This is a genomic window from Dactylosporangium sp. CA-139066 (assembly GCF_050936175.1).
Taxonomy (GTDB): domain Bacteria; phylum Actinomycetota; class Actinomycetes; order Mycobacteriales; family Micromonosporaceae; genus Dactylosporangium.
On sequence record NZ_JBNJNH010000003.1, the window covers coordinates 1 to 41,408 of the forward strand.

Consider the following 41,408-nt stretch of genomic DNA (forward strand, 5'->3'; position numbering starts at 1 on the left):
TCGTCCGGCGATGCAAACACCAAATAGCGCATCGTGACATCGGCATATTTCCGCAGGTCAGCGTGGCGAGAATGCGAAACGCCCCACCGCGCTCCCCGGGGGTCAGCCAGGTGTTGCGGCGGGGCGCCCCTCAGATCGATCCCGGAGGAAGGACCCGAGCCGCACACCCCCGCGGATGCTCGACGGCACATGAATCACACAGGGGCGTGTCCGCGATTGTGGACCTCAGCCGTACCTGCTTCAACAGGTCAACGGTGCCCGCGCGCCGCTTTGGCGAGTTCTGTCCGATCTATCGATATACACCACGATGATCGGACAGGTAGCGGTCCGCCACAAGTCGGCAGATTCCGGCACCTGCCCGTCAGCGTCCACTGTCGCCGTCCGCCTCGGCGCGCAACCGGTCGGCCTCCGAAACCAGCTCCAACGCCCGCGACCGGCGCGGCTCCGGCGCAACCCGCCCAATCCCGCCGGCCGGGCCGGATACGAGCCCGATCCAGCGCAGCCGCTCCATGGCTCTCGTCACCGTCGACCGTGACACCTCATACATTTCGGCCAGCGCGGACTCCGACGGAACCCTGCCGCCCGGAGGGTAGACGCCGGTCCGGATGTCGCTGAGCACGCCGTTGAAGACGCGCCAGAACGGCGCGTCTGCACTCCTTTGCATATATGGAACTCCCTGCCTCAACAGGCACATCCGACCATGCCCGGCGGCGGTCCGCAAAGAAGGTCGTGCGTTTCGGCGGCAGGTTGATGACCTGCAGGTACTGCACCTGATGAAGCAGGTCGGGTACGGTGATGGGCGCACCCGCCACTCCCTGCCTCAACACCAGGTCGGCGGGCGGCAGCGGCGGGGCGCTTCGGCGCCTTGCCGCCCGAACCGTGTGGCGGTCGTCCAGCACCTCCACCCAGGCCCGGACTGCTGGGCGCCGCCACACCTCACTCTTCGGAGGCGCGTGTGGCCGAGCTGGACCATCCGCTGTGGTGTGTCGATGTCGCCTGCACCGCGGACCGCCCCACGTTCAACGGCCACCCGATCGGCGCGCACCGCTCGAGCGCGCAGCGGGTCGGCCTGACGGAGCTTCGGCTGCGGCAGGCGCCAAACGAGCGGGTGCCGTCGGTGGAGGTCCGCCGCGGCGATGTGGTGCTGGTGCTGCCGATCGGCGAGGCGCAGTCACTGTCGCCGGGGGCGGATGACCTATTTCGTGCGGCCGGGGTTGGGCTGTGACGGCGCCGCGGGAGGTGGGCCGGGCCGAGCTGGAGCACCCCAGCTGGTGTGACGCCGCGAACTGCCCCCTCGAGCTGATGGCGGTGGGTGGCCGGCATCAGTCCCGGGAGATCGCCGTGCATGACGATGACGGGCGCCGGGTGGCGTCGGTGGTGTTGCAGCAGGCGGCGTCTGGCCGGCTGATGGTGGCCGCGTTTTCACGGGCGCAGTCGTGGGCTCCGCACGTGGCCGAGCGCCTCGGGGAGGCGCTGCGGCGGGCGGCCGAGATGGCGAAGGCGGAGCAGCAGACGGGCTGAGCTACTTCATCGGACGGCCGAGGTGCCGGTAGACGGTCTTGCGTTCGACGCCGAGGGTTTCGGCGATGTGTGCGATCGGGATGTCCTGCTCCTTGGCGCGCTTGATGGCGCCGTCGGCTTCGACGTCGAGCTTGGCGCGGGCGGCAGCGATGCGCGCGAGGACGGCCAGCGTCTTGCGCTGGTCGTCGTCCGGGGTGAATGCGGGCCGCGCCATGATCCCACCATAACTGTTCCCATTGACACACTCAATGGCTGCGCATTAATGTTTACATGTATCCGTTAACGCTTGAACTCGAGGAGCAGCGATGAGGAGTGCCATGAATGACACCGAGATCTACACCGCCGACGAGCTCGCCCGCATCGAGGACGACTTCATCCGCCACCTCGTCGACCTGGGCGGCTGGCGCACCGACAAGCCCCAGATGCTGTTCACGGGCGAACGGCAGATCTGGGACCGCTGGCTCGCCGACGGCCGCCTGCAGCGCGCGACAAAGGAACGGGTCAGCGTGGTCGAGCTCACCGCCGCCGGCTGGGCGTGGTGCCGCGAGCACGGGATCGGCTGATGCCCTACGACGAGTACGCCCGCTGGCGCAATTCGCCCGACTGCGGCCACATGACCGGCACCGCCGGGTCGGGCCCGTCGGTGTGCGGGAAGCCGCCGAAGTTCACCGTCGACGCCTCGTGCCCGTTCAACGTCAACGGCCGCGCCTGCGGCACCCACGCCAACAGCGCGAAGCGGCGGCTGTACGCCGTCGCCCCGATCATCGAGGAGTCCTGATGCCCAACCCGATCGACATCATCGCCAACGCGATCCGTGCCGCCGACGGCAACAACACCATGGGCGCCGGCCAGCTCGCCGAGGTCGCGGTCGCCGCAGTCCGCGAGCACATCGCCCAGTACCGCAGCGGCCACCAGGAATCTGGCCTGTACGAGAAGGGCTGGGACGACGCGCTCGTCTGCATCCTGAAGACGCTCGGGCACGGGTGACGCCTGATGGACGAGATCCGTACCGCCGCCCTGTCCGCCGTTGCCGAGGTGCCCGCCGAGTACGAGGGGCAGGGCCGAGTCATCCGTGCGACGAAGATCGTCCGCGACCGGACCGGCTGCCCGCTGCGCGACGCCATCGACGCCGTCAACTGGGCGCTCGACCGGCCGCCTGCCGCGACGCTGCCGGCGCATTCGATCGTCGGCTCGGCGCACGCCGCCTGGTTCAAGGAGGCGCGGCCGGGTCAGTCCCACAATCCGTGGGTGTCGACCCACACCGAGCAGTACCACTCCGACGCCGAGATCGACGACCTGCTCCGCACCGACCGGGCAACCATCCTGCGCGTCGGGGGCGGATCGTGAACGCCGCCGACCTGCCGATCGGCTCCGTAGCGGCCGGCATCGACTGCGTCTTCCTGAAGCGCTCCGACCCGTTCGGCGACCAGCCGTGGTTCGGGACCGTCGACATCACCCGGGTCGACAAGTACAGCGACCAGGACATCGACGACATGCTGCGGCAGGGCGGCATCACCATCCTGCGCGTCGGGGACGGCAACTGATGGCCCGCCACCCGCACCCGGTCGTGACGGTGATCCTGGCGGCGCTTGTCGCTGAGGACGCCAACGTGCAGGTGACCCGCGTCGACACCCGCGGCCTCGACGTCGACCTGACCCTGCGGTCCCGTGACGGGCGCCGCATTGTCGTCAACATCCGCGAGGAGCAGCCGTGAATGACGCCGCGATCCGCCTGCTCCGGTCCAGTCTCGCCAACGCGGACCGGGAGTTTCGTTCCGCCGCCGACACTGCCCGCCGCACCATGGAAGAGGCCGAGCGGCACCCGACCGCGTGGGCGAACGTCGCCTCCCACGCCGTGCTGGCCGCGCACGCCGCCGGCCAGGTTGAGGCCTGCCACGACGCGCTCGTCGCCGCCGGGGAGTTGTGATGGCGAAGATACCCGGCCAGCGCCCGCCGTACCTCGAGGCCCCGTTCCGGCCCGCGCCGCAGCCGGCCGAGGCCGATCCGCCGTCGGCGCAGCTGCTCGACCTGCACCGCCAGGTCGCCGAGGCGATCCGCGAGGACGCGTCGAGCAACGACGTCGTGCAGCTCGTCGACGACTTCTTCGTCGAGCACGGGCTGCCGACCGTCCTGTACGGCGAGGTGCCGTCGTGACCGCCCCGACGCTCGAGACCGTTGCCGGCGCCGACCTCCACGAGGGCGACCGGATCGTTCTGGCTGTGACCGGGGAGCACACGATCGCCCGGCTGGACCGCTACCTGCGGACCGTCGGTGATGGGATGCGGCACGCCCACTGCACGGACGGCACCTGCTGCACCGTGCTCGACCACCACGACTACCGCCGCGTCGCGGCCTGAGGAGACGAGCATGATCGGTAAAAGTGGAAGCTACTGGGCGACCGGAATCAGCGTCACCTACGACGCGTACCGCAAGACCTGGGGCGCCGGACTCGACTTCCTCGACGACGGGTTCGCCGACGACGACACCGACTCGGGCCGAATCTCGACCGAGGGGAGGCTGCACACCCGCTACGGCGTCAAGGACGGCCAGCGGACGGACGCCCTCACCGCCGCCATCGACGTGCTCCTCGCCGACGCGGCACGGCTCGGCATCGAGTTCCAGGACCACAACCTGTACTACGACGACCGTTCCGAGGTCTTCCCGGAGCCTGCCGACTGGAAGCGTCTGCACGACGAGCAGATCGAGCGGTTGGGATGGTCGGCGTGAAGCCCGAGGACATGACGACGAGCCCGTGGGGTCGCGGCACCTGCCGGGTCTGCGGGCGGGAGTTCAACCTGCGCAAGGACGGGAAGGTCCGAGCCCACCGCAGCGCCGAGACCTGGCTCAACTGCGATGGTGTCGGCGACTGGCCGAAGGAGACGCCGTGAGCGACCTGCCACCGTTCGAGACGGTCCGCAGCGAGGCGTACAAGCTGCTCGGCGATGCCCAGGACGTGCTGCGCTTCGGCGCCGGCGACGTCCGCGACCACCCGACCGGTCACCGCGCCGAGGCGCTGGCCCGGGCCCGGCAGCACATCGCTGCGGCGAAGGAAGCGCTGAACGACGCGGTGGCGTGGTGGCCGTGATGCACACCGTCTCCGGTACCGGCCACCGCCCGGCGACCAGCCGTGACCCGGACGGGCTGACGCCGGCGCAGCTGCCGTGGGTGCAGGCGAAGGCCCGCGCCGGGCTGGAGTGGCTGGCCGCCGAGCACGGCACCGAAGAGGTGTGGTCGGGGATGGCGCTCGGCTGGGACCTGATCCTCGCCGCGGCGGCTGTCGACCTGGGGCTGACGTTGCGGGCGCACGTGCCGTACCAGTCGCAGCCGGACCGCTGGGAGGCGGAGGATCAGGCGGAGTGGAGCCGGCTGGTCACGCTGGCCGCGTCGGTGCACCTGTACGGCCGCAATCCCGCCTTCAAGCGTGAGGCTGTCGCGCTGCTGCGTGCCCGCAACGACGGGCTGCTCAAGGCGGACGGGCTGCTGGCCTGCTGGAACGCGGCCAAGCGGTCCGGGGGCACGTTCTCGGCGGTGAAGAAGGCGGCGAGGCGTGGCCTGCCGGTCGTGCATCTGGACCCGGCCCGCCAGGTCGTGCACGGGCCGGGCTGCTCGTGCATTGAGGGGCTGCGGTCTACGGCTTGACGTAGCCGCCCTTCAAGCACCAGGTGACGAACTGCGTGAGCACTGTCGACGCCTCAAGGGTGGTGGTGAGCTCGGCCTCCTTACCCTTGTTCTTGATGGCGTTGTCGGCCTTCGTGACCATCTGCGTGCCGAAGGCCTGCGCCTCGGGGATGCTCGACTTCTGCGCCTTCACCCCGATCGCCCGAACCGCATCCTGTTCGGTGAACTCGGCCGCCCGGTTGTACAGCGCCTGAGCCTCCGCGCACGCCTCGCGGGTGATGTCGTCGCCAGCGAGCGACGGGCTCGGCGAAGGTGACGGTGACGTGGGCGCGGGTGAAGCCGCAGCCGGTGCGGTGGCCGCAGACGGCGCCGCCTGACCGGCTTGCGCCGGTCCGTTGCCCGAGCGGAGCGCGAAGCCGATGCCGACCGCGCCTGCGACGAGCAGCACCGCAACGGTGATCGCCGCGACGAGGGGCGTCCGGTTTCGGCGGGGCTTACCACCGCCGAACTGGTTCAGGTAGATCGGCTGGTCGTCCATCGGGGCACGTTACTGCGGGTGGCTTCCGGAATGGGTTGAGCCGATCGGACGGTTCAGCCGGCCGCAGGGACCTCGCGCAGGTCGCCCAGGTCGACACCGGCTGCGTCCGCCGCGACGGTGAGCGCTGTGAGGCTGGGTAGGTTCCGGCAGGAGTCCGGCCCGACGAGCCGGTACCACTTCGTCGCTCCGACGCCACCGACGTCGACACGCCACGTCCCGTCGCTGGTCTGCATCGACCCCGCCCACGCGCTCATGATCCGACGCTAGAGCGCCCGCCGACCTGCGGTAAGGCCGACGGGCGAATCACAGCGGTGTAGTTATCCACACGGGTTATCCACAGGCGTCGAGCCGGTCTTCCACCGCCTGGGCGAGAATCGCGAACGTGTCGTCGCCGAGCCCATCGTCCCGGGCCGCCAGCTGCAGCAGGCCGTCGCCGGTGATCGGGCGGCCGGACGTGGCAAGTTCCGACACGGCCGCCTCGTGTGCCTTGACGCCGGCGATGGTGCGCCCAGTGGCGGCGAGCGTCTCCAGCCACAGGCCGCGCAGGTCCCGGGCCGGTACCGCCCGCGGCCCGGGCTCGCCGCCGACGTGGACGAGGACCGCGGTGCCGGCGTCGTCGCGGTGCCACGAGACGACGTAGAAGGCGCCCTGCCGGCGGCGGACGATCCGGTACGGGCCGGCGTCGATGACGGTCGCCCGCTTCGGCGGAACGACCCGCCACGGGTCGCCGGCCGCGTAGTAGAGGGCTGCGCCGGGCTGGATGCGGCTATCGGTAGGGCGCACGGGGGTCTCCTCAGGCGTCGGGGGTGGCGATGGTGTAGCCGGCGTCAAGGCGCTCGGCGACCTGCCAGCCGTAGACGGTGACGGTCCGGCCGGCGGGGCTGACCAGCTGGACGGGGCGGCCCTGTTCGGCGGCGGCGAGCACGCGGGCGCGTTCGTCGGCGGTCATCTCGTCGAGCTCGGGCAGGTTCACTTGGGCCTCCTTCAGCCGCTGGTGCGGAGGTAGAAGCGGGCGGCGCGGGCGACGCAGCCGTAGAGGGTGTCGGTGCGGGCGATGGTCCGGCCGGTGTGGTGGACGGCGATCCAGTGGTCGCCGTCAGGGCGCCCGGTGCAGACCGGCTCTGCGTCGGGGATCAGCGCCCACCGGCCGGGCTCGACCTCGACGTGCCGTTCGCGGGTCAGCGCCCAGCCGCCGGCGGTCGCGGTGAGGATGAGGCCGTCGTCGTGGCCGTCGCGGAAGACGTGTCGGACGCCGTCGCAGGCGTGGTAGAGCACGACGTCTCCGGGCTCGTCGAGCACCGAGTTGCGGCGCACGTACGGGTCGCAGGTGTCGTGGCCGCAGAGCGCGGTGGTCGGCTGCATGGCGTTCTCCTCAGCGGTCGCAGCGGTGCATGTCGGCCACCTGTTGGGCCAGCTCCCGGGTGGGGCCGAACGCGCGGGCGGGCGAGTAGCGGTCGACGCCTTCCAGGCAGGTGTCGCACCGCCAGGCCCAGCCCCAGCCCCACGTAGTCGGCAGGAAGACGCGGGTGCGGGGCTGGTCGAGGATGGTGCGGCGCATGGCGTTCTCCTTCAGGCGGAGGTGCGCGGGTAGATGGCGTAGGTGTCGTCGGCGTAGCGGACGCCGATCGTGGTCAGGGTGCGGTCGACGCGGTGCACGGCGATCGGGCGGCCGGTCCGCGGGTGGGCGACGGTCGCGCCGACCGCGACTTCGGGCGCGTGCTCGGTGCGGGCCGCGGGCCGGGTGAAGTCGACGCCGCCGGGCCGGAAGCCGGTGCAGCTGACGTGGGTGTAGTCGCCGGTCCAGGTGAGGATGTGCCCGGCGAGGATGTGCAGGACCGCGTCGGGTTCGCCGAGCGCGCCGTGGGGGTTGGCAACGGCGACGGCGATGCAGCCGCCGTGGGTGATGCAGGCGGCGATGTCCTCGACGAGGACGACGTCCGGCAGCTGGACTCGGGTGTGGTTGCGGAGGGTGTCGTCGAGCTGGAGCAGGTCGCACGTGCGGAGCCGGTCGGCGGTGTTGGTGACGGTGCGGCGCATGGCTTGGCTCCTTCAGGCTGCGGTGATGGCGACGATGGCGGCGAGGCGCTCGGCCCGGTCGTGCTGCTCCTGCTGGGCGGCGACGGCCTCCTTGTACGCGCGCCGGCCCCAGTCGTTGACCTCGGCGCCGTCGGGCCGGAACGGGTGGCCGGTGAGGGTGACGAAGCCGCGACGGGCCATCGCCTGCAGGGAGCGCAGGTCGGCGGCGGCGTGGCCACGGCCGCGGCGGATGTGGCCGGTGGTCTCGAGCGCCTCGCCGATGACGATGACCTCGGCGGGGCTCATGAACGTCTGGGTGCCCTTGGCGGCGGGGGCGAGGCGCTGGGTCGGGATGGCGGGTGCGGCCGGGGTGGGCTCGGGCGCGGTGTGCTCGGCGATGAGGGCCTCGATCGCGGCGATCGCGTGGGTCTCGAAGGTGTGCAACTGCGAGGCGATGAGCTGGCCGTTGCGGCGGGCCTGGACCTTGTAGCCGGCGCCGTTGACGTAGAAGGCGCGGATCTCGACGTCGCCCGCGACCTGGACCAGGCCGGCGGCCGGGATGGTGGCGATCGGGGCGGCGGTGCTCGTCTGCGTCATGCCCTAAACAATAGGGGGCCCTGTTGTTTGAGCGCAAGGCTCAGGCACTAGATCCCTCTATTGTTCATCCGTTCGGCTACCTCGCTACTCATTCACACGGAGCAACAGGGGGTACTACTGTGGTCGCATGACACCGAGTAGAACGCGACTACCCCCGCCCGCGTCCATTGATGACGTCATCGCATGGCTCGACGCTATGCCCGCAGTTCAGCGCGAGCGAGTGGCAAGAGTGCTGGTAGAGCCGCAATCCGTCAAGCTGATCGGCCTTGTCCGCGCCCGCGCCGTTCAGGAGATGACCAAGGCGCCGGGCGCGTCGTGGGCGACGGTCGCGGCGACCCTCGGCGTGAGTGAGGCGACGGTCAACCGGCTGGTAACGATGGCTCGCAAGGCGGGCGCAGAACCGAAGGAGTGAACTAGGTCCCCCTGTTGCCTTGGGCGCTTGACTTGAGCAATAGGGGGACCTATTGTCAGTGGTGTCACGAGTTGAGCCACTGAGGAGCCACAATGGCGAGCAACTGGAAGACCATCAAGGCCGAAACCGCCCCCGACGGCGCCTACGTCGAACTGCGCCGCTTCGACTCCGGCAAGGGCCGCACCAAGTTCCAGTCCTGGAAGATCTACCGCGACGGCCGCGACGCCGGGTACGCCTCCATCCAGCAGGACGCCGACGCCAACTACCGGCGCGTCCTCGCCGGCTTCGAGCGCAACCCGTCGACCGGCAGCTACGAGGCCCGCCCGCGGACCATCGTCGACACCTGCCCCGTCTGCGGCTTCGACCTGAAGGACGACGGCTACCCCGAGGTCCACCAGGCCGACCCCGACGGCGAGCACTGCACCTTCACGCTCATCCTCAATGAGACGGACGAGGACGCCTGATGACCGAGCGTAGCCTCATCGACCTGATCAAGTCCTACGGTCAGGCAAAGTACGACCAGGGCGGCGCCCTCCACTCCGGCGCCAGCGAGGCCGTGGTCCTCAGCTACGCCAACACGGCTCAGGACCTGCTCGACGAGATCGGCCGGCAGCACGCCGACGAGGCGCGGCGCACTCCGTCCGTTGAGCCGGTCGTCTTCGCGTGGGCGCTCGAAGACCTGACCAAGCTGCGCGCCGCACTCGACGCGCGCATGCCGTACAACGACGAGGTGGGTCCGCTCCTCGACCGCATCGAGGCGGCATTGGGGGCCGCGCGATGACGCCCCACCAGCTCGAAGTCATCCTCGACGCCTACGCCTCAGGCGAGGGGTCACTGTGGCTGAAGCGCTCCGACGTCATCGACCGGATGGAGGCGGCGGGGTACCTCGACGGCTACCACGTCACGCCGGCTGGCGCCGAGGCTGCGGGCGTCCCGTGGGCCGACTTCCTCGACCGGCTTCACGGCGACGCCCTCATCGACGCGGCCGACCTTTACCCGGCCCACGAGGAAGTCGAGCGGCTGCGCCTCCAGTTCAACCGGCTGCCGAGCAGCGTCAGCCCGGTCATCGTCGACACCATGCGCCGGCGGCTCGACATCATCGAGGCAGCGTTGCGAGCCGCGACATGACCAACGAAACGCCCGCCCCGCGTGCCATCGGGGCGGGCGAGCTGGTCACCAAGGCCGACCTCAAGCCGGGTCGGGTCATCGAACGCTGGACCGACACCACCCCGACCGCCATCCGGGTGCCGATGCCCTGCCACGAACGCCAGCACGTCACCGCCACCCGCGACACGGTCAGCGCGGTCGCGGTGTGCCGGGCCTGCTCGCAGACGTACGAGATGGTCCTGGAGCCCGACTTTGACGGCGGGCACTTCGCCATCCTGACCGTCGCGCACGTGCCGCACCTGATCTCGCGACAGGCAAGGGCTTAGCGCTCTTCGTCAACCTGGCCGGGGCGATACCGCCCCACGTACACCGCCCACGGCCCGAAGCTGAATAGCCGCCGGAAGGTGCCCATGTGCCGGCCGGCGGCGTCCACCCACCGCATCAACTCGCGGGCGTCACGGGCACGGCCGGGGCCGGACAGCGACCAGTGCACGGGCCACGGCTTCACGGGCGCCACGCCTCATCGAAAGCCGGGTGCGCGTCCCACGCGAGCGCCAGCAGCGGCAGCACCCAGTCCTCGTACTCGGCGACCTGGATGCTGGCCGCTGGCCGCGAGTAGGCCGGGTCGTTCTGTCGCGCGATGGCGTCCTGGTAGCGCGCCAGAATTCGCTGCTTCGCCTCGACGTCGCGCAGCACGCGGGCCGGGTCGTGGCGGGCGATGTGCTCGGCAACGTCTTGGCGGCCGACGATGAACGTCGTCTGCGCGTCCTCGCTCTCGATTGCGTAGCCGTCGTCGCCGCCCTCGAGGTACGTGGTCCAGCGCGCGGTCTTGTGATGGCTGCCGCCTCGCAGGTTGGCGTGTCGAGCGGCGGTCCGCGCAACCGCCTCGTCCTCGGCGAGCCGCGCTTTGATGAACGCCACGATCTCCTTGATCACGTCGTCTCCTCTGAGATCTGCGCGGCGAGCGCCACGATCAGCGCCCGCTCGTCCCCGTCGAGTTTCGCGACCGCCGCGCGCCGTAGTACGTCGGCCCGCTCCGGGCGGACGCGGCACAGGCCGACGAGCCCGGTCGCGGCGCCGGCCAGCTCGCCGGTCACCTCCTGCTCGGCCCACGACAGACGCTCAGTCACGGTCCAACCCCCGTTCCCGCAACTGCTGCCGCGCCTCGCCGAGCACGTCCGCCGGCACCCGGGCAAGCAGCTTGCACGCCTCGCACCAGTCGTAGCAGTCGACGCCGGGCTGCGGGTGACAGCCGCCGTCGCGGTACTCGTGCTCGTTGTCGGCGAACGCGACCAGGTCCACGAGGAGAGGCCGGAAAGCGCCGCGCTCCTCGAAGTGCAGCAGCGCGGCGACGATCCGCTGGTCGTCGGTCATCGCCCGTACTCGTCCATCGGGTTGACAACCGGCGCCGTCCGCAGATACTCCAGAAGCTCCTGCAGGGCCTCGTGCGCGGCGGCCTCGTGGGTCTCGTACGCCTCCAGGAGCCCGCGCGGCACCTCCCAATACGCCTCGGCCGCGCCCGTCACCTCGGTCACGTACGTCGTCAGTGCCGTGTCCTCGACGACCTTCACCTTCGCCACGTCGCTCACCGGTACTCCTCGTCGTCAGCCCAGCGGTCCTCGTAGCGCTCGTCGTTCACGCCTCATCGCCTCCCTTGTCGGCATCGTCCGGGTGCCGCTCGTCACGGATCTGGTACTTCGCCTGCGACGCCAGCTCGCCGCCGAGGATGGACGTCCACTCGCCCCACGTCAGGTCGTGTCCGCGGAGGAACTCGACGCACAGCATCCCGAACTCGGCGCGGGCCTGCTGGACGAGCATCGTGCGCTCATGCAGCCTCACGGCGCATCACCGCACGTCGGGCACGGCCCGGTCGGCGACGCACCGATGTAGTGTCACTCGTCCACGCAGCCTCCTGCCGGCGTCAGCAGCACCTGACGGGCGCGGGCGTACTTCTGCCGCAGCCGGGCGGCGGTCGCGTCGTCGAGCAGCGCCAGCCGCTCCTCGTCGCTGTTGGTCTCAGGCCGCACGGGTCCGCCTCCTACTCGCGTTGTACGCATCCTTGTTGCTCTCGTACCAGCGTCGAACCTTTGCGCGCTTGCAGGTCTTGCAGGCTCGCTGGCCGGAGACCGGATTGACGTAGAGGTTGTCGCCGTCCATCGGATGCCCCTGCGGACATACCGGCTTTCGAATTCGATCGTGAGCGCGCCGCTTGTTCTCGGCGGGCGTCACCGCCTCGAGATGCGCCGGATTGACGCACCGACGATGGAGGCAGTCGCGGTTGCCGGGGCAGTCTGGGTCCGCATTGTGACAAGTGTGGTCAACCTGGTAGCCGTCCGGGACGGGCCCGTGAACCGACTCGTACGCCACGACGTGCGCTTGCCGCACCTTCTTGCGAGTCGTGATTGTCCCGTATCGGTAGTAACTGAGCGTGCCCGTCCAGTGCCAGCACTGGACGGGGTCAAGGTCTGCGTCCAGACGCGCCCAGAACCTGTCAGCAATCGGGGTTGCGGGTCGGCCGACTGTGGTTGGGACCGGAAGCCGTTCGTCCTTGACTCCGTCAACCGTGACGGTTGGAACGTTCAATAGCTCAACGATGTCAGCCATCGTGAGTTCTCGCAGTTCTCGACCATGCCAGCGCGTATCGCGGATCTGGGCCTGGAAGAACACCAACGAGTCAGCCTCCGCAGCGACCCGAGCGGAAACGGAATAGAGGCCTGTTCGGATATCCCGTGTGATAGCGAGGCCACGCCTCCTTGCGAGGCGTCTGGTGGCCTGCGGCATCACGACGACGCCTCGGCGACGTGCTCGAAGTACGGCCGTCCGGCCTTGTCGACCTGGCCATCGTGCGCGGCGTAGGCGAGCTCGCGGGCGTCGGCGACGGTGCGGATCATGCGGCCACCGCCGGGCCGCGCAGCGCCAGCACGGCGTCGAAGAGGTCCCGGACCGCGCGGGCATCCCCCAGGGCAGTGTGGCGATCCGCTTCGGGCAGCACTACCCCGAACGCGCCCAGCAGTCGGTCGAGCTTCCACGGCGGTTTCCAGCCGAACGCGCCGGCAGCGTACGACTCCATCTCGAGGAGGTGGTAGTCGCAGGCGAGGGCCTGGCCGTTGGCGCGGAGGAACGCGGCGATGAAGTCCCGGTCGAACGCCACGTTCGCGGCGGCGAGCGTGGCGCCGTCGAGCATCGCCGCGATGTCCAGAGCGATGTCCTCGACGAGCACGCGCACCGGGCTCTCGCCGGTGGGATGGGCGAGTTCGAAGGCGCCTCCCACCGGGAGATCACTGACGCGGTATGCCCGCTCGTAGTAGCGCCCGATCTTCAGCGCCATCGGGTCGGCGGTCGTCAGGTCGGGCCGCACCTGCCACGCGTACTCGGCGTCGGGCTTGCCGTCCTCGCGGACGATCAGCGCCAGCTCCCACAGGCCGTGCCGGTCGGGCTGAACGCCGGTGGTCTCGCAGTCTGCAAAGATCAGCTTCACTCTTTCTCCTCAAGGTTGCGTTGCAGATGGCAGCGCCCGTCGCGGTCGCACGGCGCCGAGTTGCCCGCCTCGATCGCGGCCCGCATGTGGTTGAACTCGTGCAGGTCGCCGCGGGCGTGGGCGCGCCGGCCGAGCCACACGAGCACGAACCCAGCGCGACGTGCGACCCAGCGGTCAAGGAGAGGCGCGGCCATCAGATCCCTTCCCACTTCCCCGGGCGCCACGACCGCCTCAGCACATGGACTTCGGCGCCGTTCTCCTCGTGGACGTTCGCTCGGCGCAGCGCCATCGACAGGTCGCCGCCGGTCGACATCAGCACCGTCTCGCCAGCCCACTGCGAACCGTGGCCGGGCGGGTAGGCGACGGTGACCGCGTACTCCGTCATCGGCTCGTCACCGTCGACGATCACTCGTTGACCTCGTCGGGCTGCGCCGAACACCACGCCGCCCACCGGATGTGTACGTCGAGCGGCACTTCCCAGCGGGTCACGACCACCGGCGGCCAGCCGGCCGCGCGCTCGTGGTGACCGACGATCAGCCCCTTCTCCGCGAGCGCCACCAGCACCTCGTACGGATGGCCGCTGTCAAGGCCGATCGCGATTGCGCCGAGCACGTCCCGCTGCGAGGGGGTGAGCGCGTCCATGTCCCGGGTCGTCACGACTGCTCCCGCGCCGCGGCGGTCATCTCGTCCGTCCACCGCCACGACGGCAGCCAGCCGTACAACGGCGTCAGGTCACCCTCGACGACGTCGGCCGCGTGCCGGAGCGTGCTCGCCTCGGTCTCCAGCACGTCACGGGCACGCTGGTCGGGGCACGACGCCAGGTATTCGAGGCGCCCCTCGGCGGCCTGACGGAGCAGACGAGCCGCCTCGGCGACACCGTCCGCGCATCGCGGCTTCCGGGGCTGCACCGGGATCGACTCGGGAGCCAGCAGCACATCGCCGGCGTCCGGGTACCAGGTGGCCGTCGACTCGCCGTCACCGTCGTAGCGGTTCAGGCCTCGTGCCGACGCCACCCACTCGATCGGCTCGCAGTCGAGCTGCTCCGGGACGCCCCGGACGGTCATGGTGCCGCCGGTCGCCGCGAGGTGGTGATACAGGTCGTACCAGGTGGTGGTGTAGGTCGCGGACTCGCTCACGCCGCCACCTCCTCGCCGAGCGCCGCCAGCACAGCCCCGGCCGCAGCGCCGGCCTCGGCGGAGCGCCGCAGCTGCAGCAGCAGCGATGCCGTCATCGACTCGTGCTCGGGTGCCGTCGGGTCAATCGACACGACGAGGGTGCCGCGTTCGCCGAGGTGCGGCGGCCAGCCCATGCGCGTGTAGGCGCCGGACCGGCCGCCGACGGTCGTGAAGCCGGCGGCGGTCAGGGCGGCGACGAGGGCGGCCGGGTCGATCACGACCGCACCTCCGCATACCGCAGCAGCGCCGCCTCGAACTCCGGCGGGTCGTACAGGTAGTCGGTCATCGCCCCGCCCTCACGTCGCGGGCCGGGGTGCCGTACACGACGGCACCGGCGCGGATGACGGTCAGCGCACCCGGCCCGGCCTCGAACCAAAGCTCGCAGAACGACGCCAGGCCATCCTCCGCGAACTCCTCGACGGTGCGGGACACCTCGCGCATCATCGCGTGCCCGTCGACGTCGGTCTCGTCGACGCCCAGGTACGTCTGTCCGAGCGCTGGCGCACCGTTGGCCGCGGGCGAGTACAGCAGCACGACGTCGCCGGGGCGCAGCGGCGCCCACGGCTGGCGGGCGAGCGCATCAGCGCCGGCCATGAGGGCGCCGATCTCACCGCCGATGTCGCGGCGGCGCTTCGCCTCTTCAGCCTTGGCGAGCGGGGACTGGTCGGTCATCGCTTGGTCTCCTTCGTCGGGAACACTGCCTCCGCGAGCTTCACCAGGCCGAACAGACTGAACAGGGCACCGGACACGCACGCGACGGTCACGAACGCCCACGGGTAGCCGGTCGCCACCCACAGCCCGATCGTCGCCAGGTACAGGCTGGCCAGGAATGTGCCGACCACGAACATGATCTGCTTGACGTCGTTGTCGAGCCCGTTCCACCAGGCCTTCATCGCCGCACCACGCGCCCGTCGCGGTCAAGCCGGTAGTAGTCCTGTGTCGACTTCCACCCGGTCTCGCCCCGGTCGTCGGCCTGACGGCCGCAGCACGGCGCCTTCCACATCGAGCAGTCCGTGTACCGGGCCGTCACCTCGACCTTGCCGAGGTCGTAGACCTGCCCGCAGGTGCAGCGGACCGGGAACATCATGTCGCGGATCTGCTCGGCGACGAGACGGTCCACGTCGGGGTGGCGCATGCCGTAGATGTCGTAGGTCACGGTGCGGTCATCTCCTTGAACGCTTCGGATGCGTACTCCCACGGCCGGGTCAGCCACTGGCCGCCCTTGATGCCGTCGCCCCGGTAGGCGACGGCCCGGCGCTCGCCGCCCGGCGGCGGGTATTCGATCCGGCCAACGATCGCCGCGGTGTCGTCGCCGGGCCCGCCGGCGCACAGGTAGTCGGTGATGACGCCCAGGACCTTCGCCGTGACGATGAAGTGCCCCGGAGGGCAGTCCGACGGCCCAACGTGTACGTCGGCGTCGGCGGCCTTGCGGATGTCGGCGAGCGTGCCCATCAGAGGCCCTCGGCGCCTTCGGTGACGACACGGACACCGCCGTTGTCGCGCTCCGCGAGTGCACTCCAAGCGTTTTGGTAGATCGCGCTGCGCTCGGCGTCGGTGAGCGCATTCCACTGGTCGACGGTCAGTTCCGTGTCGTACTCCGGGTCGTGCTGGCTGATCTCGATGCGGATGTCGAGCTTCACCGTCTCGTCCACGTCAGTCCTCCTCGCGGGTGTACAGGTCGAGTTCGTCGGGCGGCTCGATCGGGTCGAGGTCGAGGCTGAACCGGACGGGGAACTTGTTCGCCTCGGTGGTGTAGCCGGAGCACTGGATGCACAGGGTGCCGTCCGGCGTGTACTCGCCGTTGGCGAGAAGGTTGCGTGCCTCGTCCTCGGTGTCGGCATGGACGGTGACGGTCATCGACCCGGTCACCGGCACGTCGACCGTCCACTCGGCCACGGTCAGTCCTCCTCGTCGCTGGGGTCGCACCAGGCGCAGCCCGGCACGGTGATCGCCCGCACCCAGTTGCCGGGTTCGGCGCCGCGGCGGTAGATGCAGGAGCAGGGCAGGACGGTGCCCGGCTGCCGTCCGGCGTAGTAGTCCCACCCGTCGGTCGGCTCGGTGGGGCAGCGCAGGGTGACCGGCTCGTGCGGGTCGAGGTCGTCGACGACCATCCGCTCAAAGCCCGGCCAGGTGATGAGGGAACGGTCGCGGTGCTCGACCTCGCGAACGAGGCGGACGTTACCGCGGGCGGGGACCAGGCGGTCACCGGGGCGGACCTCGCAGGCGGCGACCGGGATGTCAATCGTGGAGGTCACGAGGTCAGCCCCGCAGCGGCCCGGCGCTCCCGGATGATGTCGACGCAGAGCGTGCTCGCCTCCGCGTCGGACAGCCCACGGACCCGCAGCCACGTCATGATCTCGCGGCCGGACGCGCCGTAGTCGGCGAGCGCACGGGCCCCCCGTCCGCGCAGGTCGGCGATGGCGGCGAGGTGCACGCCGATCTCAGCCTCGATGTTGGCGATCGTCACCGGTCGTTCCCCTTCGCGATCAGGGCCGCCTCGGCGTTGGCCACGCCCGTGCGGATCGCGGCCCGGTCGATGTGGTCGTAGCCGGTCCAGTTGTCGACGCCGGCGGTGAGCAGGCCGTCGAGCATCAGGCTGGACTCGACCAGCTCCAGGTACTCGTCGGTGGAGATCGTGACGGTCTCGGGAAGCTCGGTCACGACTTGCCGTCCCACTCGGGCATCGGCTCCGCCGCGATCTCGGCCAGCCGCTTCTCGGCCTGCTCGGAGGTCAGGTTCACCTCGGGGTTGCCGCTGCCGCCGTAGGCGAGCAGCTCCCAGCGCAGCGGGGTGCCCGGGTCGGGGATGACCGACACCTCCTGGCCGTTCGGGAAGCGGTAGAGGTGGCGGCCGGCGCGGTCGCGGCTGACGAGGTGGCGGGACAGGTTGGTCATATTCGCAGCTCCAAGCTCGCAGGTGTACGTACACCATACCTCTCCGGGTACGTACACCAAAGAGTTGTTCGTTGTGGATCTGTACGTACACCCGATAGAGTCGGCGATGTGCCTGACCAGCCCAAAACTCAGCACCGTTCGGTGCGCGTACCTGACGACACCTGGTACGCGGCAATCCGGCGCGCCAAGGCTGAAGGCACCTCGGTCGGTGAACTCGTCCGCGAATTCCTCGACTGGTGGCTGCGCAAGCCCGGCGCCAAGATGCCGAAACGGCCACCTGAACAGGTGCCGTAACGACCGGAGCGGTGGAGCCCTACTCGGCCGTCCGCACGTCATTCAATCGTGAGTAGCGTCGCCGCCATGGACGAACCCATCTACACGGCCGCCGACCGACACCGGTACCGCCCGACGCCCTGCCCTGAGTGCGGTAGCCGCCGCGAGCTCGGCTGGGTCGACGTCAGCAACAGCGTCAACACCGACCAGTGGCGGCCGAACGAGAAGTGCCGGAACCGGCAGTGCAGCGAGTTCCGTGATCCGAATAGCCTTGCCGGCGGCTGACCGGCCCGGCTACGCGTAGTCTGGCCTCGGGACGGACGGCCGTCTGGCGCGGGCAACCGCGTCACCCGCCGCGGCGGTACAGCCGGCCGACGTCCCGCCGCAGCTCGCGGGGATCACGCCAGGTCCGCTGTCGGACCCTTCCGACACCGTTCGGTTGAGGCGCCCCGGAGCCGCCCGCCTTCGCCCCGGGCCGCGTAACGAGCGGTCCGGGGCGTCGTGCATCGCGAGTCAGCTCACCGCCGCCTGCCACGGCCAGGCGCCTTCGCGCCCGCTCTCGATCAGCGGGATCATCGAGAAGCCGGCATCCGTGAGCCCGCCGAACGTCCACCGGTTCCGGCCCGACGGGGCATGCCCGCGCTCATACCCGGCGAGGTTCCACGTGTACAGCGGCCGGTCCTGCGGCATTGACTGCGACACCTCCGACCCGTCCACACCCGCCTGCTCATCGGTGACGATCACAACACGGTCGTGGCCGGCGTAGTGCTTCCGCAGCGCCCCCGCCGTGTCGGTGCCGCCGCCGAGGAACCAGCCGCCCGACCTCCACCGGTCGATCGCCCGCAGCAGCGACTCGCCGCCGCGCATGTCGAACGGCTTCGTCTTCGCGCCTGCCGGATCGCCCCAGTACTGCTGCATCGACGAGAACGACACCACATCCGCCGCCGCGCACCGCTGGGCCAGGGCGACCGCGAACACGACCGCGGCGTCCCAGCGCATCAGCGTGCCGTCCTTGGAGAACGCCTCGTTCATCGAGCTGGACGTGTCGACAAGGACCAGAGTCCGGCCGCCGAGCCGCGGAATGTTCCCGAGGCAGTGGCCGAGGGCCTGCTCGAGCGGGTACGACCAGCGCAGCGACGGCGCCGCCCGGTACGCGGACAGGAACCGCATCGGCAGCTGCCGCGACTTCGCCACCTGCTCCGGATCGGAGAGTCGTGCCGCGACCTGGTCGGCGACCGTGTCGGAGACGCCGGCCTCGTCGAAGTTGCGCAGGTTCCGCAGCAGCGCCATGTACCCCATGGCCGGGATCAACGCCTCCCACAGCTTCGCCTTGTCCAGCTTCGACCCGGCGAGGGACAGGGCGTTCTCCCACGTCCAGCCCGCCTCGGCGAGCCGTCCGGCGTCGAGCAGCACCACCGGGTCCGCGGCGGCGTCGAGACGCAGCTGCAGGTTCGCGACCAGCGTCGACAGGCTGCCGGGCAGCTTCACGTCGTCGCGGCCGTGCCGCCAGTCGAGCGCCACCTTGAACAGGTCGCCCTGCCACGGCGCGGACGGCTTCGGGTGGGTCATGTCGATGACGTCACCGAACCGCCAGCCCCTCGACGCCGTGTCGTACTTGAGCAGCGACCGCTCCGTGTACAGCCGCTGCACCGCGTCGCCGATACCGTTCTTGACCGGCATCGGGATCTTCCGGCCGTACCGCGACGTCCAGTAGGCGAGCAGCTCGCCGGGCTCGTCGGCGCGCTGCAGCACCGACGCGACGACCGCACGGTTCCGGGCCTCGGCCGGCAGGGCCTGGTCGCCGCCGCCGAGCGTGAGGCGGCTGCGGACGTACTCGGCGGCACCGACGATCGACGCGGTGCGCATGTTGCCGGCGCCGCGGAGCCAGCCGAGGAACTGTGCCGTCCATGCCGGGTCGGTTACCGCGGCCTCGTGGACGAGCTGGACGTACCGGGAGTCGCGTCCGCCGGCGGACTCGTAGAACGTGGCCTCGCCGACCATGTTGGCCACGGCGAGCAGGAACAGCCCCGACCTGACGTCGCGGGCGTAGCCGGCGCCGCCCTCGTGGGTCACGCCCGTCGGGCGCTGCTCAGAGACGATCGGACCGGTCCCGGATGCCGCGCGGGTGTCCCTGACGTTGAACTTCGACACTGCCTCAACCCTTCGCATGGGGAGGCACACGCACTTCTGAGCGGGGCCGAGAACCAATCGGTGAGGCGATCGTAGGTGCTCTGCCAACTGAGCTACAGCCAGGATTTCGCCTGACCAGCGGGACTCGAACCCGCGACAACCCGCTTAAGAGGCGAAGAACTCCTCATCTGCGCACAGGCCCCGCTCGTGAAGTTGTGGGCCGTCCCGAGAACAAGACGCCGCACGGTGTTTTCAGCCAGAGAAGTAACCGTGTGGCTTCACATAGGAACAGCAGAGGTCACGGTAGCAGCAGGCCGCGATGTTGTCTCATCGATTCAACCGGAGGTGGCGTGTCGGCCGCTCACCACGTCTGTCGCGTCCCGCTTCGGCGCCGGCACCTGTGCCCGCCCCGCCAGCCCGCCCCGCCGCAGGTCCCCGTCGTCGAGCGGCCCGTACAGCTCGTCGTGCAACAGCATCGCCTGCTGGCCGAGACGCAACGCCGACGCCAGCAGCTGCCGCAGCGCCTGACGGGCATCGTCCTCCATCGGCGAGCCGTCCGAGGCCAGCCAGGCGAGGGATGCGAACGGCGGCGCCACAGGGGGCTGCGGGGAGTCCTTGACCTGGACGAGCATGTGCCGCTCCGTCTCGCCCTCGGTGAGGACCACGGCGATGTCCGCCTCGGGGCCGCCGCGCATCTCCCGCCGGCTGCCGTCCATGACGCGGTCGACGAGCGCGGCGAGCGCCTGCCGTGAACGCTCCGACAGGGGCGAGTCGTCGGCGAGCATCCGGCCGAGCTCGGCGGCGAGTGGGGGCAGGGCCGGCGGCTCCGGTGCGGCGGCTGCCTCGCCAGCCATGCCTGCCATCAGCTCGTCTGGGCTCACCTGCAGGGCTGCCGCGAGCTTCCGCACGTTGCCGACGTCGGGCCGGTAGGTAGCGACGGAGAACAGCCGGGTGATCGTCGACGGCGACACGTCAGCAGCCAGAGCGAGGTCGAGTTTCCGCTGTAGGCCGACCTGCTTCATGCGGGCTTCCAGGTAGTGCCCGGCTGGCGTCTTCGGCTCGTTTTTGTCCCCCACGCGGCCATCTTCCCTCGTTCGGGCAGATCTGGAAATCCGGCCCGCCCATCTCTGGAATTTCCACATCCGGAAATGCTAGATTGAGCACATGACGCGAGGCATCTACCTCCGCCCCGAAGCGATCGATCGTCTGACCGCGGCGGTCGGCGTGAAGAAGCTCAACCGGCGCCAGCAGAGCGAACTGCTGCACGTGCCGTACCAGAGCTTCTGGAACGCGACCAGCGGCGGGCGGCGCGTCGGCGTGCGAACCATCACCGAACTCATGGCCGGCATCGAACTCTTCGCGAAGCGCTACAGGTGCAAGCCGCTGAGCCTCGACGAGGTGCTGGAGATCCGCGAGATCGACGACGCGGACGAGGAGATCGAAGCCGCGATCGCGGCCTGACCCCAGAAACGACATTGGCCCGGCAGGTGTGCAACCACCTGTGCGCCGGGCCCAACGGAAGGAGCCTCCGTCGTGTCTGTCCATCACGGTACCAACCGCGGCACAAACCTCGCCAGCGCCGACACTGCCGAGTCGGCCAGCGACCGGCGCCGCGCCAGGCGCATCCGCCGCAACCAGCTCAACCGCTCCGATCTGCGCGATCTCCGCCAGCAGCTGCGCGACGCCCGCGCGCTCCTCGGCGTGAAGCGCCCGGCGGCGGTCTGACCGTGCACAACCACAAGGTGCCGCCCGCCCGCGATACCCCGTGCCCGCGGGCGGGCGGCACACGGGGGACTTCATGACCGCACCACCCGAAGTCAACCAGCCCGATGGCGCCTCACCATGGGACCCCGACCTCTGGGACGCCTACGAAGCGGGCGTCGACATGGAGCCACCGGACGACCGGGCGGATGAACCAGCTCCCCCCGAAACGCCGCTGAGCGAGGCCGAGCAGCGCGAGCTGATGCACGCCGTCGCCAACCTCCCCGAAGAGTTCTGGGAAGCCCGCGAAAGATTCCGCGCCATCCGCCAAGCGGCTTGGCGCAACGGATGCAGTGGAGACGTAGCCATGCTCACCGTCATGTGCCGCACCTCGGCGATGGTCAGCCCCAAGCTGATCTTCGACCTCGGCCGCGGCCCGGGCAGCCTCAACCTGTTCGGCGGTGCCGTCGGCCCGTCCGGCGGCGGCAAGAGCCAGGCCGTCGAGGTCGGCCAGGAGATCGTCATCGCGCCGGCCTACCTCGTCGACGCCGACGGCAACATCGACCCCGACAAGTTCAAGGACGGCATCCCCCTTGGCACCGGCGAAGGACTCGCAGAGGCCTACATGGGCACCGCCGAACGTGAGACCGGCGAGCTTCACACCCGCAACAGCGCCAACGCGAACAAGGGCGACCCGAAGACAGAGAAGGTCCGCGCGCAGGTCCGGCACAACGTCTTCTACTACCTCGACGAGGGCGAAACCCTCACGAAGATGATGAAGGAACGGCAGGGTGCAACGATCGGCCAGGCGCTCCGCACCGCATGGGTCGGCGGCCCGCTCGGCCAGCAGAACGCACGTGACGAAACGACCCGGCTCATCCCTCGCCGCAGTTACTCGTGCGGGATGGTCATCGGCTACCAGCCGAAGACGGTCCAGGATCTCCTCGGCGACGGCGGGCCCGGTACACCACAGCGTTTCCTGTGGGCATCGGCGATCGACCCGTCGCTGCCGTCAACTCGCCCTGACGCACAGCGCCCGTTCTGGCTGCCACTGCACGATGACAGCGGCCAGGCGATCACCGGGACGATCGGCGGACCGAAGTGGATCGCCGACCAGCTCTGGGCACGCCGGGTCGACGTCGTGCGCGGGAAACAGGTCGTTGAAGAGCTCGACTCGCACGTTGACCTGATGCGGTGCAAGCTCGCCGCCCTGCTGGCCGTCATCGACGGGCGCATGGAGGTCAGCGACGAGGACTGGCAGCTGTCCGAGGTGCTGTGGACGACGTCGTGCGAGACCCGCGACCGGATGGTCGAGTTCGGCCGGCGGCAGGCGCAGATGCTTGCCGCGCAGCAAACAGCGGCGCATGTCGACCGCGAGGAGAAGGCGCACGTTGCCCGCCGAACCGTTGATGCTCGCGCCGAGCGGATTGCCCGCTGGATTGGGCGGCGCATCCACGAGCGGGGCGAGGCAACGCACGGTGCGACGAAGCGGGCCATGTCCGCCGAGGACCGCCCGTTCTTCGACGTGGGCTTGGAGCATGCGCTTGCGCAGCAGTGGGTGAGCTTGGACAACAGGGCGTTGCGTCCGGGTTCGGCGCGGCCGGTATGAGCGCCGTCCGCGGAGTGGAGAAATGTGGAGATGTGGAGATCTCCACATCTCCCGGATGTCCGCGCGCGCTACGCGAGTCGCCCCGTTTACGACAAGGACACGTGTTTTCACAGCTCAGTGCCATCGATCGCGGTACGTCGATCTGCGTGATTTTCGATCACCGCGACCCGCCGAATGTGGAGATCTCCACATTCTCCACATCGGCTGACGGCACCTTCCGGAGCCACAACGGCCATCTACTCCTCGCCGCCTCAAGCGCAACCCCTGATCGCCACAACGAACGGAACTTCCTGTGAACGAAGACCTTGAACAGGCATACCGCCGCCAGATCGTCCAGCTCACCAAAGACCGGAACGAGGCGCGCGATGAGCGCGACCAAGCCCTTGCCAACTGGGGCAACGAGGTGCAGATCCTGCGCGCCCAGCTCGCTGAAGGCACCTCACCCCGAGTTGAAGCCCTGCGCCGCGAACTGCGACGCGTTCAGGGGCAGCGAGACCGTGCCGTCTCGGCGCTCAGCGAGGCTCGACGTGCGGGTGTTACAGCATGAAGCTCAAGCACAACGTGCCGGCACGAGCGTTCCGAAGCGATCCGATCACGCCGGAGTACCAGGCGGAGGTCGACCGTTCCACGAACAAGCTGATGCTCGACTATGAGCGGGCCCAGCGCCGCCTTCGCTCGGCCGAGGAGCGGCTTGAACGGGCCGAGGCCAAGACCGCCGCAAGGGCTGCCAAGAAGAAGGAGGCAGCGGCGCGCGAGCACGAGGCTCGCGTCGCTGCCGAACTCGTCGAGCTTCGCCGCGAAGAACTCCAGCGAATCGAGGCCCTGATGAAGTCGGCGCCAGCCAGCGCCCAGCACCGCGGTACCCGTAGTTTCCGTCCCATTCCGGCGCCAGGGAGGCAAGTGTGAAAGGCAAGCACTCACAGGCGGCGGCGGTTCGTCGCGACGTTTCGGCGATCGAGTCGGAGCGCGACAGTGCCTTGGCGCGGGCCGTCCGAGCCGAGACGGCGCTTGCGGAGCAGCGCGAAAGAGCGCAAAGGGAATCGGAGACCGCGAGTCGTGAGCTTCGCATGTTGCGCGAGGCTGCGACGGAGGCGACCTCGCCCGAGACGGAAGACCTTCGGCTCAAGCTGGAGCGCGCGCGGCGGTACGCCGAGGCATTGGAGGATGCGATCAGATCCTCCCAGCTTGAGACGGCGCAGCTTGAAATCAACATCGCGCGGGCACTGATGGCCGAGTATGGACTCTCCTCGATTACCGCACTTGGGTTTATCGCGGGCGTGTGTCGGGCTCGGCAACTCGACCGGCTAGGCCCAGTCAACTTCGATGACGGTCTCACGTCGCCAATCTCCGACTTCGACGCAGGGGTCCGCAGCAGTGGTCCGACCTACCGCCTCGGCCTCGGCGTCGGGATGGGTAACGGCGAAAAGAACCTTCGCTGGCGTGAGGACGGGGTCAGGGATGAGTACCGAGAGTTTGCACGGCAGTTCATTGCCGCCGCCCGCTCGGACAGCTCCAGCGAGACTGGCCCACGCCATCTCGGACCGCTGACTCTCGACGTCGCCCGTGCCGCCGCCGGAGTTGCGGCGTGAAGGGCAAGCATGGCCGCGCGGCCGAGACCCGCCAGCAATGGTTAGACCTGGAGCGGGACCGCGACGGCGCGATGGACCGCGCGATGAAGCTCCAGGCGCAACTGACCGCGGACCGCGATGCCTGGGCTCGCCGGCAGGCGGCGATGGAGAGCGAGATCGCGGCGCTCCGCACTGCGGCCAGCGAGGCGGTGACACCTGTCGTTCAGCAATTGCGAGACCAGATAGAGCGAATGCGCGCTCAGCGCGACGAGGCGGTAGCCCTGGCCGAGAAGGCTAGGGCAAAGCAGGGCCGGATGGCCGAACGGACTGTCGGGTTCATAGCCAAGGCGCTTGGCATCACGCACGTCGAGGCTATGGAGTACGTCGGCGGCTTCATCGACCTCGGGGCGCCCCGGGACGCCGAGACTGGCGACGTCCTGCTGCAGACCGTGCTCGACAACGGACTGAATGAAAGGATTGACCGAGGTGAGCTGACGTATGAACAGGCCGTTCAAATCGACGGCATCCGGTACGGACGGAAGCGGAAGCGGCACCGCGCCCTCGACGAGGCATTCGACGCTACGGTCAATCAGCCCACGGGCGCGCTCGGTCCGCTGACCAGCGACGTCGCAGCGGCGGTGGATGCCCGATGACCACGATTCCCGCCCTCATCCGCGCCCTGCACGCCGCCGGCTGGTCGTACCGGATCACGCACGAGGAGTCGCCCCGCGATGCGGACGGCGCCCCGTTCGACGACGGCTGCTACGTGCACTCGTGGACGCGCGGCGAGTGCACGATCGACGTGCCGCGGAAGATTCGCGGCCCGCTCGTCGGCTGTATCTCGTACCGTGCGGACGAGCACGACAGCACCGACGGCGCCCTCGTCGGTGTCGAACTCGTCCAGCGACACGGTGCCGACATCCTCCGCGTCCTCGGTGACTGTGTGGGCGTGTTCGAGCCCGACGACCCGGCTTGGCGCCCCCGTCCTTCCGGCTGGGTGGAGCGCCCTGCCCCGGTCGGCTCGTGGTGGGAGGCCCCGGACGGCGCCGCCTACGTCGATGGCGACTACCTCGACGGCCCCGGCGACCAGATCGTCACCTTCGTCCTGCACCGCCGCGACGGCAGCCGCGCCTGGGGCAAGGCGGGTGGGCGCGAGTTCGCCCACGCCTACACGCGCCTCGATGGGCCGCCCGACTGGTACACGCCTGACCCCGACGCCGCCTTGGAGGCGACCCGATGAGAACCTACTTCCTGATCGTCACCCAGCACGCGTGGCTGAACGAGTCCGGCCACGGCGTCGAGTACCGCTGCGTCAGCAGTGAGTTCGCCCGCCGCGAGACGGCGCTCCGCTGGGCCAGCGCCCAGTTCGACCACGACGACCTCAACATCGCCACCGTCACCGACGGCCGGATCGTCGCGTTCGGCTCGGGCATGGACGACTTCGGCCCCGACGTCGACGGCACCCCGCACTTCGGGCACGACCTGGGCGAGATCGCCGAGCAGATCGGGCTGACCGAGACGAGCGCCCGATGACGGACCTGGACCCGGACCTGATCTCCCGCCGGCAGTGCAACGCCGAGGCACTCCTGGCCGGCAACCTCGAGCCGGACGCTGACCACGAGGCGGCCGAGGCCGACCTGCGGCACCTCGTCGGCCACGACGTGCAGGCGCTGCTGTGCGAGCTGGAGCGCCTCGCCGACCAGGACGTGCTCGACATGCTCGGCTCGATCGACAACGCGCTGCGCAACGGCTCCCACATGACGAACGCGAACCTGGCGTTCCTGCTGCTGTGCGAGCGGCTCGGCGTCGACCGGGACCGGCTCGTGTTCAACCCGCAGCGGATCGGCGAGATCGCGGCCGAGGTGACCCGATGAGCCCCGTGACCCGCCACCACCGCGGCGCTGTCCAGATCGACCCGACCCTGCTCGACGACATCGACTGGGTCCTCGACATGGACACGGCCGCAGCGCCGGAGGTGGTGCGCCCGCTCGGCGACGAGCTCCGCGACTACCACCGGGACCTGAGCCTGGACTACGACCGCGACCACGTCGAAGGCATCCACGACTGGCTGTACGTCCGCGAGGTCGACTCGGTGCAGCGGCTCCGGGCGAGCCTGACACCGGGCGGCGCCGTCGATGCGCAGTTCCTGTCCGAGGTCCGCAACATTCTCGACGGGCTGACGCTCAGCTTCGAATCAGAGTGCGGTGCGGACCCGTGCTGCAACGACTGCAAGTGGTGCTGGTTCCTGCTGCTGCGGGATCGGTGCGACGCGGCGTTCAACCGGGCTGGGTTCAGCCGGCCCGCGTACCTCGACGCGCTCGACTACGACCCGGACGAGGTGTGGCGGACCCGCGGTGCCGCTGCGACGCCGGCGGGTGGCGCCTGATGGCCACCGAGACCGCGCAGGAGTGGGCGGCCCGCCTGTCCGCCGCCGACGTCGAGGCGATCTTCCACAAGGCGCTGGGCGGGCACGACATGCGCGGCGTGGTGTACGCGCTGCGGCTGCTGGCGACGAAGGACCCGCACCGGGCGCAGGAACTGCTCGACCTCATCCAGGTCGGCGTGAAGCTCCGGGAGGGTGCCTGATGGCCGACAACCTTGGCTTGCGCGCCGAGCTCGACGAGCTGGGCCCGTCCGAGTGGGCGTTCCAGACGCTGCTGCGGATCGCCGCGTGGGGCCTGCACGACGACAACCGCGACGAACTGCGCGAGATGACGAAAGAGGCCCGGGCGAGGTTCCGGGCCGAGACCCCCGAGGAGACGAAATGAGCAACGACCCGTTCCCCACGGACCGCTACATGATGGCGACAGTCGCCCACCACAAGCTTGGCGATATCTCCCGCGACAAGCCCGCTCTCGCGGTCATCTACGGCGAAACCGACACCGACTGGATCGGGCAGTGGGCCGCCGGGTTCGGCCTCGTCAACGTCCGCTTCCCGAAGGCCACCACCCGCGAACTGACCGAGGCCGAGAAGGCGCACTACCGGACCAAGGTCGTGCAGATCAACGGCGGTGCGGTCGAGGAGATCCGGATCGACAAGGAGGTAGCCCGATGAGCCGCGACGAGTACGACCCGATCAAGTGCCCGATGCCCGACTGTGACGCCGACCTGTTTCTGGACTGGACGGCGTCGATCGGGCTGTCCCGCGGCCTGCTGACCGTCGCCGACGACTCGTGGATGCCGGACCCGGCCCACCCGGACGGTGCCGGCTGGCGGGTGGCGTGCGCCGAGGGGCACGTGGTGCTCCTGCCCGGCCCGACCGGCTGCCCGTGCGGCGCCGACAGCTGCGCGCGCCATGGCTTCGACGAGGCCGAGGACCTGCGGCGCTTCCACGCGCTGGACGCGGAACGGCTGTCCGAGGTGCTGACCCGGCTCGGTGCGGTGACCCGATGACCACGTCCTACGCCCGCCACGCCCTGCTCCTCGCCGAGTCGAAGGAGCGTTTCGCCCGCGAGACCGCCAGCCACGAGCTGACGATCCTCCACGACGACGGCCTGTACCGGCACATCCGCTGCGCGACCCCCGGCCGCGCCATCCACCGCTTCGACCTGATCACCTGGCCGGGGCATCTGACGATCACCGGTGACGTCGAGTCGGCGCTGACGTTCCGCCGCGCCGACGACATGTTCGCGTTCTTCCGCGGCGCCGGCGACATCAACCCCGGCTACTGGGCGGAGAAGCTCGTCGGCGACCGCCGGGCGCTGGAGACGTACTCGATGGACCTGTTCCGGTTGCTCGTCGACGAGCACGTCACCGACGCCGTCGAGGCCGACGTGGACCTGGCGCCGGTCGACGATGACCAGCCGGGCCTGGCCGCCGCGGTCGAGGCGGCGTTGACCGACGAGTTCAACCACGAGGACGCCGACGGCGCGCAGGAGTTCCTCCAGCGGTTCAGGTACCGCTACGCCGACCGGGCTGGCGTTGAGCAGGAGTTCCGTTTCGTGGACGCGTGGGAGTGGGACCTTGCCGAGTGGCACTGGTCGTACCTGTGGGCGTGCCACGCGATCCGGTGGGGCGTCGGACGGTACGACGCGGCGAAGGCTGAGCCGCTCGGCGAGCTCGTAGAGGTGGCCCGATGACCGCCCCCGAGGAGCTCCTCCGTCGCCGCTTGGTCCAGGCGCTGCGGTCCTGCGGGCCGAACGCCGCAACGGGCGCACTGGCCGACGCCGTCCTCGCGCTCGGCGACCTGGAGTCCCGCTGGGAGGTTCGCGGCGGCGACCCCGACGACCCTGGCGACCGCTGGTACAGCTACTGCGACACCCGCGCCGAGGCGGACGCGCTGGCTGCGAAGCGCAAGGCCGAGGTGTTCGCCGTGTTCTCGCTGCGGTTCATGCCGATCAGCGTCGATCAGGAGGGTCCACGATGACCGCCCGCACCCAGCTGGTCGTCCTGTACCACGACCACCAGCACATGTACTTCCCGGTCGGCCCGGACTGCGGCTGGAAGATCGACAACGCGTCGCGGTGCCTCGTCGTCGGGAAGTTCCCCCGCACCTACATCCCGCTCGACACGGTCCGGTCGTTCGACATCGAGGCCATCGGCGGGGACGCGCCCGAGGCGGCTGGACGAGGAGCTGGGGCGGTGAACGCCCGGTTCGTGGTCGTTCACACCGACGCCGAGGGTGTCGAGCGGACCCTCGGCAACATCATCTACACGGACGAGGGCGCAGCATCCAAGCGGGTCGCTGAGCGTCGCGCGCGGGCCCTCGCCGAGGGCTGGCCGGACCGCTACGACTTGTGGCTGCTGGTACCCGTGCCGACCGAGGTCGGGCCGCCGACGTGTGACCGGTGTGGCGAGCGGGGTGGACACGCGCGGTCGTGCGCCCCGCCTGAACGGGTTGAGGAGGTGGGCCGATGACCGCCGCAAGCCCGATCACCCGGCTTGTGCCGGGCCGCCGCGTCCGTGCCGTCATGTCCGACAAGGGCGGCACCCGGACCCTGTCCTCGCCGTACCGGCTGACCGGCCTATACGAGTACGCCGACTGGATTCCCACCGCGCACCTGCGGGCGATCGCCGAGTCGATCCGCGAGTGCGGCGACCACCGCGACAACTGGGGCACCTTCCCGTGCGCGCCGGTCGTCGACGGTCTGATCGCGCTCGCCGATGAGGTCGACGCCAGCCCGGTCGCCGGCCACGACCAGGCCGACATCGGCCGCGAACACCGGGATCTGCTCGTCTCGTGGCAGCGCCGGATGGAAGCCCGGTCGCCGCTCCTCGCCGAGGCCGCGCGGATCGTCGATGACCTTGTCGTATCCAGGAGTGTCGGGCAGGCACGGGCGGTCCTGGCGTTGCTTGCCGACGCGGATCTGCTGCTGCCCGGCGTCGACGCCGAGCTGCGGCCGGTGCTGGCCCGCTACGCCGCTATCGATCAGACGGAGGTAACGCGATGAGCTACACCCGCTATGTCATGAAGGCCGACCCGTCGTATGTCGTCGAGGCGGTCCGGCTGCACGAGACCGACACCGACTGGGGTGCGGTCGCCGACTGGTGCGGCGCCGACATCCGCGTGGACGGCTCGCCGGAGACCGGCATCTACTCGGTGCTGGATCTCGGCCTCGACGGTGCTGTGCATGGCGACTGGGTTGTGAAGCAGCCCGGCGGCTGGTTCGTGTGGGACGCCGACGGGTTCGCCCACGTATTCCAGCTGGCGCCGGAGGTCGCCCGGTGACCGGCCTGAACTGGGAAGACTCCTGCACCTGCGACGACCCGTTCGCCGCGGACCCGCCGACGTTCGTCGAGGGCTGCCCGGCGCACGGCGGTGAGGTCCGGGAGGTCGCGCGGCGGCTCGATCGTTGGCGCAAGGAGTTGGCGCCGGCGCGGGCCTGGACCGGTCACCACGACCGGCTGAGCCGTTCGATCGCCGCGTTCGAGGCGCTGCTGGTCGAGCACTGGCGGCATGAGGCGCCCGGCCCGGTCCCGTCACCGACCGGTTCGTGCGGGGCGTGCGGCGGCACCGGCGAGGTGTTCCACGGCTTCGGCGAGAACGGGCCCGTGTTCGGCGGCGAGTGCGGGTGTGAGACGCCGTTCTGCGGCGGCTGCGGCCAGCCGTGGCCGTGCGGGCCGGTGAAGACGATCGGCGCCGCTGTAGGGGCGGCGTTCGCGATGGAGGAGGTTCGATGAGCGCGAAGACGATCACGTGCTACCTGCTGGTCTGTGACGGCTGCGGCAAGAACATCGACGTCGACATGGACGGCGGTATCAGGCACTTCGACTCGGTCGAGGAGGCCCGCGAGGAGATCAACGAGCAGTGGGACGACGACCCGGGCCGCGACCCGGTGTCCGTCGGCGGCCAAGACCTGTGCGGCCCGTGCCGGCTGAAGCCGCACGAGTTCGTGCCGGTCGACCGGCCCTACGGCGTCGACGACCGCTGCATGCGTTGCTGCGTCGAACGCGACGAGCACGAGGAGGTGTCCGCGTGAACGCCGAGGAGTTCAACCGCCTCCTGTCCCGTTTCGAGGACGCCTCCGTTGCCCTGCACACCGAGCAGACGCGGTCCGCGCAGGACCGCTGGGAGGTGGCCTGCGATGCGATCCGCGAGGACCGGAGCAGACTGCTCCGGCTCATCCGGGACCTGCTCGACTCCGACGACTGCTGGTTCGACCATCACGGCGGCTGCCAGGCCCACGGCTACCTGTCGCTGGAGCCGGGCGAGCAATGTCCGCACGCTGAGGCGAAAGCGCTCCTCGACGCCGAAGGGGTGGCCCGGTGAGCGCCGTCCCCTCGACGTACGGATACGCGGTCCTCGACAACCTCGGCCGGAACGGCTGGAGCTTGTACGCCCGCACCGGGCAGATGGTCCACCGCATGCTGTTCACCAGCCGGCATCTCGCCGAGGACCAGTCGCCGCGGGACCGCGCCGTCGCCGAGCTCGCCGGGCTGGGCTGGAAGGTCCGAGGTGACGGCTCCTGGTACATACAGGCGTGGACCGGGGCGCCCGCCGGCACGAGCTGGGTGGCGATCGAGCCGATCGACACGCCAGAGGCCGACGCGGTCCGGCGGCAGCGAGGTGCGTGGTGAACGCGAAGCTCAGGGAGCACGCCGACCTGCTACGCCGGGCCGCCGGGCACGTTCGCGGGCACCTGGTCGACGTGACCCCCGGCCCGTGGATGTCCGTCGGCGAGACGAACCGCAAGAACAGCATCGCCCTCGTCGGCGCGGTCGCGAAACGCGGCACCGGGCAGGCGATCGCCGTCCTGGCCGGCGACCCGCGGACCCGGCACGCCGACGCCCGGCTGATCGAACTCATGCACCCGCCGGTCCCCGAGGGCCTCGCCGCGCTATTCGACAGGGCCGCCGCCGCGATGGACAGCCTCGACGACACAGACCGCCAGATGCGGATGACAGAGGCGCACCTGGCGCACCTCGCCGACCTCATGGAGATCGTCCGGCTGGCCCGCGAGGTGCTGCGCGAGGGGGTGGGGCGGTGACCGCGGTCTACGAACGCACCGGCGACCTCGCCGCGCTGCTACCGTCCCGGGCCGCGTGCGAGCGTGGGTCGACGACCGTCCACGCCGCCGAGGACACGATCGCCCACCACGACAGTTTCGGCGGCTGGGACCACCACTACCCGGAGCTGACGTCGCTGTGCGGCGAGCGCGGCTGGGGCGAGGCCGGCGCCGGGAGCCGATTCGCCGGGCAGGTGATGGACCTGTCGCACGTCAACTGCCCGCGGTGCCGGCGCACGACCCGATTCCGGGAGGCGACCCGGTGAGCGACCTCCGCCGCTGGCTTGAGGCCGAGTTCGCGAAGGCGCAGGAGGACGTCCGCCTCGCCCGGTTGGCCGCGAACTCTCGGCGGCAGGAGGGCCGAGGCTTCGTGGCCGTGAACTACGCCTCGGCGGTCGCCCGGCTGGTCACGCTCGGCGAAGTGATGCAGCACCTGGACGAGCCCGCGCCGCGGCGGATGCAACACGAGCCCGGCGCCTGACCCTGAAGGAGAAGCTCATGGCTGACCTGAAGCTCCACCTCACCGACGGCCGCACCTGCACCGTCTCCAACGCTGGCGCGTCCGGCACGATCGGCAGCGTCGTCGAGGCCTTCCTCGCCGGCCAGCAGGGCGTGTTCACCGTGACCGTCGACGACACCGTGCGCCAGTTCCATGTGCAGGACCTGGCCGGCATCGAGGTCGTTCGGTGACCGCCGCCCTGCGCCACCTGGCGTGCCCGTTCTGCCCGCACACGACCGCGTTCACCGACCCGGACGTCGACGAGGACTCCGACCCGGACGCGGCGTTCGGCGACCTGCTCAGCCACATCCGGTGGGAGCACGGCGACCAGGATCAGACCCCGGCCGTGCTGTGGCCGAAGATCAAGGAGAAGCGGTGAGCACGCCGCTGCCGGCCGGCGCGCCCTCGGCCGCCGTGCTGCGCCTCGCCGAGGACAATCCCGGCCTGCTCGTCGACCCGGGCCTGGCCGGCCGGCTCGGCCTCGACGGGCCGGCCTGACGCTGCTGCCAGTCTGGACGCAACTGGCGCCAGACTGGCAGTTCAGAAATCCTCGATGACCACCGTGTCGACACCGTCGCTGTACGCGTCCGGGGTTCGGGTCGCCACATACCACGCCTGGCCGCGTGCGACGAGAAGTGCCGCCGCACCCGACCCGGGGCCGCCGAACAGGGCCGCCGCCGAAGCGTGCGCCTTCCACTCATCCGCATCCAGCCCGACAACGACAACCGACGGGTGGCCGGTGAGAACGTCCAGCATCGGCCATGCCGCCTCGTCCAGCTGGACGCCCGCTTCGATGAGGCAGATCGCGGGGACGGCGACAGCCGCTTTCTCCTCCGCGACCTCGCCGAGGAGTTCACCGAGGCCCGTGGACCCCGCCACGTAGGCGAGCACGGTGGAGGTGTCGAGGGTGAGCTGGGCGTTGATCACCGGGAGGTGATGCGGGCCAGCAGTGCCCGGCGGCGCTCTTCGCGCTGCTCCGGCGTCCACCGGGTGGCGAGCTCGTCGAGCTTGGCCCGCATCCGGGCCCGGCCGGCGGCGGTGATCAGGACGCCGCGTTCGTCCAAGTAGTCGCCTCGGGTGTCGGGCTGCTGGTCGGCCATACGTTCGACCATACCGGGTCGGCCCGACCCGGTCACGTGGTCATGTGGGCGCGGCGGCGGGTTGCCACCGGCGTCAGGTCGCCGACGTCGAGCCCGTGCCGGTGCAGCAACTCCTGCAGCTGGCTGGTCGTACACCAGTGCTTGGCACCCCACGGGTCGACGGCGCGATGCCACATGCGGTCGCCGGAGTCGTCGAGGTCGCACCACACCGCCTCGACCCGCCACCCGTCCGCGTGCAGCACCGCCTCCACCATCAGCCCATGATCGCTCGACGTTTTGGCAGGTCAAGGGTGCCAGGCGAACTACAAGGCTGGAATTCACTGGAGCGCCGACGCGGAAGCGGTCAGCGGACTGGCCAGCCGCCGCGCACCCCTCGGACCGTTCAGGCGGCCAACCGTCCAGTTGCCAGGTGTCCGCCGCCTCGGAAGGATCGGGGATCCGCAACCGAGGAGGTTCACCGTGCGCCGCCTGCTGCCACTCGCCGCCCTAGCCCTGCTCACCGCATGCGGCAACAGCAGCAACCCGGAGGCATCCGCTACAGCAGCGCCCACACCCGGCGTGTACAGCCCCGGACCCGGCGTCGTTGTACCCAGCTACACCCCATCCGTGTCGCCATCGAAGCTGGTGGTCACCTGGCGGAACTGCGACCCCCAGAAGAGTCAGATCCTCCAACCCAACAGCGACGCCTGCGAAACCTCATTCGCTGTTGACGCCTGCCAAGCCTCGAAAAGTCACGGAGATGCGCTGCTCGAGGTGTTCATCGAGAACAAGGGTGAGGTCGAGGAGGCCGACCTGCAGGACTGCCCGCAGTATCTGCCGACGTGGCGAAAAGCGCAGCGTGGATTCGCCGACGGCACCCACCTCGTTCCCGAGGACGTCCAACCGGGCACGTATCAGACACTCGGCGGCGTCCAAGATTGTTATTGGGAGCGCAATGCGGGCGGGAAGATCCTGGCGAACAACTTCATCACCGGGGCAAGGTCGGCGCGGGTTACCGTCCAGAAAGGCGACGAGACCCTGGTGACCCGGGGCTGCGGCGACTGGCTACCGGCCTGACGCGCCGGCCAGCCGCTATCCTCAGGGTCACCTTGCGCGCCCCTCGCAACCCGGACGGTGACCGTGACTCTGCAGCGCTACGAGATGCAGCTCCGCCGAAACCAGCACAAAGAGCGCCTTGACCCGTTCAGCCGCACCGTCGACCTCGACGACCCCGCGCAGCTGTCCACCGTCGAAAGTCTCCTCGTCAAACTCCTCGCCGACGCTGTGAAACGTAGCGGCGGGAAGATCAGCAACCTGCACGAGTACGACCTGCAGCTCCGGAAAGCCGGCAGCGGCCACGTCGAGCTGACGTTCGTGGCGCACGTATCCGAGGTAGACGAACGGGACCGCTAACCGGCCTCGGCCGCCCGTTGCGCCCAGCGCGGCGCCACGATGCCACGGTAGGTGTCCGTGAGCGCCTGCAGGATCGTCTCCAGGCGGTCGCGCTCCTCGGCGGTCAGCAGTGAGTCGTCCTCGATCAGGCTGGCCAGCTCGACCAACGTCGGGGGGATAGCCCCCCGTCCGCCGTGGCGCACGCCGCCAGTCCAGCGCGCCACAAGATCGGTGACGGGCACGTCGAGGGCGTCGCCGAGTCGCTGTAGCGTGCGCACGTCCGGCGTGTACTCGTCGCTGTAGGTGAGACGGCTGACCGTAGCGGCACTGATGCCGGTGGCCTTGACCAGGTCGAGCTGCCGATGCATGCCCTTCTCGGTCATCCGCTTGAGCAGGTAGAACCCGAATTGCGTGGGTCCACGCTCGCCGTCCGCCATGCCGCCAGTATGCCGCGCGCCCACACAGAAGATGGCGCAGCCCTCGCCGCGCGAAGTGACTTCCGCAGAATGATGCTAAGATCGCTTCCATGAAAGCAGGATCAACCGTCGAGAGTGGAATCCACCTCCGGTGGGACCGCCTCCAGGAATTCATGGGCGAGCTGAGCCTCCTGTCCGTCGAGGGGCAGGCGCGGCAGCTTGAGATGCGCCCGCTCAACCTTCACCGCGCCAAGCACGACAACCGCGTCGGCGACCGCACCATCGTCGAGATCATGGCTGGCACTGCTGCGATCGCCCGGCGACGCCGCGCGAAGGCGCCCAAGTTCGAGGACCTCTTCGAGATCCGCCTGCCGGCCCGTCCCGAGTCCTGACAAGCAGAAGGCCCGGCGCGGTCTGACCACCGCATTGCCGGGCCCGGATTGGACTAGGGAGGTCCAACCATCATGCTCGCCCCCGAGCATACGACGAACACAACCAAGACCGCGACACCGCGGCGGTGCCCGTGAGCAACGCCGAGGAGCCCGAACACCTGCAAACGCTCCACACGCGGTTCCGCCGCTGGCTCGGCGACAGCTACGACCTCGGTGCCATCGACGCCACCTGCGCGACAGCGGCAGTGGAGCAACTCGACGGCGACCCGTGCTGGCTCATCCTCATCTCCGGCTCCGGCAATGCCAAGACTGAAACCGTCATGGCACTCACCGGAGCAGGGGCACTCACGAGCTCGAAAGTCACCGGCGAAGCCGCCCTGCTGTCCGGTACGTCAAAGAAGGAACGCTCCGCCAAAGCCACCGGCGGTCTGCTGCGGCGCATCGGCGAACGCGGCATCCTCGTCCTCAAGGACTTCACCAGCATCATCAGCATGAACAGTGAACGCCGCAACGAAGTCCTCGGCGCACTCCGCGAGGTCTACGACGGACACTGGGACCGCGAAGTCGGTGCCGACGGCGGCGTCATCCTCACCTGGGACGGCCGGATCGTCGTCGTTGCCGCATGCACCACCGCGTACGACTCGGCGCACGGCGTGATCGCAGCGATGGGTGACCGGTTCGTGCTGTACCGCATGAACTCCTCGGCGACGGTGGTCCGGCTCGCCGCCGGCCGCCAGTCGCTGCTGAACGTCGGCGACGAGTTGCAGATGCGGGCAGAACTTGCCGAGGCGGTCGGCGACGTGCTCAAGCACGTCAACCCCGAACTCGCCGTCCTCAGCGAACAGGTGCAGGACGATCTGCTTCGGGTCGCGAACCTGATCACGCTCGGCCGCACCGCCGTCCAGCGCGACTACCGAGGCGACGTCGTCAGCGCCGAAGCGCCCGAGATGCCGACCCGCTTCGCGAAGATGCTGGCGCAGATCGTGCGGGGCGGGCTGTCGCTGGGCATGACCGAGGAGTACGCGGTGTCGATTGCTGTGCACGCCGCAGGCGACTCAATGCCGCCGCTGCGGCTGGATGCGCTCTGGGACGTCTACCAGCATCCGGGCAGCACCTACACGCAGGTCGCGAAGCGGCTCCAGAAGCCCCGGACGACGGTCGACCGGGAGCTTCAGGCGCTGCATCTGATCGGGCTGCTGCACCAGGACGACGCCCCCGATGGCGGTCAAGGGTGGCGGTACGTGATCAGCGGCGAGGTCGAGGTGCCGGTGCTGGAGCGGGTGTGGTCCAGAAGTGCACCGGCGGACGTGCCCAGAAATCCCCAATCTGACGCACTGGCGACGTCGCAGCAGCCGTCTCTTCTTGAACCCAAAAACCCGAGGTTGGGGATTTCTGGGCACGTCGCGAGGGCGTCAGCCAGCAGTGAGCGACCACTTGACTACGTTGGGTGCGCAATCTGTGGCGAGAGCCTTGACCCGCGCCTCGGCGCCACAACGCATCCAGGATGCGAACGCAGAGCCGCATGACGGCCCGGACCGCAGCGCACAGGCCACCTCCGGGCCAGACCGTAACGACGCCGAGGAGCCGCGAGCATCAGCGCGCGCGAACCTCCCGGCACGCGACATACACGCCACATTGCCCCCGATCATCTTGACGAACGGACGAAACGATGACTCTCGAGAAGACCGAGGACTGGCAGCGACTCGGACAGGCGGTCGTAGCGCGACGCGTCGAACTGGGCATGAAGACGCGGCAGTCGTTCGCCGCCGCGGCGTTCATGTCGGAGCGCGTCCTGGCCGAGATCGAAAAGGCCAGGCGCTCCAACTACGACCCAGCCACGATCGCGCGCCTGGAGCAGGCGCTCCGCTGGCCCTTCGGTACCGCGCGCAGCATCGTTGCTGGCGACGCCGAACCGCCGTCCGGCCCGCCGCCTAGCCCACGGGTCAACACCGGCAACGCCCTCGACCGGCTCGCCGCCCTGCTCGACCCCCGCGGACCTCTGGACCTGCAGGCGCGCACCGCGCTGGAGACTGCCCTGGAGGCGCTGGCCAGCCTCGCCGAAGCGCAGGCCAGCCCTGAGATCTGCCGCCCTTGAGGCAGGTCACGACGAAACCGCCCCGGCTCCGAAGAGCGCGGGGCGGTTCGCGGCGAAGCCCTGGCGGGCCTCAGCGTAACGTCGCCAGCTGCCGCTGGGCCAGCAGCAGCGCGCCGAGGGTCTCCAGGCCATTGATCGACCGCCCGATCTCCGCGATCGCCTCGCCCAGCGGCATCGTCACCACCGACATGTCGAAGTACTGCTCAATCTCCGTGTCCAGCTGCGCGGCGCCAGACTTGAAAACCGGTGAAGCCAGATAGAGGTGCGAGTAGCCGGCCGTCTCTGAGGGGCGGGCGTAGAACGCGCCGAGCGGATGCAGGTGGCCGGCGTCGGCGAGATCGTAGCCGGTCTCCTCGACAAGCTCGCGCAGCGCCGCCTTGTCCAGATCCTCGCCCTTGGACACGATTCCGGCCGGCAGCTCGAGCGTGTCCCGCTTCAGGTTGTGCCGGTACTGCCGAACCAGGACCACGCCGCCGTCGGCAGTGATCGGGACGACGACGACCGACGACGGATTGTCCGTGTAGAACCAATCGATGATCGCCCCGTCGGGCATCCGCAGCTGCTCGCGCACCCACCGCTTCGGAGTCTCGAGGATCACCTCGGACTCGATGAGCTCGGCGTCGCGCATCTTCGCGGTCCAGTTCGTCATGCTGCGGCCTGCTCCTTGGCGTCGTCCCAGAGTTGGTGGAAGTGCTGCTCGTAGGTGCGGAACATCTGCCCAGCAGGTGTGGACTCGAGCAGGAATGTCGGCGAGTCGCCGCCGGTGAGGTAGCGCAACGCCGGGGTGGTCAGCATCCGGTTGTCGCCGCGGACGATCGACGCGGTCGGCGGCACGTCGTAGGTGCGGATGTGCATCCGCCCGCCGCAGCGTGCCGCCATGCGGTGGAAGCGGTGCAGGGCACCTCGGATGCGCGCAGCGAGGGTTCCCGGCGGGCTGCCCTCGGCGGCGTCGATGTCGGCGATGCCCGGGTAGTCGGGGTTGAGAAGCAGGATGCGGATGTCGCAGCCGCGGCCGGCGGCGTCCCGGAGCAGGCGCGGCACGTCAGCGTCATTGGCGTAGCCCTGCTCGGAGAGCCCGTACAACCACAGGTACTCCTGGCAGTCGCGGATCATGTCTTGCCATTCCGGGCGGGCCAGGTCGCGGCGTGCGGCCCACGCGTACACCACGTCGGGGTCGCCGCCGAGTCCCTGCGGCAGTTCGGCGGCGCCAGCGGCCCGTGCGAGATGTTGGGCCGCGAGCAGGACGTCGCCGGGCGGGACCGCGCCGGTGGTTTCCCATCCGCGGACCGCGGCCGAGGTTGGGGTCCAGCCGAGATGTTCGGCGAGGGTGGCGGCGAACTGCCCTTCGGTCTGCTCGAGCACTCGCCGGACGGCGGTGATGGTGTTCCGTGCCGAGCTGGCGAAGTCGTGGCGGCGGCGGAGTTGGATGACGTTGTTCGGTGTGGCGTCGGGCATGTGGTGTCCCGTCCTGAGCGCGGTCATGCCGATCGGGCGGTTCTGCCTCCGGCCCGGCGGGGGGCGGTGGCCGGCTGCTGCTGGGGGTTGGTGAGGCCGAGCTTGGCGTACAGGTCCATGATCTGGCTTTGCAGGACGCCGAGCTGTTCGCGCAGGTCGGCGAGGTCGGGGGTGATCTGCCCGTCGATCTGGTCGGACATGCGCTGCACGGTGGCCGCGACCTCGTCGAGCCGGGCCGGGATGTCCGGCGGGGGCGGGATGTCGCTCGGCTTGCGGCGAACTTCGGTGCCGATGCCGGGGGTGACGTTGACGATGCCTTCGTCGCGGAGTGAGTACACGGCGTTGCGGGCGACGCCGACCTTCACGCCGTAGGTTTCGGCGAGGCTGTCGTAGGAGGGGAGCGCTCCGCCGACGGGGTAGACCTCGCGTTCGATCTTGTCCTTGAGGTCGTCGGAGATCCTCCGGTACCCGACCGGGCCAACGCTTTCCCCTGCCATCCACCCCTCCACCCTGTCCAACACTGTTCACCCTGTCGTGACAGTTCAGCACAGTTTGGCGCCGCAGAAGAAGTCCGGGCGTCGTGTCGTGGTTGACCGCACTGCATGCACTGTGTCACAGTGTATGCAGTGAACCGGTTGTCGATCAGGCGACCCAGACCCAGATCAAGGAGGCGTGGTGGAGGTTTTGGACCACACCGCCGGCGAGACGCCAAGTCCCGTTGACGTGGCCCTCGCCTTCCGCGCCGCAGTCCAGCAGCGGCAGACCCTGAGCCCTGACGAGTCGCGCAAGTACCGCAGCGCCGTCCGCGCACTCCGGTGGAGTGAAGGGCGTCAGCGCAGCTGGATTGCTCGCCTGCTCGGCATATCGCCGTCCGCCGTGACGAAGCTCCTCGGCCCCAAGCCGAAGACCACTCAGACCACGGAGGCCGCCGCATGACCACTGCCGTGATCCCCGTCGACTTCCACACCCGCCGCCGCGCCGTCCCCCAGCCGGCCGAGCCGCGCATCGTCGCGACGCCCGGCTGGGGCCCGTGCCCGCTCCCGTGGTGCGCTGAGCAGCCCGGCGGGCCCGGCTGCCACGGCGGCGACACCCACATCGCGCCCGGCGGACACCAGATCATCAGCGACCGCATCCACACCCGCACCGTCGAGTACGTCACCGGGACGGACGCCGAGGGCGGCGACATCACCGCCTCCGTCACCGTCACCGGCTACGAGGACCGCGACAGCGGCGTCTACGACGTCGAAATCACCCTCCTCGTCGGCGACGTCGCCGCCCAGCTCACCCCGGCCGCCGCCGGCGACCTGTTCGCCGGGCTCGGCGCTGCCATCACCCTCGCCCAGAAGCCCCCGGCTGCCGTCCGTCCCCCGTCGGGCGGCGGCCGGGCCTCCACCGGAGCGACGGCGTGACCCTCACAGACCCCCGGCCGCCGTCACAAGGCGGCGGCTGGGCTCCAACGTCCGGCCGGGGAGCAGCGTCCCCCGTCGCGCCCCCGGCCGGGCCTAACCCGTGGAGGAGGTGACCACGATGAGCACGCCAAGCACTGACCGCCCCAAGGGCACCGGCCCGTTCTACCTCGTCGCGCTCGTGTGCTCGGGCCTGTCCCTGGACACCGCGGCCCGCTACTTCCACGGACACATGGGCATCAACGGCCTGCCCATCCACGGCATCTCCGCCGAACTGGCCGCCATCTGCGGCGTCGGCGAACTGACCCTGGTCGCCTGCGGCTACGCGATGCGGCACAGCGTCCGCCGCGACGGCAAGCCCGGCGCGGCCCAGCTCGTCGCCTTGTCCATGTGCTCGGCGGCGACGTTCATGGCGATCGCGCTGGACGGCCCGGTCGCCGGCGCGCTGCGGGCGTTCTTCGGCCCGATCCTGGCCCTGATCACTCTCCACCTGGCGCTCGGCATCGAGGTCAAGGTCCACTCCGGCGTCAAGACGGGCACGTGGGCGCGGATCGTTGCCGAGTTCCGGGAGCGGTTCCTGTCCCGGCTCGGCC

General features: G+C 69.9%; 104 protein-coding genes (1 of these 104 running past the window's edge). 61 read left to right on the top strand and 43 right to left on the bottom strand.

Going from position 1 to position 41,408, the window contains the following annotated elements:
* Window positions 1–361: 361 nt before the first annotated feature.
* Window positions 362–664 carry a winged helix-turn-helix domain-containing protein gene (locus ACQEVU_RS57555; protein ID WP_433339574.1) on the bottom strand — a complete coding sequence of 101 codons (303 nt, stop codon included), beginning with the start codon at window positions 662–664 and terminating at the stop codon, window positions 362–364.
* Window positions 665–955: 291 nt separating this feature from the next.
* Here ACQEVU_RS57555 and ACQEVU_RS57560 point away from each other — a divergent pair, with 291 nt between their 5' ends.
* Both ACQEVU_RS57560 and ACQEVU_RS57565 read left to right on the top strand, forming a co-directional pair.
* Window positions 956–1,225, top strand: a complete 270-nt coding sequence (locus ACQEVU_RS57560; protein WP_433339575.1) for a hypothetical protein — start codon at window positions 956–958, stop codon at window positions 1,223–1,225.
* Window positions 1,222–1,521, top strand: a complete 300-nt coding sequence (locus ACQEVU_RS57565) for a hypothetical protein (protein ID WP_433339576.1) — start codon at window positions 1,222–1,224, stop codon at window positions 1,519–1,521. The genes ACQEVU_RS57560 and ACQEVU_RS57565 overlap by 4 nt, the downstream gene beginning before the upstream one ends.
* A gap of 1 nt (window position 1,522) precedes the next feature.
* Here ACQEVU_RS57565 and ACQEVU_RS57570 read toward each other — a convergent pair whose 3' ends face one another.
* On the bottom strand, window positions 1,523–1,735 hold the full coding sequence (locus ACQEVU_RS57570) for a hypothetical protein (protein ID WP_433339577.1): 213 nt from the start codon (window positions 1,733–1,735) through the stop codon (window positions 1,523–1,525).
* Window positions 1,736–1,838: 103 nt separating this feature from the next.
* On the opposite strand from ACQEVU_RS57570, the gene ACQEVU_RS57575 reads away from it, so the two are divergent.
* Genes ACQEVU_RS57575 through ACQEVU_RS57635 form a run of 13 tightly spaced genes read left to right on the top strand, consistent with a single transcriptional unit; the run spans window position 1,839 to window position 5,159 of the window.
* A complete protein-coding gene (locus ACQEVU_RS57575) occupies window positions 1,839–2,084 on the top strand; it encodes a hypothetical protein (RefSeq protein ID WP_433339578.1) in 246 nt (81 codons plus the stop codon).
* Window positions 2,084–2,299 carry a hypothetical protein gene (locus tag ACQEVU_RS57580; RefSeq protein WP_433339579.1) on the top strand — a complete coding sequence of 72 codons (216 nt, stop codon included), beginning with the start codon at window positions 2,084–2,086 and terminating at the stop codon, window positions 2,297–2,299. The genes ACQEVU_RS57575 and ACQEVU_RS57580 overlap by 1 nt, the downstream gene beginning before the upstream one ends.
* Window positions 2,299–2,508: a hypothetical protein gene (locus ACQEVU_RS57585; protein ID WP_433339580.1), complete on the top strand. Its 210-nt coding sequence runs from the start codon at window positions 2,299–2,301 to the stop codon at window positions 2,506–2,508. Before ACQEVU_RS57580 ends, ACQEVU_RS57585 begins: the two co-directional genes overlap by 1 nt.
* 6 nt (window positions 2,509–2,514) lie before the next feature.
* Window positions 2,515–2,868, top strand: a complete 354-nt coding sequence (locus ACQEVU_RS57590) for a hypothetical protein (protein WP_433339581.1) — start codon at window positions 2,515–2,517, stop codon at window positions 2,866–2,868.
* Window positions 2,865–3,065 (top strand): hypothetical protein, encoded by a 201-nt coding sequence (locus ACQEVU_RS57595; RefSeq protein ID WP_433339582.1) that lies wholly within the window; start codon window positions 2,865–2,867, stop codon window positions 3,063–3,065. The genes ACQEVU_RS57590 and ACQEVU_RS57595 overlap by 4 nt, the downstream gene beginning before the upstream one ends.
* Window positions 3,065–3,235, top strand: a complete 171-nt coding sequence (locus tag ACQEVU_RS57600; protein WP_433339583.1) for a hypothetical protein — start codon at window positions 3,065–3,067, stop codon at window positions 3,233–3,235. The genes ACQEVU_RS57595 and ACQEVU_RS57600 overlap by 1 nt, the downstream gene beginning before the upstream one ends.
* Window positions 3,232–3,447, top strand: coding sequence for a hypothetical protein (locus ACQEVU_RS57605; RefSeq protein ID WP_433339584.1), 216 nt, complete (start codon window positions 3,232–3,234; stop codon window positions 3,445–3,447). Before ACQEVU_RS57600 ends, ACQEVU_RS57605 begins: the two co-directional genes overlap by 4 nt.
* The gene (locus ACQEVU_RS57610) at window positions 3,447–3,674 is read left to right on the top strand and encodes a hypothetical protein (protein WP_433339585.1); all 228 of its coding nucleotides are present in this window, start codon (window positions 3,447–3,449) and stop codon (window positions 3,672–3,674) included. Before ACQEVU_RS57605 ends, ACQEVU_RS57610 begins: the two co-directional genes overlap by 1 nt.
* Window positions 3,671–3,877 carry a hypothetical protein gene (locus ACQEVU_RS57615; RefSeq protein ID WP_433339586.1) on the top strand — a complete coding sequence of 69 codons (207 nt, stop codon included), beginning with the start codon at window positions 3,671–3,673 and terminating at the stop codon, window positions 3,875–3,877. Before ACQEVU_RS57610 ends, ACQEVU_RS57615 begins: the two co-directional genes overlap by 4 nt.
* 10 nt (window positions 3,878–3,887) lie before the next feature.
* Window positions 3,888–4,247 carry a hypothetical protein gene (locus ACQEVU_RS57620; protein WP_433339587.1) on the top strand — a complete coding sequence of 120 codons (360 nt, stop codon included), beginning with the start codon at window positions 3,888–3,890 and terminating at the stop codon, window positions 4,245–4,247.
* Window positions 4,244–4,408 (top strand): hypothetical protein, encoded by a 165-nt coding sequence (locus ACQEVU_RS57625; protein WP_433339588.1) that lies wholly within the window; start codon window positions 4,244–4,246, stop codon window positions 4,406–4,408. Before ACQEVU_RS57620 ends, ACQEVU_RS57625 begins: the two co-directional genes overlap by 4 nt.
* Window positions 4,405–4,605, top strand: coding sequence for a hypothetical protein (locus tag ACQEVU_RS57630; RefSeq protein WP_433339589.1), 201 nt, complete (start codon window positions 4,405–4,407; stop codon window positions 4,603–4,605). Before ACQEVU_RS57625 ends, ACQEVU_RS57630 begins: the two co-directional genes overlap by 4 nt.
* On the top strand, window positions 4,605–5,159 hold the full coding sequence (locus ACQEVU_RS57635; protein ID WP_433339590.1) for a hypothetical protein: 555 nt from the start codon (window positions 4,605–4,607) through the stop codon (window positions 5,157–5,159). Before ACQEVU_RS57630 ends, ACQEVU_RS57635 begins: the two co-directional genes overlap by 1 nt.
* On the opposite strand, the gene ACQEVU_RS57640 is transcribed toward ACQEVU_RS57635, so the two are convergent.
* The 8 genes from ACQEVU_RS57640 to ACQEVU_RS57675 form a co-directional block, all read right to left on the bottom strand.
* On the bottom strand, window positions 5,149–5,676 hold the full coding sequence (locus ACQEVU_RS57640) for a hypothetical protein (RefSeq protein ID WP_433339591.1): 528 nt from the start codon (window positions 5,674–5,676) through the stop codon (window positions 5,149–5,151). The genes ACQEVU_RS57635 and ACQEVU_RS57640 overlap by 11 nt on opposite strands.
* 53 nt (window positions 5,677–5,729) lie before the next feature.
* Window positions 5,730–5,930: a hypothetical protein gene (locus ACQEVU_RS57645; RefSeq protein ID WP_433339592.1), complete on the bottom strand. Its 201-nt coding sequence runs from the start codon at window positions 5,928–5,930 to the stop codon at window positions 5,730–5,732.
* A 76-nt stretch (window positions 5,931–6,006) separates the two neighbouring features.
* Window positions 6,007–6,459 (bottom strand): hypothetical protein, encoded by a 453-nt coding sequence (locus ACQEVU_RS57650; RefSeq protein WP_433339593.1) that lies wholly within the window; start codon window positions 6,457–6,459, stop codon window positions 6,007–6,009.
* Between the two features lie 10 nt (window positions 6,460–6,469).
* A complete protein-coding gene (locus ACQEVU_RS57655; protein ID WP_433339594.1) occupies window positions 6,470–6,649 on the bottom strand; it encodes a hypothetical protein in 180 nt (59 codons plus the stop codon).
* Between the two features lie 11 nt (window positions 6,650–6,660).
* Window positions 6,661–7,038 carry a hypothetical protein gene (locus ACQEVU_RS57660; RefSeq protein WP_433339595.1) on the bottom strand — a complete coding sequence of 126 codons (378 nt, stop codon included), beginning with the start codon at window positions 7,036–7,038 and terminating at the stop codon, window positions 6,661–6,663.
* Between the two features lie 10 nt (window positions 7,039–7,048).
* Window positions 7,049–7,234 carry a hypothetical protein gene (locus tag ACQEVU_RS57665; RefSeq protein WP_433339596.1) on the bottom strand — a complete coding sequence of 62 codons (186 nt, stop codon included), beginning with the start codon at window positions 7,232–7,234 and terminating at the stop codon, window positions 7,049–7,051.
* An 11-nt stretch (window positions 7,235–7,245) separates the two neighbouring features.
* Window positions 7,246–7,713, bottom strand: a complete 468-nt coding sequence (locus ACQEVU_RS57670; protein WP_433339597.1) for a hypothetical protein — start codon at window positions 7,711–7,713, stop codon at window positions 7,246–7,248.
* A 12-nt stretch (window positions 7,714–7,725) separates the two neighbouring features.
* Window positions 7,726–8,289 (bottom strand): hypothetical protein, encoded by a 564-nt coding sequence (locus ACQEVU_RS57675; protein ID WP_433339598.1) that lies wholly within the window; start codon window positions 8,287–8,289, stop codon window positions 7,726–7,728.
* Window positions 8,290–8,416: 127 nt separating this feature from the next.
* Here ACQEVU_RS57675 and ACQEVU_RS57680 point away from each other — a divergent pair, with 127 nt between their 5' ends.
* The 5 genes from ACQEVU_RS57680 (at window position 8,417) to ACQEVU_RS57700 (ending at window position 10,134) form a co-directional block, all read left to right on the top strand.
* The gene (locus ACQEVU_RS57680; RefSeq protein ID WP_433339599.1) at window positions 8,417–8,701 is read left to right on the top strand and encodes a hypothetical protein; all 285 of its coding nucleotides are present in this window, start codon (window positions 8,417–8,419) and stop codon (window positions 8,699–8,701) included.
* Window positions 8,702–8,793: 92 nt separating this feature from the next.
* Complete coding sequence (locus tag ACQEVU_RS57685) at window positions 8,794–9,165, top strand: hypothetical protein (RefSeq protein WP_433339600.1); 372 nt, start codon at window positions 8,794–8,796, stop codon at window positions 9,163–9,165.
* Window positions 9,165–9,482, top strand: coding sequence for a hypothetical protein (locus tag ACQEVU_RS57690; RefSeq protein ID WP_433339601.1), 318 nt, complete (start codon window positions 9,165–9,167; stop codon window positions 9,480–9,482). The genes ACQEVU_RS57685 and ACQEVU_RS57690 overlap by 1 nt, the downstream gene beginning before the upstream one ends.
* Window positions 9,479–9,829 carry a hypothetical protein gene (locus ACQEVU_RS57695; protein WP_433339602.1) on the top strand — a complete coding sequence of 117 codons (351 nt, stop codon included), beginning with the start codon at window positions 9,479–9,481 and terminating at the stop codon, window positions 9,827–9,829. The genes ACQEVU_RS57690 and ACQEVU_RS57695 overlap by 4 nt, the downstream gene beginning before the upstream one ends.
* Window positions 9,826–10,134, top strand: coding sequence for a hypothetical protein (locus tag ACQEVU_RS57700; protein WP_433339603.1), 309 nt, complete (start codon window positions 9,826–9,828; stop codon window positions 10,132–10,134). Before ACQEVU_RS57695 ends, ACQEVU_RS57700 begins: the two co-directional genes overlap by 4 nt.
* Here ACQEVU_RS57700 and ACQEVU_RS57705 read toward each other — a convergent pair.
* The 24 genes from ACQEVU_RS57705 to ACQEVU_RS57820 form a co-directional block, all read right to left on the bottom strand.
* The gene (locus ACQEVU_RS57705) at window positions 10,131–10,316 is read right to left on the bottom strand and encodes a hypothetical protein (protein ID WP_433339604.1); all 186 of its coding nucleotides are present in this window, start codon (window positions 10,314–10,316) and stop codon (window positions 10,131–10,133) included. The two genes, ACQEVU_RS57700 and ACQEVU_RS57705, sit on opposite strands and share 4 nt — an antisense overlap.
* Window positions 10,313–10,744, bottom strand: a complete 432-nt coding sequence (locus ACQEVU_RS57710) for a DUF6221 family protein (RefSeq protein WP_433339605.1) — start codon at window positions 10,742–10,744, stop codon at window positions 10,313–10,315. The genes ACQEVU_RS57705 and ACQEVU_RS57710 overlap by 4 nt, the downstream gene beginning before the upstream one ends.
* Window positions 10,741–10,938 (bottom strand): hypothetical protein, encoded by a 198-nt coding sequence (locus ACQEVU_RS57715; RefSeq protein WP_433339606.1) that lies wholly within the window; start codon window positions 10,936–10,938, stop codon window positions 10,741–10,743. Before ACQEVU_RS57715 ends, ACQEVU_RS57710 begins: the two co-directional genes overlap by 4 nt.
* Window positions 10,931–11,182, bottom strand: coding sequence for a hypothetical protein (locus ACQEVU_RS57720; RefSeq protein ID WP_433339607.1), 252 nt, complete (start codon window positions 11,180–11,182; stop codon window positions 10,931–10,933). Before ACQEVU_RS57720 ends, ACQEVU_RS57715 begins: the two co-directional genes overlap by 8 nt.
* Window positions 11,179–11,397: a hypothetical protein gene (locus ACQEVU_RS57725; RefSeq protein WP_433339608.1), complete on the bottom strand. Its 219-nt coding sequence runs from the start codon at window positions 11,395–11,397 to the stop codon at window positions 11,179–11,181. Before ACQEVU_RS57725 ends, ACQEVU_RS57720 begins: the two co-directional genes overlap by 4 nt.
* Before the next feature lie 46 nt (window positions 11,398–11,443).
* The gene (locus tag ACQEVU_RS57730; protein ID WP_433339609.1) at window positions 11,444–11,647 is read right to left on the bottom strand and encodes a hypothetical protein; all 204 of its coding nucleotides are present in this window, start codon (window positions 11,645–11,647) and stop codon (window positions 11,444–11,446) included.
* 53 nt (window positions 11,648–11,700) lie between these two features.
* Window positions 11,701–11,835 carry a hypothetical protein gene (locus ACQEVU_RS57735; protein ID WP_433339610.1) on the bottom strand — a complete coding sequence of 45 codons (135 nt, stop codon included), beginning with the start codon at window positions 11,833–11,835 and terminating at the stop codon, window positions 11,701–11,703.
* A complete protein-coding gene (locus tag ACQEVU_RS57740; RefSeq protein WP_433339789.1) occupies window positions 11,825–12,475 on the bottom strand; it encodes an HNH endonuclease signature motif containing protein in 651 nt (216 codons plus the stop codon). The genes ACQEVU_RS57735 and ACQEVU_RS57740 overlap by 11 nt, the downstream gene beginning before the upstream one ends.
* Window positions 12,476–12,695: 220 nt before the next feature.
* Complete coding sequence (locus tag ACQEVU_RS57745) at window positions 12,696–13,286, bottom strand: 3'-5' exonuclease (protein ID WP_433339611.1); 591 nt, start codon at window positions 13,284–13,286, stop codon at window positions 12,696–12,698.
* Window positions 13,283–13,432, bottom strand: a complete 150-nt coding sequence (locus ACQEVU_RS57750; protein ID WP_433339612.1) for a hypothetical protein — start codon at window positions 13,430–13,432, stop codon at window positions 13,283–13,285. Before ACQEVU_RS57750 ends, ACQEVU_RS57745 begins: the two co-directional genes overlap by 4 nt.
* A gap of 47 nt (window positions 13,433–13,479) precedes the next feature.
* A complete protein-coding gene (locus tag ACQEVU_RS57755) occupies window positions 13,480–13,695 on the bottom strand; it encodes a hypothetical protein (RefSeq protein WP_433339613.1) in 216 nt (71 codons plus the stop codon).
* Window positions 13,692–13,943, bottom strand: coding sequence for a hypothetical protein (locus ACQEVU_RS57760; protein WP_433339614.1), 252 nt, complete (start codon window positions 13,941–13,943; stop codon window positions 13,692–13,694). Before ACQEVU_RS57760 ends, ACQEVU_RS57755 begins: the two co-directional genes overlap by 4 nt.
* Window positions 13,940–14,422, bottom strand: coding sequence for a hypothetical protein (locus ACQEVU_RS57765; RefSeq protein ID WP_433339615.1), 483 nt, complete (start codon window positions 14,420–14,422; stop codon window positions 13,940–13,942). The genes ACQEVU_RS57760 and ACQEVU_RS57765 overlap by 4 nt, the downstream gene beginning before the upstream one ends.
* Window positions 14,419–14,679, bottom strand: coding sequence for a hypothetical protein (locus tag ACQEVU_RS57770; protein WP_433339616.1), 261 nt, complete (start codon window positions 14,677–14,679; stop codon window positions 14,419–14,421). The genes ACQEVU_RS57765 and ACQEVU_RS57770 overlap by 4 nt, the downstream gene beginning before the upstream one ends.
* 64 nt (window positions 14,680–14,743) lie before the next feature.
* The gene (locus ACQEVU_RS57775) at window positions 14,744–15,133 is read right to left on the bottom strand and encodes a hypothetical protein (RefSeq protein ID WP_433339617.1); all 390 of its coding nucleotides are present in this window, start codon (window positions 15,131–15,133) and stop codon (window positions 14,744–14,746) included.
* The gene (locus ACQEVU_RS57780; RefSeq protein WP_433339618.1) at window positions 15,130–15,354 is read right to left on the bottom strand and encodes a hypothetical protein; all 225 of its coding nucleotides are present in this window, start codon (window positions 15,352–15,354) and stop codon (window positions 15,130–15,132) included. Before ACQEVU_RS57780 ends, ACQEVU_RS57775 begins: the two co-directional genes overlap by 4 nt.
* Window positions 15,351–15,617 (bottom strand): hypothetical protein, encoded by a 267-nt coding sequence (locus ACQEVU_RS57785; RefSeq protein ID WP_433339619.1) that lies wholly within the window; start codon window positions 15,615–15,617, stop codon window positions 15,351–15,353. Before ACQEVU_RS57785 ends, ACQEVU_RS57780 begins: the two co-directional genes overlap by 4 nt.
* The gene (locus ACQEVU_RS57790; protein ID WP_433339620.1) at window positions 15,614–15,913 is read right to left on the bottom strand and encodes a hypothetical protein; all 300 of its coding nucleotides are present in this window, start codon (window positions 15,911–15,913) and stop codon (window positions 15,614–15,616) included. Before ACQEVU_RS57790 ends, ACQEVU_RS57785 begins: the two co-directional genes overlap by 4 nt.
* Window positions 15,913–16,113 (bottom strand): hypothetical protein, encoded by a 201-nt coding sequence (locus ACQEVU_RS57795; RefSeq protein ID WP_433339621.1) that lies wholly within the window; start codon window positions 16,111–16,113, stop codon window positions 15,913–15,915. Before ACQEVU_RS57795 ends, ACQEVU_RS57790 begins: the two co-directional genes overlap by 1 nt.
* 1 nt (window position 16,114) lies before the next feature.
* Window positions 16,115–16,357: a hypothetical protein gene (locus ACQEVU_RS57800; RefSeq protein ID WP_433339622.1), complete on the bottom strand. Its 243-nt coding sequence runs from the start codon at window positions 16,355–16,357 to the stop codon at window positions 16,115–16,117.
* Between the two features lie 2 nt (window positions 16,358–16,359).
* Window positions 16,360–16,716 (bottom strand): hypothetical protein, encoded by a 357-nt coding sequence (locus tag ACQEVU_RS57805; protein WP_433339623.1) that lies wholly within the window; start codon window positions 16,714–16,716, stop codon window positions 16,360–16,362.
* Window positions 16,713–16,928 carry a hypothetical protein gene (locus tag ACQEVU_RS57810; protein WP_433339624.1) on the bottom strand — a complete coding sequence of 72 codons (216 nt, stop codon included), beginning with the start codon at window positions 16,926–16,928 and terminating at the stop codon, window positions 16,713–16,715. The genes ACQEVU_RS57805 and ACQEVU_RS57810 overlap by 4 nt, the downstream gene beginning before the upstream one ends.
* Window positions 16,925–17,122 (bottom strand): hypothetical protein, encoded by a 198-nt coding sequence (locus ACQEVU_RS57815; RefSeq protein WP_433339625.1) that lies wholly within the window; start codon window positions 17,120–17,122, stop codon window positions 16,925–16,927. Before ACQEVU_RS57815 ends, ACQEVU_RS57810 begins: the two co-directional genes overlap by 4 nt.
* Complete coding sequence (locus ACQEVU_RS57820; protein ID WP_433339626.1) at window positions 17,119–17,355, bottom strand: hypothetical protein; 237 nt, start codon at window positions 17,353–17,355, stop codon at window positions 17,119–17,121. The genes ACQEVU_RS57815 and ACQEVU_RS57820 overlap by 4 nt, the downstream gene beginning before the upstream one ends.
* Window positions 17,356–17,463: 108 nt before the next feature.
* On the opposite strand from ACQEVU_RS57820, the gene ACQEVU_RS57825 reads away from it, so the two are divergent.
* Together ACQEVU_RS57825 and ACQEVU_RS57830 are read left to right on the top strand one after the other, a co-directional pair.
* Window positions 17,464–17,649, top strand: a complete 186-nt coding sequence (locus ACQEVU_RS57825) for a hypothetical protein (protein ID WP_433339627.1) — start codon at window positions 17,464–17,466, stop codon at window positions 17,647–17,649.
* 66 nt (window positions 17,650–17,715) lie between these two features.
* Window positions 17,716–17,913 (top strand): hypothetical protein, encoded by a 198-nt coding sequence (locus ACQEVU_RS57830; protein WP_433339628.1) that lies wholly within the window; start codon window positions 17,716–17,718, stop codon window positions 17,911–17,913.
* Between the two features lie 228 nt (window positions 17,914–18,141).
* Here ACQEVU_RS57830 and ACQEVU_RS57835 read toward each other — a convergent pair whose 3' ends face one another.
* Entirely contained in the window at window positions 18,142–19,779 is a 1,638-nt protein-coding gene (locus ACQEVU_RS57835; protein WP_433339629.1) for a TROVE domain-containing protein, read from the bottom strand.
* 314 nt (window positions 19,780–20,093) lie between these two features.
* The gene (locus ACQEVU_RS57840) at window positions 20,094–20,834 is read right to left on the bottom strand and encodes a helix-turn-helix domain-containing protein (protein ID WP_433339630.1); all 741 of its coding nucleotides are present in this window, start codon (window positions 20,832–20,834) and stop codon (window positions 20,094–20,096) included.
* A gap of 88 nt (window positions 20,835–20,922) precedes the next feature.
* Between ACQEVU_RS57840 and ACQEVU_RS57845 the strand changes: the two genes are divergently transcribed.
* The 31 genes from ACQEVU_RS57845 (at window position 20,923) to ACQEVU_RS57995 (ending at window position 33,078) form a co-directional block, all read left to right on the top strand.
* On the top strand, window positions 20,923–21,219 hold the full coding sequence (locus tag ACQEVU_RS57845; protein WP_433339631.1) for a hypothetical protein: 297 nt from the start codon (window positions 20,923–20,925) through the stop codon (window positions 21,217–21,219).
* Window positions 21,220–21,291: 72 nt separating this feature from the next.
* The gene (locus ACQEVU_RS57850; RefSeq protein ID WP_433339632.1) at window positions 21,292–21,483 is read left to right on the top strand and encodes a hypothetical protein; all 192 of its coding nucleotides are present in this window, start codon (window positions 21,292–21,294) and stop codon (window positions 21,481–21,483) included.
* Between the two features lie 73 nt (window positions 21,484–21,556).
* The gene (locus ACQEVU_RS57855) at window positions 21,557–23,068 is read left to right on the top strand and encodes a hypothetical protein (protein WP_433339633.1); all 1,512 of its coding nucleotides are present in this window, start codon (window positions 21,557–21,559) and stop codon (window positions 23,066–23,068) included.
* A gap of 101 nt (window positions 23,069–23,169) precedes the next feature.
* Entirely contained in the window at window positions 23,170–23,364 is a 195-nt protein-coding gene (locus ACQEVU_RS57860) for a hypothetical protein (protein ID WP_433339634.1), read from the top strand.
* Complete coding sequence (locus ACQEVU_RS57865; protein WP_433339635.1) at window positions 23,361–23,615, top strand: hypothetical protein; 255 nt, start codon at window positions 23,361–23,363, stop codon at window positions 23,613–23,615. The genes ACQEVU_RS57860 and ACQEVU_RS57865 overlap by 4 nt, the downstream gene beginning before the upstream one ends.
* Window positions 23,612–23,974, top strand: a complete 363-nt coding sequence (locus ACQEVU_RS57870; protein WP_433339636.1) for a hypothetical protein — start codon at window positions 23,612–23,614, stop codon at window positions 23,972–23,974. The genes ACQEVU_RS57865 and ACQEVU_RS57870 overlap by 4 nt, the downstream gene beginning before the upstream one ends.
* Complete coding sequence (locus ACQEVU_RS57875; RefSeq protein ID WP_433339637.1) at window positions 23,971–24,657, top strand: hypothetical protein; 687 nt, start codon at window positions 23,971–23,973, stop codon at window positions 24,655–24,657. Before ACQEVU_RS57870 ends, ACQEVU_RS57875 begins: the two co-directional genes overlap by 4 nt.
* Window positions 24,654–25,289: a hypothetical protein gene (locus tag ACQEVU_RS57880; RefSeq protein WP_433339638.1), complete on the top strand. Its 636-nt coding sequence runs from the start codon at window positions 24,654–24,656 to the stop codon at window positions 25,287–25,289. Before ACQEVU_RS57875 ends, ACQEVU_RS57880 begins: the two co-directional genes overlap by 4 nt.
* Window positions 25,286–25,876: a hypothetical protein gene (locus tag ACQEVU_RS57885; protein ID WP_433339639.1), complete on the top strand. Its 591-nt coding sequence runs from the start codon at window positions 25,286–25,288 to the stop codon at window positions 25,874–25,876. Before ACQEVU_RS57880 ends, ACQEVU_RS57885 begins: the two co-directional genes overlap by 4 nt.
* Window positions 25,873–26,169 (top strand): hypothetical protein, encoded by a 297-nt coding sequence (locus ACQEVU_RS57890; RefSeq protein ID WP_433339640.1) that lies wholly within the window; start codon window positions 25,873–25,875, stop codon window positions 26,167–26,169. Before ACQEVU_RS57885 ends, ACQEVU_RS57890 begins: the two co-directional genes overlap by 4 nt.
* Window positions 26,166–26,510 (top strand): hypothetical protein, encoded by a 345-nt coding sequence (locus tag ACQEVU_RS57895; RefSeq protein WP_433339641.1) that lies wholly within the window; start codon window positions 26,166–26,168, stop codon window positions 26,508–26,510. The genes ACQEVU_RS57890 and ACQEVU_RS57895 overlap by 4 nt, the downstream gene beginning before the upstream one ends.
* Entirely contained in the window at window positions 26,507–27,022 is a 516-nt protein-coding gene (locus ACQEVU_RS57900; protein WP_433339642.1) for a hypothetical protein, read from the top strand. Before ACQEVU_RS57895 ends, ACQEVU_RS57900 begins: the two co-directional genes overlap by 4 nt.
* Window positions 27,022–27,222, top strand: a complete 201-nt coding sequence (locus ACQEVU_RS57905) for a hypothetical protein (protein WP_433339643.1) — start codon at window positions 27,022–27,024, stop codon at window positions 27,220–27,222. Before ACQEVU_RS57900 ends, ACQEVU_RS57905 begins: the two co-directional genes overlap by 1 nt.
* Window positions 27,222–27,404 (top strand): hypothetical protein, encoded by a 183-nt coding sequence (locus ACQEVU_RS57910; protein ID WP_433339644.1) that lies wholly within the window; start codon window positions 27,222–27,224, stop codon window positions 27,402–27,404. Before ACQEVU_RS57905 ends, ACQEVU_RS57910 begins: the two co-directional genes overlap by 1 nt.
* On the top strand, window positions 27,401–27,691 hold the full coding sequence (locus ACQEVU_RS57915; RefSeq protein ID WP_433339645.1) for a hypothetical protein: 291 nt from the start codon (window positions 27,401–27,403) through the stop codon (window positions 27,689–27,691). Before ACQEVU_RS57910 ends, ACQEVU_RS57915 begins: the two co-directional genes overlap by 4 nt.
* Entirely contained in the window at window positions 27,688–28,029 is a 342-nt protein-coding gene (locus ACQEVU_RS57920) for a hypothetical protein (RefSeq protein ID WP_433339646.1), read from the top strand. The genes ACQEVU_RS57915 and ACQEVU_RS57920 overlap by 4 nt, the downstream gene beginning before the upstream one ends.
* Window positions 28,026–28,715: a hypothetical protein gene (locus tag ACQEVU_RS57925; protein ID WP_433339647.1), complete on the top strand. Its 690-nt coding sequence runs from the start codon at window positions 28,026–28,028 to the stop codon at window positions 28,713–28,715. Before ACQEVU_RS57920 ends, ACQEVU_RS57925 begins: the two co-directional genes overlap by 4 nt.
* Window positions 28,712–29,002, top strand: a complete 291-nt coding sequence (locus ACQEVU_RS57930) for a hypothetical protein (protein WP_433339648.1) — start codon at window positions 28,712–28,714, stop codon at window positions 29,000–29,002. The genes ACQEVU_RS57925 and ACQEVU_RS57930 overlap by 4 nt, the downstream gene beginning before the upstream one ends.
* On the top strand, window positions 28,999–29,493 hold the full coding sequence (locus ACQEVU_RS57935) for a hypothetical protein (RefSeq protein WP_433339649.1): 495 nt from the start codon (window positions 28,999–29,001) through the stop codon (window positions 29,491–29,493). Before ACQEVU_RS57930 ends, ACQEVU_RS57935 begins: the two co-directional genes overlap by 4 nt.
* On the top strand, window positions 29,490–30,026 hold the full coding sequence (locus ACQEVU_RS57940; protein ID WP_433339650.1) for a hypothetical protein: 537 nt from the start codon (window positions 29,490–29,492) through the stop codon (window positions 30,024–30,026). Before ACQEVU_RS57935 ends, ACQEVU_RS57940 begins: the two co-directional genes overlap by 4 nt.
* Window positions 30,023–30,304 carry a hypothetical protein gene (locus tag ACQEVU_RS57945; RefSeq protein ID WP_433339651.1) on the top strand — a complete coding sequence of 94 codons (282 nt, stop codon included), beginning with the start codon at window positions 30,023–30,025 and terminating at the stop codon, window positions 30,302–30,304. The genes ACQEVU_RS57940 and ACQEVU_RS57945 overlap by 4 nt, the downstream gene beginning before the upstream one ends.
* Window positions 30,301–30,756, top strand: coding sequence for a hypothetical protein (locus ACQEVU_RS57950; RefSeq protein ID WP_433339652.1), 456 nt, complete (start codon window positions 30,301–30,303; stop codon window positions 30,754–30,756). Before ACQEVU_RS57945 ends, ACQEVU_RS57950 begins: the two co-directional genes overlap by 4 nt.
* Window positions 30,753–31,055, top strand: a complete 303-nt coding sequence (locus tag ACQEVU_RS57955) for a hypothetical protein (RefSeq protein WP_433339653.1) — start codon at window positions 30,753–30,755, stop codon at window positions 31,053–31,055. Before ACQEVU_RS57950 ends, ACQEVU_RS57955 begins: the two co-directional genes overlap by 4 nt.
* Window positions 31,052–31,345, top strand: coding sequence for a hypothetical protein (locus ACQEVU_RS57960; RefSeq protein ID WP_433339654.1), 294 nt, complete (start codon window positions 31,052–31,054; stop codon window positions 31,343–31,345). Before ACQEVU_RS57955 ends, ACQEVU_RS57960 begins: the two co-directional genes overlap by 4 nt.
* On the top strand, window positions 31,342–31,653 hold the full coding sequence (locus ACQEVU_RS57965) for a hypothetical protein (RefSeq protein WP_433339655.1): 312 nt from the start codon (window positions 31,342–31,344) through the stop codon (window positions 31,651–31,653). Before ACQEVU_RS57960 ends, ACQEVU_RS57965 begins: the two co-directional genes overlap by 4 nt.
* Window positions 31,650–32,063, top strand: a complete 414-nt coding sequence (locus ACQEVU_RS57970; RefSeq protein WP_433339656.1) for a hypothetical protein — start codon at window positions 31,650–31,652, stop codon at window positions 32,061–32,063. The genes ACQEVU_RS57965 and ACQEVU_RS57970 overlap by 4 nt, the downstream gene beginning before the upstream one ends.
* Complete coding sequence (locus ACQEVU_RS57975) at window positions 32,060–32,347, top strand: hypothetical protein (RefSeq protein WP_433339657.1); 288 nt, start codon at window positions 32,060–32,062, stop codon at window positions 32,345–32,347. The genes ACQEVU_RS57970 and ACQEVU_RS57975 overlap by 4 nt, the downstream gene beginning before the upstream one ends.
* A complete protein-coding gene (locus ACQEVU_RS57980) occupies window positions 32,344–32,562 on the top strand; it encodes a hypothetical protein (RefSeq protein WP_433339658.1) in 219 nt (72 codons plus the stop codon). The genes ACQEVU_RS57975 and ACQEVU_RS57980 overlap by 4 nt, the downstream gene beginning before the upstream one ends.
* Window positions 32,563–32,579: 17 nt before the next feature.
* Complete coding sequence (locus ACQEVU_RS57985; protein ID WP_433339659.1) at window positions 32,580–32,771, top strand: hypothetical protein; 192 nt, start codon at window positions 32,580–32,582, stop codon at window positions 32,769–32,771.
* Complete coding sequence (locus ACQEVU_RS57990) at window positions 32,768–32,959, top strand: hypothetical protein (RefSeq protein WP_433339660.1); 192 nt, start codon at window positions 32,768–32,770, stop codon at window positions 32,957–32,959. Before ACQEVU_RS57985 ends, ACQEVU_RS57990 begins: the two co-directional genes overlap by 4 nt.
* Window positions 32,956–33,078, top strand: a complete 123-nt coding sequence (locus ACQEVU_RS57995) for a hypothetical protein (RefSeq protein ID WP_433339661.1) — start codon at window positions 32,956–32,958, stop codon at window positions 33,076–33,078. Before ACQEVU_RS57990 ends, ACQEVU_RS57995 begins: the two co-directional genes overlap by 4 nt.
* 42 nt (window positions 33,079–33,120) lie before the next feature.
* Here ACQEVU_RS57995 and ACQEVU_RS58000 read toward each other — a convergent pair whose 3' ends face one another.
* Genes ACQEVU_RS58000 through ACQEVU_RS58010 form a run of 3 tightly spaced genes read right to left on the bottom strand, consistent with a single transcriptional unit; the run spans window position 33,121 to window position 33,934 of the window.
* A complete protein-coding gene (locus ACQEVU_RS58000) occupies window positions 33,121–33,507 on the bottom strand; it encodes a hypothetical protein (protein WP_433339662.1) in 387 nt (128 codons plus the stop codon).
* Entirely contained in the window at window positions 33,504–33,680 is a 177-nt protein-coding gene (locus ACQEVU_RS58005; RefSeq protein WP_433339663.1) for a hypothetical protein, read from the bottom strand. Before ACQEVU_RS58005 ends, ACQEVU_RS58000 begins: the two co-directional genes overlap by 4 nt.
* A gap of 32 nt (window positions 33,681–33,712) precedes the next feature.
* Entirely contained in the window at window positions 33,713–33,934 is a 222-nt protein-coding gene (locus tag ACQEVU_RS58010) for a hypothetical protein (protein WP_433339664.1), read from the bottom strand.
* A 205-nt stretch (window positions 33,935–34,139) separates the two neighbouring features.
* Between ACQEVU_RS58010 and ACQEVU_RS58015 the strand changes: the two genes are divergently transcribed.
* On the top strand, window positions 34,140–34,736 hold the full coding sequence (locus tag ACQEVU_RS58015) for a hypothetical protein (protein ID WP_433339665.1): 597 nt from the start codon (window positions 34,140–34,142) through the stop codon (window positions 34,734–34,736).
* Between the two features lie 57 nt (window positions 34,737–34,793).
* The gene (locus ACQEVU_RS58020; protein ID WP_433339666.1) at window positions 34,794–35,072 is read left to right on the top strand and encodes a hypothetical protein; all 279 of its coding nucleotides are present in this window, start codon (window positions 34,794–34,796) and stop codon (window positions 35,070–35,072) included.
* Here the strand turns inward: ACQEVU_RS58020 and ACQEVU_RS58025 are convergent.
* Window positions 35,069–35,488: a helix-turn-helix domain-containing protein gene (locus tag ACQEVU_RS58025; RefSeq protein ID WP_433339667.1), complete on the bottom strand. Its 420-nt coding sequence runs from the start codon at window positions 35,486–35,488 to the stop codon at window positions 35,069–35,071. The genes ACQEVU_RS58020 and ACQEVU_RS58025 overlap by 4 nt on opposite strands.
* An 89-nt stretch (window positions 35,489–35,577) precedes the next feature.
* Here ACQEVU_RS58025 and ACQEVU_RS58030 point away from each other — a divergent pair, with 89 nt between their 5' ends.
* The 3 genes from ACQEVU_RS58030 (at window position 35,578) to ACQEVU_RS58040 (ending at window position 37,954) form a co-directional block, all read left to right on the top strand.
* Complete coding sequence (locus ACQEVU_RS58030; protein ID WP_433339668.1) at window positions 35,578–35,859, top strand: hypothetical protein; 282 nt, start codon at window positions 35,578–35,580, stop codon at window positions 35,857–35,859.
* A 131-nt stretch (window positions 35,860–35,990) separates the two neighbouring features.
* Entirely contained in the window at window positions 35,991–37,385 is a 1,395-nt protein-coding gene (locus ACQEVU_RS58035) for a hypothetical protein (RefSeq protein ID WP_433339669.1), read from the top strand.
* Between the two features lie 143 nt (window positions 37,386–37,528).
* The gene (locus ACQEVU_RS58040; protein WP_433339670.1) at window positions 37,529–37,954 is read left to right on the top strand and encodes a hypothetical protein; all 426 of its coding nucleotides are present in this window, start codon (window positions 37,529–37,531) and stop codon (window positions 37,952–37,954) included.
* A 70-nt stretch (window positions 37,955–38,024) separates the two neighbouring features.
* Here the strand turns inward: ACQEVU_RS58040 and ACQEVU_RS58045 are convergent, their stop codons facing one another.
* From ACQEVU_RS58045 to ACQEVU_RS58055, 3 genes are read right to left on the bottom strand one after another with little or no spacing between them, the layout of a single operon-like run.
* Complete coding sequence (locus ACQEVU_RS58045) at window positions 38,025–38,603, bottom strand: NUDIX hydrolase (RefSeq protein ID WP_433339671.1); 579 nt, start codon at window positions 38,601–38,603, stop codon at window positions 38,025–38,027.
* Complete coding sequence (locus ACQEVU_RS58050) at window positions 38,600–39,409, bottom strand: DUF5919 domain-containing protein (RefSeq protein ID WP_433339672.1); 810 nt, start codon at window positions 39,407–39,409, stop codon at window positions 38,600–38,602. The genes ACQEVU_RS58045 and ACQEVU_RS58050 overlap by 4 nt, the downstream gene beginning before the upstream one ends.
* A 23-nt stretch (window positions 39,410–39,432) precedes the next feature.
* The gene (locus ACQEVU_RS58055; protein WP_433339673.1) at window positions 39,433–39,906 is read right to left on the bottom strand and encodes a GntR family transcriptional regulator; all 474 of its coding nucleotides are present in this window, start codon (window positions 39,904–39,906) and stop codon (window positions 39,433–39,435) included.
* A gap of 178 nt (window positions 39,907–40,084) precedes the next feature.
* On the opposite strand from ACQEVU_RS58055, the gene ACQEVU_RS58060 reads away from it, so the two are divergent.
* The 3 genes from ACQEVU_RS58060 to ACQEVU_RS58070 form a co-directional block, all read left to right on the top strand.
* Complete coding sequence (locus tag ACQEVU_RS58060) at window positions 40,085–40,345, top strand: hypothetical protein (protein WP_433339674.1); 261 nt, start codon at window positions 40,085–40,087, stop codon at window positions 40,343–40,345.
* A complete protein-coding gene (locus tag ACQEVU_RS58065; protein WP_433339675.1) occupies window positions 40,342–40,818 on the top strand; it encodes a hypothetical protein in 477 nt (158 codons plus the stop codon). The genes ACQEVU_RS58060 and ACQEVU_RS58065 overlap by 4 nt, the downstream gene beginning before the upstream one ends.
* Before the next feature lie 118 nt (window positions 40,819–40,936).
* Window positions 40,937–41,408, top strand: partial view of a hypothetical protein gene (locus ACQEVU_RS58070; protein WP_433339795.1) — the 5' end (the start) only. 539 nt of this gene lie beyond the right edge of the window; the window shows 472 of its 1,011 coding nt (coding positions 1–472); the start codon lies at window positions 40,937–40,939; its stop codon lies off the right edge, out of view.

Coding starts and splice junctions, on each gene's coding strand:
- ACQEVU_RS57985 (WP_433339659.1), top strand. CDS start 32,580: ATGGCTGACCTGAAGCTCCACCTCACCGACGGCCGCACCTGCACCGTC.
- ACQEVU_RS57720 (WP_433339607.1), bottom strand. CDS start 11,182: ATGACCGACGACCAGCGGATCGTCGCCGCGCTGCTGCACTTCGAGGAG.
- ACQEVU_RS58025 (WP_433339667.1), bottom strand. CDS start 35,488: ATGGCGGACGGCGAGCGTGGACCCACGCAATTCGGGTTCTACCTGCTC.
- ACQEVU_RS57570 (WP_433339577.1), bottom strand. CDS start 1,735: ATGGCGCGGCCCGCATTCACCCCGGACGACGACCAGCGCAAGACGCTG.
- ACQEVU_RS58005 (WP_433339663.1), bottom strand. CDS start 33,680: ATGGCCGACCAGCAGCCCGACACCCGAGGCGACTACTTGGACGAACGC.
- ACQEVU_RS57575 (WP_433339578.1), top strand. CDS start 1,839: ATGAATGACACCGAGATCTACACCGCCGACGAGCTCGCCCGCATCGAG.
- ACQEVU_RS57620 (WP_433339587.1), top strand. CDS start 3,888: ATGATCGGTAAAAGTGGAAGCTACTGGGCGACCGGAATCAGCGTCACC.
- ACQEVU_RS57945 (WP_433339651.1), top strand. CDS start 30,023: ATGAGCTACACCCGCTATGTCATGAAGGCCGACCCGTCGTATGTCGTC.
- ACQEVU_RS57585 (WP_433339580.1), top strand. CDS start 2,299: ATGCCCAACCCGATCGACATCATCGCCAACGCGATCCGTGCCGCCGAC.
- ACQEVU_RS57670 (WP_433339597.1), bottom strand. CDS start 7,713: ATGCGCCGCACCGTCACCAACACCGCCGACCGGCTCCGCACGTGCGAC.
- ACQEVU_RS57660 (WP_433339595.1), bottom strand. CDS start 7,038: ATGCAGCCGACCACCGCGCTCTGCGGCCACGACACCTGCGACCCGTAC.
- ACQEVU_RS58045 (WP_433339671.1), bottom strand. CDS start 38,603: ATGACGAACTGGACCGCGAAGATGCGCGACGCCGAGCTCATCGAGTCC.
- ACQEVU_RS57885 (WP_433339639.1), top strand. CDS start 25,286: ATGACCACGATTCCCGCCCTCATCCGCGCCCTGCACGCCGCCGGCTGG.
- ACQEVU_RS57900 (WP_433339642.1), top strand. CDS start 26,507: ATGAGCCCCGTGACCCGCCACCACCGCGGCGCTGTCCAGATCGACCCG.
- ACQEVU_RS57685 (WP_433339600.1), top strand. CDS start 8,794: ATGGCGAGCAACTGGAAGACCATCAAGGCCGAAACCGCCCCCGACGGC.
- ACQEVU_RS57580 (WP_433339579.1), top strand. CDS start 2,084: ATGCCCTACGACGAGTACGCCCGCTGGCGCAATTCGCCCGACTGCGGC.
- ACQEVU_RS57920 (WP_433339646.1), top strand. CDS start 27,688: ATGAGCCGCGACGAGTACGACCCGATCAAGTGCCCGATGCCCGACTGT.
- ACQEVU_RS58040 (WP_433339670.1), top strand. CDS start 37,529: ATGACTCTCGAGAAGACCGAGGACTGGCAGCGACTCGGACAGGCGGTC.
- ACQEVU_RS57910 (WP_433339644.1), top strand. CDS start 27,222: ATGGCCGACAACCTTGGCTTGCGCGCCGAGCTCGACGAGCTGGGCCCG.
- ACQEVU_RS57680 (WP_433339599.1), top strand. CDS start 8,417: ATGACACCGAGTAGAACGCGACTACCCCCGCCCGCGTCCATTGATGAC.
- ACQEVU_RS57845 (WP_433339631.1), top strand. CDS start 20,923: ATGACGCGAGGCATCTACCTCCGCCCCGAAGCGATCGATCGTCTGACC.
- ACQEVU_RS57830 (WP_433339628.1), top strand. CDS start 17,716: ATGGACGAACCCATCTACACGGCCGCCGACCGACACCGGTACCGCCCG.
- ACQEVU_RS57775 (WP_433339617.1), bottom strand. CDS start 15,133: ATGACCGACCAGTCCCCGCTCGCCAAGGCTGAAGAGGCGAAGCGCCGC.
- ACQEVU_RS57665 (WP_433339596.1), bottom strand. CDS start 7,234: ATGCGCCGCACCATCCTCGACCAGCCCCGCACCCGCGTCTTCCTGCCG.
- ACQEVU_RS57690 (WP_433339601.1), top strand. CDS start 9,165: ATGACCGAGCGTAGCCTCATCGACCTGATCAAGTCCTACGGTCAGGCA.
- ACQEVU_RS58055 (WP_433339673.1), bottom strand. CDS start 39,906: ATGGCAGGGGAAAGCGTTGGCCCGGTCGGGTACCGGAGGATCTCCGAC.
- ACQEVU_RS57790 (WP_433339620.1), bottom strand. CDS start 15,913: ATGGGCACGCTCGCCGACATCCGCAAGGCCGCCGACGCCGACGTACAC.
- ACQEVU_RS57610 (WP_433339585.1), top strand. CDS start 3,447: ATGGCGAAGATACCCGGCCAGCGCCCGCCGTACCTCGAGGCCCCGTTC.
- ACQEVU_RS57930 (WP_433339648.1), top strand. CDS start 28,712: ATGACCGCCCCCGAGGAGCTCCTCCGTCGCCGCTTGGTCCAGGCGCTG.
- ACQEVU_RS57915 (WP_433339645.1), top strand. CDS start 27,401: ATGAGCAACGACCCGTTCCCCACGGACCGCTACATGATGGCGACAGTC.
- ACQEVU_RS58065 (WP_433339675.1), top strand. CDS start 40,342: ATGACCACTGCCGTGATCCCCGTCGACTTCCACACCCGCCGCCGCGCC.
- ACQEVU_RS58010 (WP_433339664.1), bottom strand. CDS start 33,934: ATGGTGGAGGCGGTGCTGCACGCGGACGGGTGGCGGGTCGAGGCGGTG.
- ACQEVU_RS57780 (WP_433339618.1), bottom strand. CDS start 15,354: ATGAAGGCCTGGTGGAACGGGCTCGACAACGACGTCAAGCAGATCATG.
- ACQEVU_RS57940 (WP_433339650.1), top strand. CDS start 29,490: ATGACCGCCGCAAGCCCGATCACCCGGCTTGTGCCGGGCCGCCGCGTC.
- ACQEVU_RS57935 (WP_433339649.1), top strand. CDS start 28,999: ATGACCGCCCGCACCCAGCTGGTCGTCCTGTACCACGACCACCAGCAC.
- ACQEVU_RS57695 (WP_433339602.1), top strand. CDS start 9,479: ATGACGCCCCACCAGCTCGAAGTCATCCTCGACGCCTACGCCTCAGGC.
- ACQEVU_RS57925 (WP_433339647.1), top strand. CDS start 28,026: ATGACCACGTCCTACGCCCGCCACGCCCTGCTCCTCGCCGAGTCGAAG.
- ACQEVU_RS57955 (WP_433339653.1), top strand. CDS start 30,753: ATGAGCGCGAAGACGATCACGTGCTACCTGCTGGTCTGTGACGGCTGC.
- ACQEVU_RS57905 (WP_433339643.1), top strand. CDS start 27,022: ATGGCCACCGAGACCGCGCAGGAGTGGGCGGCCCGCCTGTCCGCCGCC.
- ACQEVU_RS57635 (WP_433339590.1), top strand. CDS start 4,605: ATGCACACCGTCTCCGGTACCGGCCACCGCCCGGCGACCAGCCGTGAC.
- ACQEVU_RS57820 (WP_433339626.1), bottom strand. CDS start 17,355: ATGACCAACCTGTCCCGCCACCTCGTCAGCCGCGACCGCGCCGGCCGC.
- ACQEVU_RS58030 (WP_433339668.1), top strand. CDS start 35,578: ATGAAAGCAGGATCAACCGTCGAGAGTGGAATCCACCTCCGGTGGGAC.
- ACQEVU_RS57870 (WP_433339636.1), top strand. CDS start 23,612: ATGAAGCTCAAGCACAACGTGCCGGCACGAGCGTTCCGAAGCGATCCG.
- ACQEVU_RS58050 (WP_433339672.1), bottom strand. CDS start 39,409: ATGCCCGACGCCACACCGAACAACGTCATCCAACTCCGCCGCCGCCAC.
- ACQEVU_RS57590 (WP_433339581.1), top strand. CDS start 2,515: ATGGACGAGATCCGTACCGCCGCCCTGTCCGCCGTTGCCGAGGTGCCC.
- ACQEVU_RS57600 (WP_433339583.1), top strand. CDS start 3,065: ATGGCCCGCCACCCGCACCCGGTCGTGACGGTGATCCTGGCGGCGCTT.
- ACQEVU_RS57675 (WP_433339598.1), bottom strand. CDS start 8,289: ATGACGCAGACGAGCACCGCCGCCCCGATCGCCACCATCCCGGCCGCC.
- ACQEVU_RS57700 (WP_433339603.1), top strand. CDS start 9,826: ATGACCAACGAAACGCCCGCCCCGCGTGCCATCGGGGCGGGCGAGCTG.
- ACQEVU_RS57640 (WP_433339591.1), bottom strand. CDS start 5,676: ATGGACGACCAGCCGATCTACCTGAACCAGTTCGGCGGTGGTAAGCCC.
- ACQEVU_RS57645 (WP_433339592.1), bottom strand. CDS start 5,930: ATGAGCGCGTGGGCGGGGTCGATGCAGACCAGCGACGGGACGTGGCGT.
- ACQEVU_RS57855 (WP_433339633.1), top strand. CDS start 21,557: ATGACCGCACCACCCGAAGTCAACCAGCCCGATGGCGCCTCACCATGG.
- ACQEVU_RS57890 (WP_433339640.1), top strand. CDS start 25,873: ATGAGAACCTACTTCCTGATCGTCACCCAGCACGCGTGGCTGAACGAG.
- ACQEVU_RS57555 (WP_433339574.1), bottom strand. CDS start 664: ATGCAAAGGAGTGCAGACGCGCCGTTCTGGCGCGTCTTCAACGGCGTG.
- ACQEVU_RS57895 (WP_433339641.1), top strand. CDS start 26,166: ATGACGGACCTGGACCCGGACCTGATCTCCCGCCGGCAGTGCAACGCC.